Raw genomic sequence first — 57,671 nt, 5'->3', positions numbered from 1 at the left:
TAGCGCCTGTTCGATACTAGCGGTTTGCCAAGTTTGAGTATTTACGGCGTCAAATAGGGCTTGATAGTGCGGTTTTTCACTGTCGAGTTCATTGTCAAGCCAATCGGCTGGTAAATTTTGAACGAATTGACGCAGTAGATTTTGCACAAAAGCGCTTTGCGCTGTGAGCGTAAGCTGTGCAGCAGTCTGGGCAATGCTATTAATCACATCGGCATAGCTTGTCGTGGCATTCATGGTTAATTTTCTCTTACTAGGGCAATCTGGCGTTCTGCCAACGCGGTTTCCCATTGTAGTTGACGGGCTTTGATGGTTTCAATTTCGCTCGGACTTGGCAGGTAGCCTTGATTGGCATCGAGCAGTTGCACAATCATACCGCCTTTTGCCGCGCTTGCGATATTATCGAGTTTTCGCAGGGTGCCACGGTCGGGGAGTGCGAGATTGGAGATACCGACGAGCACTTGAACAGGGTTGCTTTGAAGGTAGGCAATCAGTTTTTCCAAGTCATCACGATCATCGATACGACCAAAGTTTTGCGCTGCCATACCAACGGTTTTGGCATACCATTGCGGGTTGGCTTGCGGGTATTCGAGCAACACGGCGAGTTTATTGGCTAGGCTGATTTGCGCAGTGGGTGCGATAGGTTTTTGCTCAGCAGGGCTGTCATCGGGGTCAATCACTTTGCGCTGCCAAAAATCGATAATTTTTTGATAATACGGCTGTTTGGTATCAAGTTTCATACGGCTTGAGCGCACCATCATCAGACAACATAGCCAGGCGAGCAAACGTGGCACGATACCGTACATCAGTAGGCTACCGATTAATAACATCGCCCAGCGAAACGAAATCATCTGTGGCGTGGTTTCAGGATTCATTTGCGCGGTGATAATATCTTGTGCCGTTGGCGTAGGAAAGCCTACCCAATGGGGCAGCCAAGACATCAGCTTGACCACTTCCACCACGTTGCTGTCTTGTAGTAGGGTTGATTCCCACACAAAATTATAATTTTTGACCAATAACAATAGAATTAATGACACCAACATTCCCGATAGGCTGGCTAACCAAAACTGGTGGCTGATACGACTGACGTACCATTTGGTGCCAGCGTGATTAAGCTGGTCTTGATATAGCTCTACTGCCGTTTGGGTAACAACATCTTTGCCACGCACTAGGGTGGCAGGGGTAAAAAAAGCACCAAAAAAACTGGGTTTGTTGCGCGGTGAGAACAGCATCCAACCGAGCCAAACCAGCAAGATAATGGTATTAAACCCTAATAAACTGGCTAGCACATAAAAAAAGTTCACCACCTGCGCTTGCATCAAGCCAAATAACGCCACAAAGCCCAAAATAAACCACAGCACAGTCAATCCCCAAATCACGCCATTGACGCGGGTGTCGATGGTGGTGAGTAGCTGCGCAAGTTTACCATCATTGTCAATGCGTGTGGCACGGCGGCGCAATTTGGTCAGCGGTTCACCCGGTTCATGTTGCAGTTTTTCAGTGATAAGGATCGGGTCAGCGGCAAAAATATGCTGTTTTTCTTCTAGCCTGCGCACCAGTTCGGTGAGTTGGTCTTGAGATGTGTACATGTTAATTTTCCAACCTTTTCATGCCAATAAAATACCGACTAAACTGATAAGCCACGCGCCCAGAGCGTCCGCCGCGTTCACTGGCAAAGCGCAAGGCAGCGGCTTTTGCTTCCTCATCAAAGGGCAAACTTGCTTGCGCCAAATAATGCGCACAAATATCTAAATACACAGGCTGGGTCATCGGATGAAACGACAGCCACAGCCCAAAGCGGTCAGACAACGATACAGTTTCATCAATCGTCTCGTACGGATTGACTTCATCAGTTTGCCCATTATAAATGCTCACATTGTCTTTCATCAGTTGCGGTAATAGATGACGGCGGTTACTGGTCGCATAGACCAGTAGTTTGTCTTGCTCGCTATCTAGCGCGCCGTCGAGCACACTTTTGAGCGTGCGATAATTCTCATCTTGCCCATTGAACGCTAAGTCATCACAGTACACCACATAATGACAGCCATGATTGGGCTGAGTTGTATGAAGGTCTCGTACCGCTTGGCGAATCGGCTCTAACATCACCAAATCATCTCGTGACACTTCGATAATACGAAGACCATCCGCTTTATATTGATTGAGCAATGCCCGAATGAGTGAGGATTTTCCTGCGCCACGCGTGCCTGTCATCAGCACATGATTGGCAGGTAAGCCTGCTAAATATTGGCGCGTGTTTTGAATCAGTTTATTTTTTTGCACCTCAATGCCAAGCAAATCATCCAACGTCAATCGCAAATCCACGGTTAAAGGCACCATTTCACCGCTGCCCGTGCGGCTATTTGATTGCCATCGGTAGGCAAGCACGCTTGGGTCAAGTTGTATGGGCTTGGGCAGCTGCGCCTGTAAAAATTGGGTGAGTAAGTATTCTAAATTAGCGGGTAAACTAAGATTAGCGGGTAGACTAAGTTGCGACATACAAGGGTTCTTCTGAGTGGTTTTTAAGTAATTGGTTTTAAAATGAGGGGTTTTTAAGCGTTTTTGCGGTATTTAGTTCGTATGATAGCAAAACTCCGTTAGATTACCCATTATCTTTGTAAACATTGCAGCATAACACTGGCTTTTTGTTTACAAAAAAAATCAATTCAGTTATAAAGATAGGCTTTATAATAAAATTTGTTAAGGAAGATCAATGAATGCGCAACAGGCCATCGCCTTTAGTATAAAACCTCTCACTTTTGCTATCGTCATGCTGGGGATTCATGGCTGTGCCACACAGCCTAGCGCGAGTCAGCCGCTGTCTCAACGCGTGTTGCAAGCCAACCAAAATTTGCTCAGTCGCCAAAGCTATGCTTATGACTATCGAGTCAATGTGGTGCGCCCGCCCTTACGTAGCGCACAAGCGTTAGCTGCAAGCCCTAATCGTTTAAAACTTATCCAGCAGCTTAGCGCAGCACAGCACCTTGATGCTCGCCAACAAGCCTTGGTTACAGAGGGGGTCAATCACCAAACCCGTGAACAAAGCGAAGCGGGGCAAGTGATGGATATTTTAACCAAGCGCTTTGAGTTTGCCTCCACAGGTGTGGTAGATTTTCGCCGAGGGCAAATGTCAATCGTGCCTGAATTTCGCTACGTGCAGAACAATGCAGGGGCGTTTATCAAAGTGCCGCTTGCGGCTGATTTTGCGCGCTCCAAAGTATATGCTGACTTGTCGGGACTCTCTGAGTTTGCCACCGACCCCCAATATGATGGACGCTACATCGAATATGACTATAGCAAACTGCTAAAAGATAAAAAGATAGATAAAAGAGCCTTATTCAAGGTATTTGAACAGATGTCACTGCTAAATGCCACCCTTGCTAAAGAAAGCGACTATCAGCCATTGGCTTTGACTACTGAAGATAAAGCCAAAGGTGTGAGCCAGCGCATTGGCTACCGCATTGGCTACAATCAAATGATAGCGGAGTATTTGCTGTTCTTCCACGTCAATAAACGCTACCTAAAATCATTCATCAATCCAGCCGATTTTGCCAAAGATGATGAGCTAAAGCAGCTTAGTAGCCTTGCCGTTAGCCCACGGTATCTGATGAAAAAAGCCTTTGACAGCAATGAGTTGGCAAGCGTTGAGGAAAAAGCGTATGAATCTGCCATGCGCCTGTATGAAGCGATTGACAAAATGCGCGCGCAATCAGATGAAAGCGCTGCTGACCCAGCCAGCGCCGATGCTGCAGAGGCTATGGACAGTTTAGAGACTCAAACAGCCACTGACGAGTCAACCACTGATGAGTCGAGCAGTGACGAATTGGGTCAAACTGCAAAAGCCTTAGCAGCCTTTGACAAATACCAATCAGATAAATTGGTCAGTGCCGCCGCACTGGCAAAAATCATCGACGCCAATCCGCAAGCCTTTAAAGCGCTGCAAGCTGAAATAAGCAAAGAGGCAAATAGCAGCTTTATCTCAATGGATGACGACATCCGTATCAGCTATGGACTCAACCGCCAAAATCAACTACTCAATGTGGTAGCAATGAGTGATTTGCCAGCATTTGAAAAAACCACGCCGCCAACCAATCAGCCCAAGACCCAAATGCGCACAGTGGTTAACTTTTATGATTATGGCAAAGCCCGCGTCAATCCTGATATCTTCAACAAGGCAATCACTTGGCAACAAGCATCAAAAGATAACAATCTATGGGCGGCGACAAAACAATCCAAAATCTTTGACAGTGATAAGAATTTAGAAGCCTTGTCCTATAGTTTGCTCAAACAAAACAAAGGGTTTGTCGAGACCTTTGTCACCCTTTATACCTACCAGTTTGTGTTGCAAAAAGATGAAGCAAGCCTGAGCGAAATAGATATGGCGGCGCTAAACGCCGCTGCAACCAAACTTGCAAAAATACAGGCCGATAATTATGCGGTCGTAAATACCGATAGCCGTCAGCAAGAGGCGGTTACAGACATTGATGCGTATGTCGATGATGAGCTTGCCGAACATATCGCAGGGATTGTTGATAAAACCTATCGCAATCAGCAATACTTGCAACAGATTGCTAGACTTAAAGCCCAAGGCAAATCTGACGCCCAGATTTTTAGCCAGTTGTATCAAACTATCAGTGACAAACCCAGCGATGTAGAAAGCGCAGCTGCAGTGGCGGCGGAAGCTGCAGCGGCAGTAGATGTTGTTGAGGAAAGCGAAGAACAACAAGCTTGTTCGCTACTGTTGGACACAGATAAACTTGATAAAACATCACGCACCCGCCTTGCCAAAATCTGTGCAAAAATAGACAAAGCCACCGCCCAAGAACAGGCAGCCAGCCAGCAATCTGGCAGCGCTGATACTGCACCCGTCCCCATGACGGCTGCCGATATTGCCAAGCAAAAGCAGGCGCGTGATAAGTTTAATCAATTACTTGGCGAAATCGCTATCGAAGACATGCAGACCCAAGCCAAGCATATCAGCCTATCTGATGAAGATGATGAGTTAATTGAAAAACTCAAACCTCACTTTGAGGCGAGCTATGATTTTAATTATGATGCCTACAAGGCTGCCTATCAGTTGTTACTTTTGAGTCAATAATCAGGTAAGCGTATCATCAGCTACTGATAAGCAATATAAAACAGATAAAAAAAGCGGGATAACTGATGTATCCCGCTTTTTGTACGTCAATCACTCGTGCCATTTTTAACCATGACAGGTTTATAATACGGTACGAATACTTGCCGCTTCATCCAGCATTTTATACAGGCTATTGACTTGCTCAGCTTCTGTCAAATATACATTGGCACGTACTGAATGAAAACGACCGGTACGCGATGGATTGATAGTCAAACTTGCCAAATCAAATTCAGGAAATAAAGTACCCAAAATTAATTTTACTTCATCGAGTAGCGTCTCTTTGTGACCCTCATGACCGATGATGCTAAGCGGATAATCCATAGGGAAATTCCACAATTCTGGGTGCTGGATATCCGTAGGTTTTGCCGCTCGCGTACTACATGCAGCGGCTTCCAAGTTATTGAGTGTAATTGTTTTATCGTTCATAGCATCACCTAAGGTTGTATAAATTTCTTTAGGGTCTAAATGAGGGTAAAACCGATAATTTCAAGACGTTGCAGTTTGGCGTTGAAAAAAGCGCCATTCATAACCCAATTCATAAAAAGCCACATTTATAGAAAAACCACATTCACAAACTCGCCCATAAAAAAACCGAGAATATTGTCTCGGCTTTTTTGGATGGATATAACATTAATCATTCTCTAGGAATGAACGTAAATGTTCGGAGCGAGAAGGGTGGCGCAGTTTACGCAGCGCTTTGGCTTCAATCTGACGAATACGCTCACGGGTGACATCAAATTGTTTACCCACTTCCTCTAAGGTATGGTCGGTAGACATATCAATACCAAAACGCATTTTAAGCACTTTGGCTTCACGTTCGGTGAGGTTGGCTAACACTTCACGGGTAGCTTCTTTTAACCCTTGTGCCGTTGCTTCATCCACTGGGCTTGATATGCTCGAGTCCTCAATAAAATCACCCAAGTGACTGTCTTCATCATCGCCGATTGGGGTTTCCATTGAGATTGGCTCTTTGGCGATTTTGAGTACTTTACGGACTTTGACTTCGTCCATCTCTAAGCGTTCGCCCAATTCCTCAGGGGTAGGCTCACGTCCCATTTCTTGTAATAGCTGGCGCGATACACGGTTGATTTTATTGATGGTTTCAATCATGTGCACGGGGATACGGATGGTACGCGCTTGGTCAGCAATCGAGCGGGTGATGGCTTGGCGAATCCACCAAGTGGCATAAGTGGAGAATTTATAACCACGGCGATATTCAAATTTATCTACCGCTTTCATCAAGCCAATGTTGCCTTCTTGAATCAAATCAAGGAACTGCAAACCGCGATTGGTGTATTTTTTAGCAATCGAGATGACCAGACGTAAGTTTGCCTCAACCATTTCTTTTTTGGCGCGGCGGGCTTTGGCTTCGCCCACAGACATGTTGCGTGCGACCACTTTCATTTGGTCGATGCTCATGCCAAGATTTTGCTCATGCTGCTGGATACGCCCTTGATACTGTAATACTTCGTCAAGTACCCGCTCTAACGTGTCAGCAAAGGCAGGTTTGCCTGCGATACGGTTAGGGAGCCAGTCAAGGTTGGTTTCATTATGCGGAAAGGTTTTGCGAAACTCATCTTTTGGCATTTTACCGCGGCGAATCACCAGTTTCATGATGTGACGTTCGTTTTTACGCACGTCTTCATACACCTCGCGCATCATATCCATGATATTGTCAGAGACGCGGCTATTGAGCTTAAATAGCATAAAGCAGTTGGCAAGCTCATTCATCGCAGCTTTGACCACGTCGCTATCACGATCATGGGTGGCTAATAAATCTTTGACCTTGTTGAATAATTGCTCTAATTCTTCAAAGCGCAGACGCACTTCTTCAGGGTCAAGACCGCTGGCTTCTTCGGTATCGGCATCTTCACTGACGTCGCCATCGGCTTCTTCGATTTCATCGGCGTTTTCGGCTTCATCGTCGAGCTCATCCTCGGCTTTGTCGTCTTTGACTTTGGGTTTGATAATCGGTAACGCGATTTCTACCTCTTCGTCATCGGCAAGCGGGATGACATCAGCGGCTTCAGGGTCAAGAAAACCGGTAATAATATCCGAGACTTTCTTTTCACCTTCAAAGGTTTGGTGGTATTCATTAATGAGCATGGCCACCGTACCTGGCCAAAAGGTCATGGCATGTTGTACATCTCGAATACCATCTTCGATACGCTTAGCAATCGCAATCTCACCTTCACGGGTGAGTAGGTCAACCGTACCCATCTCACGCATATACATACGCACAGGGTCGGTGGTGCGACCTGGCTCAGATTCTACTGAGGCAAGTACTGCAGCGGCTTCATCGACAGCAATTTCGTCATCATCCGCATCATCGCTAAGCATAATGTCGTCTTCATCAGGCGCGGTCTCAAAAATCTTGATGCCAACGTCTGTGAGCATTTGAATAATATCATCAATTTGGTCACTTTCAGTTACCGATTCGGGGAGTTGGTCATTGATCTCAGCATAGGTGAGATAACCTTGCTCTTTACCTAATTGAATCAGCGTGGCTAATTGAGAAGTTGAATGTTCGCTCATGAGGGCTCGCTTTGATATTGGTTAAAAAAATAAATAATGTAATAGCACGACAAATAAGCTAATGACTGTATTTCTTCATTTTTATCAAGGGATACACCCTGCAAATGACAGTCGAGGACTAAATAAAGATTTAGTATGATTAAAAAGCGGTAGTCAACCTATTATTATAACGGATTATATGAGGTTCGCGGGGAGAAAATTAAAGGCAAAGCGGGTAAGTTTTCGCTTTATGCGGCATTTCGCGCAGTTTTTGGCGGGTTATTTTGGTAAATTAATCAATATCAAGCTCGATTGCCCCTCTAACTTGACAACAGCAGGGTAGGATTTCGTCATCGTCTAACATCACCAGTGGCTCATTGATGTATTCGATACGGGTGTCATGGTGGCGACGGCGGTATTTGAGCTTACAAGTACCGCAATAACCTTCAAGGCATTGGTGATTGGCAGGGATTTTTGAGCGAAGCATGCCTTGTAGCAACGTCTCGGCGTCATGCAGATAAAACTGCGTGTTGTTGGTAAAAATCCATGCCATAATCGATTATATTGCCTAAATAAAATAAGCGTATGACGAATTACAATTCAAAATCATCAAACGCATCATCACTCAGCTCTGCGTCAATTTGACCGACCAAATAAGAGGTGATTTCTGACTCTTGGGGCGCGACTTGCACGTTGTCTGAGGACAACCACGCATTGATCCATGGAATTGGATTGTTTTTAATTGCCGCAAAAATGGGTGGCAAGCCAATCGCATCCATACGTAGATTGGTAATGTACTCGACGTATTGCACCAAGATATTTTCATTCAAGCCAATCATTGAGCCATCTTTAAACAAGTATTTTGCCCATGCTTTTTCTTGTTCAGCCGCGTCTTTGAAAATTTCAATGGCTTGCTGTTGGCAATCTTGGGCGATTTCTACCATGTCAGGGTCGTCTTTGCCCGATTGCAGCAAATTAATCATATGCTGGGTGCCGTTTAGATGCAGCGCTTCGTCACGGGCAATCATTTTGATGATTTTGGCATTACCTTCCATCAGTTTGCGCTCAGCAAAGGCAAATGAACAAGCAAACGACACATAAAAACGAATCGCTTCTAGCACATTGATAGCGACCAAACATAGATACAATTTGGTTTTAAGCAGGCGTAAATTGACCTCGACGGGCTTGCCATCAATCACATGACGACCTTCACCGTATAGGTTATATAGCTGAGATAGTTGGTACAGCTCGTCATAAAACTTGGCAATCCCTGTCGCGCGCTCTAGGATAAAAGGATTGTCAACGATATCGTCGAATACTTTGCTTGGGTCATTGACCACGTTACGAATAATGTGGGTATAGCTGCGAGAATGGATGGTCTCAGAAAATGACCATGTTTCAATCCAGGTTTCTAATTCAGGAATTGATACCAGTGGCAGTAGCACGGCATTGGGGCTACGACCTTGAATGGAATCAAGCAAGGTTTGGTACTTTAGGTTGCTTAAGAAGATATGCTGTTCATGTACTGACAAGTTGCTAAAATCCAAGCGGTCTTTGGAGACGTCAATTTCTTCTGGACGCCAAAAAAACGACAATTGCTTTTCAATCAACTGCTCGAAAACAGGGAATTTTTGTTGGTCGTAACGTGCCACATTGACAGGCTGACCAAAAAACATCGGCTCAAGCAATGGGTCATTTTTGGTTTGGCAAAAGATGGAATATGACATAGCGGTGAATCTTCTTCAATCAAAGTTCAAGACAAGTGGCATAGCAATATCAGCTAACAAATGCTATCAGCTAACAAGTGCATCAACTGGCTAGTGTGCTTGGCTATTATAGATAACAACATATAGCAATTGCAATCCACCCAAGGATTTGATTTTTAAGGATAAAATTTATAACATATTGAAATATATAACTATTTGTATATCAAAAAATTAGTAATTAAATTTATTGACATTTGAAAATCTATATATTGTGTTTTTATTTTAGCACGCAATAAAAAAGACGACTGTCAAAGCCGTCTTTTTGGTCAGATGGGACGATTAGCCAAGATAAGCGTTATACATCCACACCAATTTTTCTTGTTCTTGCACATAGGCAGTCAATTGGTCGGCAGTGCCTTGATCGTCATCTTCATCCGCTAAGTCAATGATTTCGCGTTCTTTAGCGATGGTCATAGTCAGACCTGTTAAAATACCTTTCACACATGCCACACCGTCAGAGACGTTTTTGTCTTCTTTGATGCTTGAGATTTTTAAGAAATCGCTATAAGCATGTAGTGGGGTACCTTGTAAGGTCAAAATGCGCTCAGCAATTTCATCAATTTGGACTTGCAGCGCAGTATATAACTCTTCAAACTTCACATGGAGGGTAAAGAAATCTGAGCCACGCACATTCCAGTGATAGCCACGAACATTGGTATAGAACACATGATAGTTGGCTAATAAGGTATTTAATTGCTCAACAATGGCGCTCATGTCTGCAGCGGCTAGACTGATATCGCGTGTTTTACTTGAGGCAGATTTGGAAGCGGTAGATTTGGCGGTAGTCACTTTTTCACCTGATTTATCGTTATTGTCTAATTGTTCTGAGTCTTGTTTGGTTGCTGATTGTTTTGTAGTGGCTTGTTTTGCCATGTTGTTATCTCCTAAAATGATGATTTTTATTTGTTTAGGACTTAATTGTAAGCCTAAACAATATGTTATTAAAATTAATCGTTTTTATCAGTACGTTTAATTTTATCAATTAAAATATACGGTATTACCCTAAAAATAATATCAAACATTTGGCGCAGCTGTGTGCAAATTTGGTAAATAGTTTTGCTTGCTGCCATAAAAAAACTGCAGTTTTTTAGCTGCAGTTTTTGTGGTCATCGATAATTAGTTGCTGTCTTAGTCTTAATTGTTTTCTGGGAAATATTTATCAGTCGGTTTGTCGGTTAGATCAAAACCTGGTTGTCCGATGTTTTGTTGTAAATGATGGCGTAAGGTATCAATCGGGAATTTTTGATTAACAAGGCGTTTGGGTACGATTTGGCTGCCTTGTTGGCTTTCATCGGTTTTTGGATTTTTGACATCAAACATCATAAAGATATAGTCAGGCGTTTCTTGCCAGTTGGTGACATTGTCCCATTTGATGACCGCTTGCTGCATACCGCTACTACGCACCAAAGGCTGATTGTAGCCGCGTGGCATGGCGGGCATGTTGGGTGCGGGCATGGACATCACTACCCCGTGCTGCTGTACGCCAAGCTTGATTTGTTGCATCTCTGGCGGCATGCTTTGGCTTGCCATTTGTTTTTCAAATTCCCGTTTGACATACCATTTAAGACCGTAAGTACGCGCTAGCAAATAAATCACCACACCCACAAGCATCAACCAAAAAATAATGGTGGAATAACCGTGCACAAAAATCAGACCTAAAATCGCTAGCACCACAATGACTGCCAAAATTGCCCAAGTTTTTGGGGTGATTTTGGTCAAAGTTTGGTTGTTGGCATCAAACAGCTGTAGCTGTGCTTGACGAAACTCGTCCTCGGTCAGATTCAAATCCACAGGTTGTAGGGTGTAAGGGTACAGCGCCATAAACAATTCACTCACTATCAAACGATAGTTACAAAACGATAAAAGAAGGCTTATCTTACCCAACCTTGACCCAAAAATAAACCTAACAACGCACTTTTTGATAAATTTTTGTTTTACCGCCAATGCAGCGAGGGGCGAACGCCGATAAGCGCATACCGATAAATCGTCAATTTGCCGTGTATTTATAGTCGCTACCGTGAAAAATCGCTGCAATCTTGGTATCATACACGCTGATATCAACAGCCATTTTGCTGCTTTAACTCAAGTTTGAACAATTTAAGGAACTTATCGCCATGATCGACCCAAAATTACTGCGTACAGAACTAGACACGGTCGCTGAAAAACTTGCCAAACGCGGCTATGAGCTTGATAAAGCATTTTGGCAGCAAGTCGAAGAACAGCGCAAATCCATTCAAGTCAAAACCGAAGAGCTACAAGCCAAAAAAAATGCGGGCGCCAAACAAGTCGGCTTGATGAAACGTAATGGCGAAAATACTGACGCTTTGATGGCAGAAATGGCAACCATCAGTAGCGACATGAAACAAGCGGAAGACGCGCTCAAAGCCTTGCAGGAGAAAATTTTAGCGGCAGCTTTAACTATCCCAAATTTACCGGATGACAGCGTGCCGGCAGGTAAGGATGAAAACGACAATGTCGAAATGCGTCGATGGGGTGAGCCGCGCCAATTTGATTTTGAGGTCAAAGACCATAGCGACTTGGGCGAAGATTTGGGGTTACTTGATTTTGAAATGGCTGCCAAACTGACTGGCTCACGGTTTAGCGTGCTAAAAGGTCAACTCGCCAAACTCAACCGCGCCTTGATTGCCTTTATGCTTACTACCCATACCGACAAATACGGCTATACTGAAATGTATGTGCCGTATATGGTCAATGCCGACAGCCTACTTGGTACAGGGCAGCTACCAAAGTTTGAAGAAGACCTATTTAAGCTGCGCGGTGAAAAAGAGTATTACTTAATCCCTACTTCAGAGGTACCGCTTACCAACAGCGTGCGTGACAAAATCTTAGATCCCGAAGCTCTGCCAATCAAAGTGACTGCCCATACCCCCTGTTTTCGTAGTGAAGCGGGCAGTGCCGGGCGAGATACTCGCGGCTTGATTCGTCAGCACCAGTTTGAAAAAGTGGAAATGGTGCAAATCGTCCATCCTGAGACTTCAATGCAAGCCTTAGAGGACATGACAGGACAAGCGGAATATATCTTGCAGCAGCTTGGTTTGCCGTATCGGGTGATTGTGCTATGTGGTGGTGATATGGGCTTTGGCGCGGTGAAAACCTATGATATCGAGGTGTGGCTACCGTCTCAGACTACCTACCGTGAAATCTCTAGCTGCTCAAACTGTGGTGACTTCCAAGCGCGCCGTATGCAAGCGCGTGTCAAAGATGGCAAAAAAACCGAGCTGGTGCATACTCTAAATGGCTCAGGTCTTGCGGTGGGTCGTACTCTGCTTGCCATCATGGAAAATTATCAAAATGCGGATGGTACTATCACGGTGCCTGAAGTGTTGCGTCCGTATATGGGCGTTGATGTGATTGGTTAGTGGTAAGATTGAAAAAATAGCCAGTTGCTTGACTGGCTGTTTTTTTATTCTCTATAAACTGAAAATTTAAAAAAAATGAACTAATAAATTATGATAAGATGAATATTGAAACATATATTTACAAGGAAAAAGTTATTAAATGAGTAATATCCATAATATTGATATAAGTTTACAAGATATTGTCAAGAAAATTTCTAAAGACGTTTATTTAATACCTAAATTTCAAAGGGACTTTGTTTGGACATCTAAAGATATAATTGATTTGGGCGATTCAATTATTAGAGGATATCCTATTTCTTCTCTATTGATAATGCCAGAAAATGGTAACTTAAAAATTGGTTATCATGGTTTGTTGAAAGATGAAAGTAGTCTTAATATAGTTAATTCTGAAGAAGATAGCGAAACTAAATATTATGTTTTAGATGGTCAACAAAGAATGACATCTATTTCAAAGTTATTTTTATCATTGGATATTAGAAATGAATACTACTATGACTTGTTATCAATATTAATGGAAAGGTTTCCAGAAGATAAAATTGAAAATGATAGTGGTCTAAATTCATCAAAAGCTAAAATTAATCAGGAAGCACTTTGTAGAAGTTTTAATAGAGGTCAAGATAAGAGTGACAAACCTACTAGAGATAATAATAGGTTTATATCTGGAAAAAGTATTATAGAGAATAAATTTGGTTCAGTAGTAAGCAAATTTCTGAGAAATTTAAAGGATATTGATGAAGATAAATTTGATAAGTACATGGATTACCTTAACGGTATTTTGGGAGCTGTAAGTGGTTATAGTGTTCCAGCTACAGTTATTAGTGGCGACTCAGAATTAGGAGTTGTTATTAGAGTATTTGAAAAAGTCAATTCTACAGGTAAAAAATTAACTTTATTTGATTTAATTAATGCAAAATCTTTCCAAGTACAATTAGAAGTGTATAAAGGAGGATTATCAACTTTTCTCAATAACAAGATAGACGATAAGATAAGCAGTAATACAAATTTAAAAATTGGGCTACAAGATTTTTTCAAATACAATGAAGATAGTGAAGTATATGAAAAACTAGATAGAATTATTAGAATATTCGAAATTGCCCATTTGCTTGAACAAAATTCTATTCCTAATTTAGTACAATCAAATATGCTAAAACGTAACGCAGAGTTTTGGTTTGAGATGTGGAATAAGAAATCACATGTTTTATTCAATATTATTCAGTGGATAGAAGAAGAAAACCTACTAGATATTGGTCAAATTACTTTTTTAGAATATGCGATTGCTATATTTTTAGCTAATCCACAAAGTTTTGAAAATGCTCGGTTTAAAAGGGAAGTGAAGAAATACGCTCTGTATCTTACGATTAGCAATACCAACTTTAGTAAATCAAATTTAGATACTGTAGAAAAATTATACGATATATCTAAACGTGTAGTGAATGAACATGAGTTTAAAAAATATGATTTTGATGCTTTGTTTTCTACACCTAATCTTACCCCTAGTAAAGTTTTAGAAATAACTACAACTAAAGCTGAATTTAGAGCAGTTTTAAACATATTATATGATGAAAAGCCAAAAGGAAAATTTGATAGAGATATTTTAGGTAACAAGGTTTTAAAAGTTAATCCTTCTAAATTTGATAATCATCATATCTATCCAAAAACAAGGGTTTCTGATTTCTCCAATAAGAGTCCATATAACTCCATTGCTAACATTGTGTTAGTGGATTCTAAACAGAATAGAGAAGAAATAAAAGATAAAACACCTAGTGATTATTTCAAATTTATAGAAAATCTTGAGGGTGGTAGAGATTTTAGTGAAGCCAACCTTATTGATTTAAATGAAGCTTTAAAAGTTTCATCAAATGATGACGCTCTAATGTTTATCACAAGTAGAGCAAATAAAATAGCAGAAATGATAAATTTTTTCTTTAAAAATTGATTAGAAATTTTTAAATTTAAAGGGTTGTGATAGAATCTATGACAACCCTTTTTTAATAAAATTCTAGCAAAAATTACGCCACTTCACCTTTTAAGAAGTCTTGCGCGAATTTTTGCAATACGCCCCCAGCATTATAAGTATCCACTTCCGCTTGGGTATCAAGACGGCAGGTCACAGGCACTTCAAGCGGCTGCGAGCCTTCTTTATTAATCACCAGCGTCAAATCACAACGTGGTGAAATGTCACCAATCACATCATACGTCTCAGTCCCATCTAGCCCTAGCGTGATACGCGTCGTCCCAGCTTTAAATTCAAGCGGCAGCACGCCCATACCGATAAGGTTGGTACGGTGAATCCGCTCAAAACCTTCCGCCACAATCGCTTCCACCCCGGCCAGACGCACACCTTTGGCAGCCCAGTCACGGCTAGAGCCTTGACCATAGTCCGCCCCGGCGATGATAATCAGCGGTTGCTTACGGTTCATGTACGTCTCAATCGCTTCCCACATCCGCATCACTTGACCTTCAGGCTCAACGCGAGCCAGTGAGCCTTGCTTGGTACTGCCATCGTCATTTTTCACCATTTCATTGAACAGTTTTGGATTGGCAAAGGTCGCACGTTGCGCGGTTAAATGGTCGCCGCGGTGGGTGGCGTAGCTGTTAAAATCTTCTTCGGGTAAGCCCATTTTTGCCAAGTATTCGCCTGCTGCCGAGCTTGCCAAAATCGCATTGGACGGCGACAAGTGGTCGGTGGTGATATTGTCAGGCAAGATGGCGAGTGGACGCATATCTTTGAGGGTGCGTTCGCCCGCTAGCGCGCCTTCCCAGTAGGGTGGACGGCGGATATAGGTTGACATGGGTCGCCAGTTATACAGTGGGCTGTCGGCTTTTTCGCTGCGGTCAAGGTTGAACATCGGGATATAGATTTGACGGAATTGCTCAGGTTTGACGTGTTTTGCCACAATCGCGTCAATCTCTTCATCCGATGGCCAAATGTCGATAAGGCGAATCTCTTTACCATTGACCACGCCAAGCACGTCTTTTTCGATGTCAAAACGAATCGTCCCTGCAATCGCATACGCGACGACTAACGGCGGGCTTGCCAAGAAGGCTTGTTTGGCATACGGGTGGATACGTCCGTCAAAGTTGCGGTTGCCTGATAGCACTGCAGTGGCATACAGGTCACGGTCGATGATTTCTTGCTGAATCGCTGGATCTAACGCACCCGACATACCGTTACAGGTGGTACAGGCAAATGCCACGATACCAAAGCCGAGTTTTTCCAGTTCTGGCAATAGGTTAGCATCTTGCAAGTATAGTTCAGCCACTTTTGAGCCAGGGGCGAAGGATGATTTCACCCAAGGTTTACGGGTTAAGCCAAGTTCGTTGGCTTTTTTGGCAAGCAATGCCGCTGCCACCACGTTACGAGGGTTTGAGGTGTTGGTACACGAGGTAATAGCGGCGATAATCACCGCACCATCAGGCATTAAGCCATTCTCTGATTCAGGCACGGCTTCACCTTCGGCATGGGCAATGCCTTTGGCAGAAAGCTCAGAAGTCGATACGCGCGCGTGGGGATTTGAAGGACCTGCCATGTTACGAGTCACGAGTGACAAATCAAACTCAAGCACACGCTCATAGTCGGCATTGACGAGGTCAGATGACCAAAGCCCTGCGGTTTTGGCATAGTTTTCTACCAATTCAACTTGTTTGTCTTCACGACCTGTCAGGCGTAAATAGTCGATGGTTTGCCCATCAATATAAAATAACCCTGCGGTTGCGCCATATTCTGGGGTCATATTGGCGATGGTGGCACGGTCACCGATGGATAGGCTGTCTGCGCCTTCACCGAAGAATTCCACATACGCACCGACCACGCGCTCTTTACGCAAAAATTCCGTCAACGCCAACACAATATCGGTGGCGGTGATGCCAGCTTGGCGTTTGCCTTTGAGGTGAACACCCACGATATCAGGTAGGCGCATCATCGATGGGTGACCGAGCATTACGGTTTCTGCTTCCAGTCCACCGACACCCACCGAAATCACGCCCAGCGCATCCACGTGTGGGGTGTGGCTGTCTGTGCCCACGCAAGTATCTGGGTAGGCGATGCCGTTTTGTACTTGGATAACAGGTGACATTTTCTCTAGGTTGATTTGGTGCATGATGCCGTTGCCTGCGGGAATCACATCGACGTTTTCAAAAGCAGTCTTTGTCCAGTTGATAAAGTGAAAACGGTCTTCGTTGCGGCGGTCTTCGATGGCGCGGTTTTTTTCAAACGCATCTGGGTCATAACCACCACATTCCACAGCAAGCGAGTGGTCAACAATCAGCTGAGTTTGTACCACAGGGTTGACCTTGCTTGGGTCGCCGCCTTGCTCGGCGATGGCATCACGCAAGCCTGCCAAGTCTACAAGGGCAGTTTGACCCAAGATATCATGACACACCACACGCGCAGGGTACCAAGGAAAGTCTAACGTACGCTCACGGTTGATGAGCTGTTTGAGTGCAGCGGTCAGTTCGTTTGGGTCGCTGACTTTACGCACTAATTGTTCGGCTAAAATACGCGAGGTGTAGGGAAGTTTGTCATACGCGTCTGGGGTGATGTCATTCACCGCTTGGCGGGTGTCGTAGTATTCTAAGTCGGAATTAGGGAGGGGTTTACGGTATTGATTGGTCATTTGGCTTAACCTTAAAATTAATAATCCATTAGAAAAAAAGCCCTTCAAATCAATAGGTAGGCTGACCTGAAAGGCTTTTTATACGATTAAAACGCTAATTATTGACGCTCATCCAGTGGTACAAATTTTTGGTCATCAGGGCCTGTGTAGTTGGCAGAAGGACGGATGATTTTGCCATCAGCACGTTGCTCAAGCACATGCGCTGACCACCCTGCGGTACGCGCAATCACAAATAATGGGGTAAACATCGCCGTTGGTACGCCAAGCTTGTGATAACTCACTGCCGAGAACCAATCCAGATTTGGGAACATTTTTTTGTTATCCCACATCACGCTTTCTAGGCGTTCTGCCACATCAAATAGGGTCATGTCGCCAGTCTCTTTGGATAAGTTACGAGCCACTTCTTTGATGACCACGTTGCGTGGGTCGCTCACGGTGTAGACAGGGTGACCAAAGCCAATGATGACTTCTTTTTTCTCAAGACGTTCAAGGATGTCTTTTTCTGCGTCGTCGGCATTGCGGTAGCGTTTTTGGATGTCATACGCCACTTCATTGGCGCCGCCATGTTTTGGACCTTTTAACGCACCGATTGCGCCTGAGATGGCGGAATACATATCCGAGCCAGTCCCTGTGATCACACGGCTGGTAAAGGTTGATGCATTGAACTCATGCTCAGCGTACAAAATAAGCGAGATGTGCATGGCTTTGATATGCGATTCACTGGGGGCTTCACCTTGTAATAGCTCAAGGAAGTGACCGCCAATGCTGTCTTGGTCGCTCTCAAGGCTGATGACTTTGCCATTGTGGCTGTAGTGATACCAGTACAGTAGCATTGAGCCTAATGAGGCGATAAGCTTGTCGGCGATATCACGGGCTTCTGAGGTAGGTTGGCTTTCACGCTCAGGCAAGGTGCAGCCCAGTGCCGATACGCCAGTACGCATCACATCCATCGGGTGGGCGTGGGCAGGCAAGGCTTCTAACACCGCCAGTACATTGACGGGTAAGTTACGCAGGGTTTTAAGTTTTTTCTTGTACGCCGCTAGCTCATGACGGTTTGGCAAATGACCGTGAATCAGTAAGTGCGCTACTTCTTCAAACTCGCTGTCTTTTGCCAAATCCAAAATATCATAGCCACGATAGCTTAAGTCATTGCCTGTACGACCTACGGTACATAGGGCAGTGTTACCGGCGGGCACCCCTGATAGGGCAACGCTTTTTTTGGGTTTTGGCTTGTTGTCAGTCGCGTCTGTCACTGGGGTGTCTTTTGACATGGTAAAACTCCTTTTTAGCTTTATTAAGTGTTTAGCCTTAAGTGTTTGGCATTAAGTGTTGAGCATAGTTCGCCAATTATTTTTTTGATTTAAATAATGCGTCCAATTTTTGCTCGTATGAATGGTAGTTTAAGAAATCATACAATTCCATACGGGTTTGCATGGTGTCGACCACGGAGGTTTGTACGCCTTCATCTTTTAACGCTTGGTAGACATTGAGGGCGGCTTTGTTCATCGCACGGAACGCAGATAATGGATAAAGTACCATGTCAACACCCACGTCAAATAATTCTTTGGTGCTGTAAAGGTCTGTTTGCCCAAACTCAGTCATATTGGCAAGCACGGGAATGTCTAACACGTCGGTAAATTTGCGGTACATGGCGATATCGGTCAATGCTTCAGCAAAAATCATGTCCGCGCCTGCTTCTTGAAACGCCACCGCACGTTCAACCGCAGCATCCAAACCTTCCACTGACAGCGCATCGGTTCGTGCCATCACCACAAAATCTGGGTCAACTTTGGCATCCAGCGCAGCTTTTAGACGGTCAACCATCTCGCTGGTTGAGACGATTTCTTTGTTGGGGCGATGACCACAGCGTTTTTGCGCCACTTGGTCTTCGATATGGACCGCGGCAACGCCTGCTTTTTCCATTTGTTTAATGGTTTGGGCGATGTTAAATGCGCCGCCCCAACCTGTGTCGATGTCAACCAATAATGGCGTGTCAACCGCATTGGTGATACGGGTGGCATCGGTTAATACATCGTTAAGGCTCGTCATACCAAGATCAGGCAAACCAAATGAGGCATTGGCAACACCGCCACCTGAGAGATAAATCGCTTTATGACCGACTTGGCTTGCCATCATGGCAGTGTAGGCATTGATAGTGCCAACGATTTGAAGGGGACGACCTTCGGCTTTTTCAGATTCGATGGCGTCACGGAATTTACGACCTGCAGAGATAGGTGCCATGTTGCTTCCTTTTTACATGATTGAAGGGGAAAATAGCAAAGTTAATGCTAATCAGTCCTGCTTTAGGTTTAGGGTAGGGCAGGTTATTTGCTGCTTTGCCTTAGTATATCCATCAGTATACGCACAAAAAAACTAGCTGTCAGTACGCGATTTTTAAAAATTAAGTTAAGTAAAAATAAAAGTATTTGGAAAATGAATAGTAAACTTCTATTTTTACATAATTAGTTACTGTAACTTTTAAAAGGTGAATATTTTGCCAAAAGTTTGAAGCGTTTATTTACATTTATTTACAATAAACAGGCGCCCGTTGCTACATTCTTCTAAAATAAGTTTAACAAACTAGGCATGATATACAGGTTAAAATTTGAGGAATTACTTATGGCACAATCAACGTTACCGAGTCATATCAAACAACTGGTCGATAAAAAAAACTACGTCATCGCCATCAAAACCCACGCACAAGAGCAGGGGATTAGCTTAGACGAAGCAAAACAACAAATTGATGCGTATGAAAATCAAGCGTTAGCGGCAAACAGTCAAACGCCGCCTACTGCTCATCCTGCGTCATCAGTAGAGACTAAAGAACAAGGCTTTAGCACATTGACACAAGGGCTTGATAATCATCTTAAACAAGAAAATATCACCCTACCGTTATTGCCAAGATGGGTGAAACGGGTGAGTGTGATTATCTTGGTCATCTTGATAATAGGTTGGTTGTTTTATCGATGGTTTAAATAATTAATTGTTCAAATAATTGCGGGTTTAGATGATAAGCGATGCAATAAAAAAAGCGTATGACGATTCAATACGCTTTTTTAATGAAATGCTCGTGTTGTTGGACTGCAATTAATTGCCAATTTGCATGTATTTTTGGAAGTTTTCGGCATAGTCGTCAATATTGTCAGACAACATTCGCTCAAAATTCTTGGTGAAATGTTCGATAATATCTTGCTTTTCTTTGGCATAATCAGCGCCTTTGACAAAGCCCGTTGCCGCTGTCCATGCGCTAAAACGCGCGACTGCATACAGCATGGAGGCATTGATTTTACCTGCGTGTATATCATCGGTGCGAAGGGTATTGGCAAGCTGGATAAACTCATCAGCGCGCTCATAAAACGCGTTCATTTCTTCGGTGATTTGGTTGGTGTTTTCGCTCATAATTTTTCCCTGCAATTTTCTACCATCAATTAAACGTTAAAAAGGTGCGTAAAACGCACCCTACAAATCTTGTATTTCGTCAATAAAATTATAAACCCGCGTCTGCTCTAAGTAGTGCCGCGCGGTCAGTACGCTCCCAAGTAAAAGCGGTTTCAGTGCCTTGGCGACCAAAGTGACCATAGCTCGCTGTTTGCTCATACATGGGCTGGAGTAGGTTAAGCATACGCGTGATACCATACGGACGTAAATCAAAATGCTGGCGGATAAAATCGACAATCTTGTCATCGCTGATTTTGCCCGTGCCAAACGTGTTGACAGAAATAGAGGTTGGCTCTGCTACACCGATGGCATAACTTACTTGAATTTCACAGCGCTCCGCCAGTCCTGCCGCTACGATATTTTTGGCAACATAACGCCCTGCGTAGGCTGCACTGCGGTCCACTTTTGATGGATCTTTACCTGAGAACGCACCGCCGCCGTGACGCGCCATGCCGCCATACGTGTCTACGATGATTTTACGACCCGTCAAACCCGCATCCCCCACAGGACCACCAATCACAAATAACCCTGTTGGGTTGATATGATACTTCGTATCCTTGTGCAGCATCGCAGCTGGAATGACAGGCTTGATGATTTCTTCCATGACCGCTTCATGCAAGTCTTTTTGCGAGATACTGGGATCGTGTTGGGTTGATAGTACCAACGCATCAATAAACGCAGGTTTATCGCCATCATAGCGTACCGTGACTTGCGCTTTGGCATCGGGACGCAGCCACGCTAATGTGCCGTCTTTACGCAATTGCGCTTGCTTTTCCATCAAACGATGGGAAAACTGAATGGGGGCAGGCATCAACACATCCGTCTCATGGGTGGCATAACCAAACATCAAACCTTGGTCACCGGCGCCTTGCTCTTCAGGGCGCGAGCGGTCAACACCTTGGGCGATTTCGGGGGATTGTTTGCCAAGCATATTGATAACCGCACAGGTGGCGCCATCAAAGCCCAATTCTGAGCTGTTGTAGCCAACGCGCAGGACGGTATCACGCACGATTTTTTCGAAATCGACATTGGCGGTGGTAGAGATTTCACCCGCCAGCACCACGCCGCCTGTTTTGGTCAAGGTTTCGCACGCCACACGCGCATGGATGTCTTGCTCAAGGATGGCGTCAAGGATAGCATCAGAGATTTGGTCAGCGAGTTTGTCTGGGTGACCTTCACTGACGGATTCAGAGGTAAATAGTTGATATTCACGCATTTAATTTTCTCATTACATTAAGGGTGATAGAAAATTAATCGCTTTGCAAACCTATCTCTATTTTACATTTTAAAACAAGAACAAAGCAAAAATAGAAAGTCACGGACTGCGATACAGCACGAGCAAGTTTGCAAAATGATTAACGAAAAAATGATTAATATGACTAATAGCAAAATGACTCATATAAGTCACTGTCGCTACAGTGGAAAAAGTCAGGGGATATTATAAGGGATTTTGCCAAATTAACCTAATGCTTTTAAATGCCTAACTGGAATAGGCTAATGGGGTAATTTTAACAAGTTTGATGATGGCCGGTTTTTTAATGGGTGGGCTTTTTTGATAAACCCAATCACTGATACAATATTTCGCGTTATTCTGCTTTAACTTCTCACCCATCAACCCCATTATTTACCCATCTGTGACTACGATAAAGACAATAAAATGCGACCACCTCAATCTTCCCGCTCCGAACGTGAACTTAGCCAACTTGCCCGCCAAATCCAAGATGATGCCCAAATCACCGGTGTCAATGCCAGTGGCACCCAAATCTCAAGTAAACCTTTTGAGATGGTGACCGAATTTGAACCATCAGGCGACCAACCGCAAGCGATTGCCAAATTGGTTGATGGTGTCGACAAAGGCATGCACGGCCAGCTGCTCTTGGGGGTGACAGGCTCAGGTAAAACCTACACCATGGCAAAAGTGATTTCCCAATGCCAGCGTCCCACCATTATCATGGCACACAACAAAACCCTTGCCGCCCAGCTATATGGCGAGTTTAAGGCGTTTTTTCCGCACAATGCTGTGGAGTATTTTGTCAGTTATTACGACTATTATCAGCCTGAAGCATATGTGCCTGCCAGCGATACTTTTATCGAAAAAGACAGCGCCATTAACGACCATATCGACCAAATGCGACTGTCCGCCACGCGTGCGCTACTCGAACGTCGTGACGCCATTATCATTGCATCGGTATCTTGTATCTATGGTCTTGGTGACCCAGAAAGCTACCTAAAAATGCTCCTCCACATCGTGGTGGGTGACAAAATCGACCGCACTGCCATGCTCAAACGCTTGGTGGAGCTGCAATATACGCGTAACGAGCTTGACTTTGGGCGAGGTACTTACCGCTTGCGTGGTGAAGTGCTCGATATTTACCCGGCTGAGTCTGAACAGCTTGCGGTGCGTATCAGTATGTTTGATGATGAAGTGGAAAAAATCACTTGGTTTGACCCGTTGACAGGTAAGAACGTGCGCAGTGTGCCACGCATTACCATCTATCCAAAATCTCACTACGTGACCCCACGAGACAAGCTCGAAAGAGCCAGTGGCACTATCAAAGCCGAGCTTGAACAACGCCTTGAGTATTTTCGAGCGCATGACAAACTGATTGAAGCGCAGCGTATCAAAGAACGCACCACTTATGATTTGGAAATGATTCAACAGCTTGGCTACTGTAACGGCATTGAGAACTATTCGCGCCACTTATCGGGACGTCCTGCGGGTGAAGCACCGCCGACGTTATTTGACTATATTCCGCCCGATGCCTTGTTATTTATTGATGAAAGCCATGTAACCGTGCCACAAGTCGGCGCGATGTATAAAGGCGATAGAAGTCGTAAAGAAACCTTGGTCAATTACGGCTTTCGCCTGCCGTCTGCGATGGATAACCGCCCGCTGATGTTTGAAGAATGGGAGCGTATTACCCCTGCGACCATTTTTGTGTCGGCGACCCCTGCCCAATACGAGCTTGAGCACAGCGAACAGGTCGTTGAGCAAGTGGTACGTCCGACCGGTCTAGTTGATCCACAGCTTGAGATTCGCCCTGTCTTGACACAAGTTGATGATGTGCTATCAGAAATCAACATTCGTAAAGCCAAAGATGAGCGAGTGCTGATTACCACGCTCACCAAACGCATGGCAGAAGATTTGACCAGTTATCTAAAAGAGTACAATATCAAAGTCGCTTATTTGCACTCGGATATCGACACGGTGGAGCGGATGAAAATCATCCACGAACTGCGCACAGGCGTGCATGATGTGCTGGTCGGTATCAACCTGTTGCGTGAGGGCTTGGATATGCCTGAGGTGAGTCTGGTGGCGATTTTTGATGCGGATAAAGAAGGCTTTTTACGCTCGGAGCGTTCGCTCATTCAGACCATCGGTCGTGCCGCGCGCCATGTCAATGGTAAGGCGATTTTGTACGCTGACAGCATTACCCCAAGTATGCAAAAGGCGATTGAAGAAACCGAGCGTCGCCGTGCCAAACAGATGGCGTATAACGAAGAACATGGTATCACACCGACATCCGCTCGTCGTCAGATTACCGACAAAATCGACACAGGCGAGGCAGAAGCCCCAAATGATAACCAAGCGATTGCAGTCACCCATGCGTTCCCCGATGTGGATATTTCGATTTTGCGTTCGCCTGATTTGCTGTCCAAAGAGATTGCACGGTTAGAAAAAGAGATGAAAGCCTTGTCGCGTGATTTGAAGTTTGAGGAAGCGGCAAAAGTGCGCGATAAGGTGGTGAGTTTAAGGGAATTTGTTTTACAGTAATTTCAGTTACATTTATAAACAGGTGAAAAAGGCTTAAAAATGCAAATAATGACTCAAAGGTTTACTGAGCAATTAAGACTTCTACGTTATTCACACCTTGAAACCTGCATGATATGTAATCATCGATTTTGTGAAAATGAAACAACTCACTTTGGCTATGGCGAGAATGAACTTGCTTTAGAAGTTTGTAATGATTGTATTGATACTTTAGTTGAAACTGCAGTTAGACATGTATATAGCAAGTTGCCATATGAAAAACCTGAGTTAAATACTAAACTTTGGCGTTATATGGATTTTACAAAATACGTTAGTATGCTTTCATCTTCTTCGCTATTTTTTGCAAGGGCTGATACCTTTGATGACTTTTATGAAGGTGCAAAAGGAGTCGCTAAAAATAAAGATAAGTGGAATAGTTTTTATTTAGAATTTTTTAGACATGCTTTAACTAATCCACCAGAAGGAATAGATTTGAATCATGATGAAAGTTATATTGAGTCTGAATCAAAAAGATTATTAAAAGAACTTGAGGAAGGTGGTAAAAATATACGTAAAAGAGTATTTATTAACTGTTGGCATGCAAATGATTATGAATCTGAGGCAATGTGGAGACTGTATGCACAATTATTTAATAATGCTGTAGCTATTCAAACCACTTATGAAAGTCTTTACGAAAATATTGGAAAAAAATATCTAATTGAAATTGGAAAAGTAAAATATATTGATTATTCAAAAAGTTTTGCAGGAGTTAATGATTCATTTTGGAAAAAAAGAAAGTCATTTGCTCATGAACAAGAGGTTAGGGCAATCATTCACGATTTCGAAACGCAAGATTTAGGTAAGTTAGTTTCTTGCGACCTTAATAATTTAATAGATAATGTCTATGTTTCTCCTACTGCCCCAAAATGGTTTCATAAACTGGTAGAAGAAATTAATTTAAAATATGGTATAACTGTGCCTGTCAAACAATCCCAACTTAATGAAGAACCATTTTTTTGATATTTTTTCATTTATTCAGAAATTAGATTTTAAAGAGAGCAAAAATGACCAACGTCACACAAAGCAACCAAACCGAAAACCCACAGTTATTAAACACCGAAATGCCTGATGTGCCCACCAATATACCCACGCCAGACCCCAGTTTAAATAGTCACCAATTAAATAGTAATCAACCGCAAAAAATCTACCTAAAAGACTACACGCCGCCTGTCTTTAGCGTCAATCACATTGACTTAAAAATTGAGTTGTTTGATGGCGCTGATAAAAAGCATGCAACCGTGACCGCCAATCTTGACATGACAAGAAACACGGCAGGCGATTTGGTGCTCTTTGGACGAGAATTACAAATTGAATCAATTAGCTTAAACGGCAAAACCTTAAGCAAAAGCGACTACCAACTAGACCAAGAAAGCCTAACGATTGTTAACGCGCCAGACACTTGTCAGATTACCACCGTCGTCACCATCGTGCCGCAAACCAATACCAGTCTTGAAGGCTTATACCAAGCAGGGGAAGGGGCGGATAAAATGTTCTGTACCCAGTGTGAGCCAGAAGGGTTTCGTAAAATTACCTTTTATCCAGACCGTCCCGATGTGCTTGCCACCTTCACCACACGCATTGAAGCGGATAAAACTTACCCAACGCTGTTGGCAAATGGTAATTTAATCGAAAAAGGCGAGCTTGCGGGCGACCGTCATTTTGCGGTGTGGCAAGACCCCACCAAAAAACCCAGTTATCTATTCGCTTGCGTGATGGCAGATTTGGACGTATTGACCGATCAGTATGTCACCAGTGAAGGGCGTGAGGTGCTGCTTGAATTATACGCCAAGCATGAGAACATCGAGCAGTGCCACGTCGGCATGCAAGCGTTAAAAGACTCAATGAAATGGGACGAAGACAACTACGGACGGGCGTATGACCTTGACCGTTATATGATTGTGGCGGTTAGCCAGTTTAATATGGGCGCGATGGAAAACAAGGGATTAAATATCTTTAACACCGCTTGCGTCCTATCTAGCCCAGAGACCACCACCGATCGCCGTAACTTTAATGTCAAAGCAGTAATTGCCCATGAATACTTTCATAACTGGACGGGCAACCGTATCACCTGCCGTGACTGGTTTCAGCTGTGCCTAAAAGAAGGCTTTACCGTATTTCGTGACCAGTCTTTTTCCGAAAGTCTGCATTCCCCTGCGGTACAGCGGATTGATGATGTGGCAACATTGCGAGCGGCGCAGTTTCCTGAAGATGCCAGCCCATTGGCGCACCCGCCACGCCCTGACCATTTTGTCGAGATTAATAATTTCTACACCGCCACAGTGTACGAGAAAGGCGCAGAAATCGTACGCATGATTGCCAATACGCTTGGCAAAGAAAAATTCCGCCAAGGCACGGACGAATATTTTCGCCGTTATGACGGGCAAGCGGTAACGGTTGAAGACTTGTTATCTGCACTGAGCGTTGCAGACCCAAGTATTGAAACATTTATTGATTGGTACACCCAGCCAGGCACACCGACGTTATCAGGGTATTTTACTGTGGAAAATAACCGTTTGGTGCTATCGTTAAACCAACACACGCGCCAAGTAGCAGGCTATCCTGCACCAAAAGCCTTGCCGATTCCTGTTAAGATGGCGATTTTTAACCGTGCCAATGGGCAGCTGGTACACGAAGATTTGGTATTACTGCGCGATGACCGTCAGACGTTTAACTTTGACGGTTTATTTACCACAGCGGATTTTGACCCTGTAGTGTCATTGCTTCGTGATTTTTCCGCGCCTGTGCAGCTCAATTTTGAGTATAGCAATGATGATTTGGCGTTTTTGATGCAATATGAGACCAATGGCTTTAACCGTTGGCAAGCGGCACAGTTGTTGGTCAATCGTATTTTATTGCAAAATGCCGATACCGATGCCTATATCACAGCATTAAAAGCCAGTTTGCCAGCGCTATCAGAAACCGATCCCATGCTAGCGGCGCGGTTACTAGATATGCCAAGCGAGCGAGAGCTGGGCAGTGCGATTCAGACCGACTATGACCCTAACCAAGTTCGTGCCCGTCATCAAGCGGTCAAAAAAGCCGTGGCGATAGAGCTTAAAGACATTTGGCAAAGTGCGTATGCCAAACTGCCAATTACCGCGTATGAAGATACAGCCGAAGCCATGGGCGTGCGGGCGTGGCGAAATGTAGTACTGGATATGGCGTTATTGGCAGGCGTGAGTGATGCCAAACACTGGGCGATTACCCAGTACCAACAAGCGTCTTGTATGACTGAGCGTTTAGGCGCGTTAAATGCCGCGGTGGAGCATGGTTTGCCCCAAAAAGCCGAATGGCTTGCCGATTTTTACCAACGCTTTCATCATGATGCATTGGTGATGGATTTATGGTTTGGTGTTCAAGCCAATGACAGTCAGGCGAGCGTTGCCGATATTTTTGCGTTAACCTCACACCAAGACTTTGATATCAATACCCCAAATCGTGTGCGTGCGGTGCTCGGCGGATTGCTTGCGCAGCCTACCAAAATTTGGACACAGCAGGGCGTTGAGCAGTATTTGAGCATGATGCAAGATTTGGATAAACGTAACCCACTGTTGGCGTCACGTTTGATTCAAGGTTTATCAAATTGGAATGCCTTAGTAGCAGACAAAAAGTCAATGGTTAACGAAGCTTTGATATTAAGCCAAGCTAATATGTCGTCCAAAAATGTGAAGGAAACCTTGCAAAGTATGCTCAATAATCTTTAAAATGCAAGCTTAAACGCTGACAAGCCGTATCAATAAAATCAAGGGGTAACGCAAAATGTCACAATCTGACCGACAACAGATTATATTTTGCTTTATCCTAGCGATTACCGCGCTTGCCGTGGCAATGGGAATCGGGCGATTTGCCTTTACACCGATTTTGCCCTTGATCATACAAGAAGGCACGGTCCATCTTGCGCAAACGGCGTGGTTATCAAGTAGCAACTATATTGGCTATTTGGTCGGGGCGCTGTCACTGCTTAAAAGTAACCGGCACCCGCTTTTTATTATGTTGGGTCTCACCTTAGTGACGCTTACCACTTGGCTTGCTTCGCTAAGCGGCTTTGGTTGGTTACTGGTGTTACGCTTTTTGGCGGGTGTGGCAAGCGCTTGGGTGCTGGTATCTATCAGTGCATTTGCAATCAATTGGTTAAAATCAAGACAGGTAGCCAGCAGCGGGTTGATTTATACGGGTGTCGGTATCGGTATCACCCTTACAGGATTGATTTGTAGCTATTTTATTATTCAATCAGTGACAGTAAATGCCGCTGTTCAGTCATCATTGAGTCCATTATCGAGTCGATTATGGCAGTATCTAGGCGTGATTGCGCTGCTCGCCACCCTGCTTGTCACCTTTTTGCTGGCGAAAATCAACTCGCAGTTTGCCACAACAGCCGCTGCCAAAGCCAACCCTACCCATACCAAAGCCAACCATACCTCTTCTAGCATACCCCCACCTGCCAAGCTAAAATTAGCGAATGTATTAACCGCCTATGGTTTATTTGGATTTGGCTATATTTTACCTGCGACTTTTTTGCCACAAATCGCCAAGCAATGGTTATCGGGGCAAAGTTATTTGCTGATTTGGCCATTTTTTGGCTTGGCGGCGGCTTTGTCGGTGGTGTTGTCGCAGGGATTACAACGCCGTTATAACAACTTTTCTTTGCTCGGTGTTTGGCGAGTGTCACAAATCATCATGGCGGTCGGTACGTTATTGCCTGCACTTTGGCAGTCGTTGGCAGGTTTGATGTTGTCAGCGCTGATGGTGGGCGGCACTTTTATGGTGGTGACGATGGCAGGGCTGCAAGTGGCGGCAAGCCAAGTCACCCACTATCCTAAATACAACTTAAGTGCGCTGATGACAGCAAGTTTTGCATTTGGGCAGCTTATCGGACCGCTAGCCGCGCTAGTTGCAACAGGCAACAATATTTGGCTTGCGTTGTTACCCGTCTCAGCTATTGTTTTGCTTATTGGGGTGGCGCTGCTTTGGCGACCGTATCAACATCAACAATCATCAAGTCATGTTTAAATCACTTTTAACGGGGCAACCATGAATAATCAAACTGTGAGCAATCAAACATTATGAGCAAACCATTTTGACGTTTAATGAAGCGCGTGAGCGTAAGCCATACCGTCAAAAATTTGCCGATTACTACAGTCAACCGTATGTCGCTGCTGCAGAAGATTGGCTCAAAGCGCAGGGTTTTTTGACAAAACAAAAATAACGTGTAAAATTCGCGCAGTTGACAGATGAGAGCAAAATTATGGCAAATTCGCAAAGACAACCCACCCATCAAAATACCGGTAATGATAGCGGCTGGTTCCCAAAATGGCAGCCTTACGATGGGCATTTAGATCATCATCCTGTGCGTATTCATGAGTATTTACCTGCTGATAAAAGTCTGTTATTTGGGCTGCAACATGCGTTTGCGATGTTTGGGGCAACGGTGCTTGCGCCGTTATTGATGGGATTTGATGCCAACCTTGCGATTTTGATGGCGGGGCTCAGTACGGTGCTGTTTTTCTTTTTGACGGGTGGGCGAGTACCCAGTTATTTAGGGTCAAGTTTTGCCTTTATCGCGCCTGTGATTACTGCAACGGCTTATACAGGCTCAGGCTTTAACGGTAATTTATCCGTGGCGCTCGGTGGTATTTTTGTCTGTGGTATTTTTTATGCCATGGTCGGATTACTGGTGATGAAAACCGGGGTTGGCTGGATTGAGAAACTCATGCCGCCTGTGGTAACCGGTGCGATTGTGATGATTATCGGGCTAAATTTGGCGCCAGTCACTATCAAAGGCGTATCGGGTAACCAGTTTGATAGTTGGGTCGCGTTGATGACGGTGCTTTGTATCAGTGCGGTCGCTGTGTTTAGCCGTGGTATGTTACGTCGTTTGTTGCTACTGATTGGTTTGGTATTGGCGTATATGGCATATTTTGTGCTCACCAATGTGCTGGGGTATGGCAAGCCGATTGATTTTACCCCAGTTGCCCAAGCAGCTTGGGTCGGATTACCCAATTTTTATCATCCGACATTTGATATCAACGCAATAATTTTGATTGCCCCGGTTGCCTTTATTTTAATCGCCGAAAATTTAGGCCATATCAAAGCGGTGGAAGCCATGACAGGACAAGCGGTATCGCCCTATATGGGGCGGGCGTTTTTTGCCGATGGTCTCTGTACAGCGATGTCATCGAGCATGGGCGGTACGGGCGTGACAACCTATGCAGAAAATATCGGCGTGATGGCAGTGACCAAAGTATACTCGACCACGGTTTTTGTGGTGGCAGGCTTGATTGCTGTGCTACTGGGGCTGTCGCCAAAATTTGGCGCGATTATTCATACCATCCCAGCGCCATTATTGGGCGGTGCTTCCATCGTGGTGTTTGGGCTTATCACGGTAGCAGGGGTTAAAATTTGGCTGGATAATCACATTGATTTTAGCAAAAATGCTAATTTAATCATTGCTGCGGTGACCGTCATTATGGGGGCTGGGGATTTTAGCTTACATATTGGGCAATTTAATTTGGGCGGTATCGGTACTGCGACAGTGGTCGCCATCGTGTTAAATTTACTGTTTAGCCGCAGTGAAAAAGCCAAATTGACGGTTTTAAAATAACTTAAAAAACGCGTTACTTTGGGTAGGGCGTTGTTGCTTGATAAGCTGTTTGATAAGCTGTTTGATAAGCTGTTTGATAAACTGTTTGATAAGCTGTTTGATAAGTTGTTTGCCAAAAAGAAAAATATGTCACCAAAAATGGACGAAAAAGGATGTCGCATGAGCGAAAACAATGTAGCAAAACCCAAGGGATTGAGCGCAACCAGTTATTTGTTTGTACCCGCCATCAATATTGAGCGGGTGGAAAAAGCCTTTGCCCGTGGCGCAGATACGGTGATAATTGACTTAGAAGATGCAGTCAGTGATAGTGTCAAAATGCAATCGCGCGACAATGTGGTCAATTATCTAAGCGGCGCCGATGCTAAGCCTGTTTGGGTGCGTATCAATGCCGCAAGTAGCAACCACCAAGCGGGCGATATTGAGTTGCTCAAATCTTTGCCAGCATCTGCAATCAACAATGTGATTGGGGTAGTGCTACCCAAAGTCGAGCACGCCATAGAGATTGACCGCGTCCGTCATGCGCTCGCCAAACCCATGATTGCCTTGATTGAGACACCCAAAGGCATGGCAAATATTCCCGACATCGCCGCTGCCGCAGGATTGACTGCGCTCAGTTTTGGCTTTTTGGATATCTGTGAAAAATTGGGCGTGCGTGCAGACAGCGAGGCAGGTCAGGTGGTTGCCAACCAAATCCGTTATCAGCTAAGCTTGCATAGTGCCATCAATGCGCTCACCCCACCGATTGAATGCGTATACCCGCCTTTTAATGACGATGACGGATTGACTGAGCGGGTTAACGGGTGGCGCGATTTGGGTTTTTCAGGGATGCTATGTATTCATCCAAACCAAGTCGCCATTGTCAATGCACTGGCTAGACCGAGCCAAGCACAGCTTGCCTTTGCCAAAAAAGTGGCTGACCATTATGCACAGACAGGGCTTGCGGCATTTGCCCTGGATGGACAGATGGTCGACACCCCGGTGATTGTGCAAGCGCAAAAGCTGATTGAAAAATACCAACCCTAAGGCTAATCAAACCCTAAGCCAACTTATAACAACACAAACCATAACAAGGCAAACTATAACAAGGAAAATCATGACAACGCATAGTGAGCATAGTAACAGTAAACCCACCCTAGAGACGATACTCAATCATCGCTCGATTCGCAAATTCACCAATCAGCCAATAGATGCAGCGACGTTTGAGCAGCTTATCGAAGCGGGGATGGCAGGCTCATCATCGGGGTTTTTGCAGTCGGCAAGCATCATTCGGGTGACAGATGCAAAGCAGCGCTATGACATCCGCCGTATTTGCGCCGATGCCCAGCAAGCCAAAGATGGGGAAAAATACGGTCATCCCTATGTGGAGCAGTGTGCCGAGCTACTAATTTTTTGTATGGACAACCACCGCCACCAAACCCTTGTACCCAACGCGCAAATTGATTGGACTGAAGTCACCATTGTTGGGGCGGTTGATGCAGCCATTATGGCGCAAAATCTGCTACTAGCGGCTGAGAGCATGGGATTGGGTGGTGTGTATTTGGGCAGTATCCGCAATGACATCAAAGGTATGGGCGACATACTCAAACTGCCACAAGGCGTGGTGCCGCTATTTGGCATGGCATTGGGTTATCCTGACCAAAACCCTGCCATGCGTCCACGTTTGCCAAAGGAATTGGTGGTGTCAACCAACCAATATGAACCCGCTGACAAATCCGCATTATACCAGTATAACCAAACCGTTGCAGATTATTATGCGGCGCGTGGTCAAGCAGGGTCAGATTGGGTGCAAACCATTGAAAGTTATTTGGATAAACCTGTCCGTCCCGACGTGCTGCCTTATCTTAACCAACAAGGCTATGCCAAAAAATAACCCAAAGCTCAATCAATAAATTCATCTAAAAAAATTTATGTAAAAAAACGATGTAAAAAAAGGACGCCTAGGCGTCCTTTTTGATTTTTGATGAGCGAAAAAGTCTTATTTTAATAAATTTTTCAAGTTTTTGGCTTGCTGTGCTGCATTACCTGTATAAGTGGCAGGGGTCAAATCAGCCAAACGTTGACGCTCAGTTTCTGGCACCGCTGACAGTTCATCACCATTGACGAAGTTGACCATCATCTCACGAGTCATGGCTTGACCGCGGGTCAAGGCTTTTAGTTTCTCATAAGGTTTTTCAACATTGTAGCGACGCATCACGGTTTGGATCGGCTCTGCCAATACTTCTTGGGCAAGGTCCAAGTCTTCATTGAGACGATTGGCGTTAAGCTCTAATTTGCCAATACCTTTTAAGCAGGCGTCAAAGGCAATCAAACTTTGGGCAAAACCCACTCCCATATTGCGAAGGACTGTCGAGTCGGTCAAGTCGCGCTGCATACGAGAAATCGGCAGTTTTTCACCCAAATGCGCCAACACGGCATTAGCAATACCTAGATTACCTTCTGAGTTTTCAAAGTCGATTGGGTTGACTTTGTGTGGCATGGTGGATGAGCCCACTTCGCCATCTTTGAGTTTTTGTTTGAAATAACCCAAGGAGATATACGTCCATACATCGCGGTTAAAATCAATCAAAATGGTATTGTAACGGCGCAGGGCGTCAAACAATTCGGCAATATAGTCGTGTGGCTCAATTTGGGTGGTATACGGATTAAAGGTCAACCCAAGGCTAGTGACAAAGTGCTCGGCATTTTTTGCCCAGTCAATCTGTGGATAGGCTGACAGGTGCGCGTTGTAGTTACCCACTGCACCATTGATTTTACCTAGCAATTCTACGTTATTAAATTGCTTGAGCTGGCGATGCAGACGGTACGCCACGTTTGCCATTTCTTTACCCAAAGTCGTTGGGCTTGCGGTTTGCCCATGCGTGCGTGACAGCATGGGTTGGTCGGCATGGGTTTCGGCGAGCGCTGCAATCTCATCAATGATTTTTTGCATCGTTTGCGCCAGTACGTCGCGACCTGATTTTAGCATTAACGCATGCGATAAGTTATTGATGTCTTCAGAGGTACAGGCAAAATGGATAAATTCACCCGCGTCTTTTAGCGCATCGATATCGGCAATTTTTTCTTTTAAAAAGTATTCAACGGCTTTGACATCATGGTTGGTGGTGCGTTCGATGTCTTTGATACGCATCGCGTCTGCTTCGCTAAAATTGGCTACAATCGCGTCCAAGCGCTCATTGGTCGCTGCCGAAAAAGGCTGAATTTCATGAATATCTGCATGATTGGCAAGGGTCTGCAGCCAGCGCACTTCCACCGTCACACGGGCATGAATCAAGCCAAATTCTGACAGGTAAGGACGTAAACTATCCACTTTACTGGCATAGCGACCATCAATAGGTGAAAGAGCGGTCAAAGTATTCATCAAATAATCCTAATCGGTTAAATAAAGGGTTAAAATAAAAGTGCCTGCATTATAGCAAACTATCACAACGTGGACTACCGCTAGCGTTGCTTGGCAAACAGCACAAGCCCAATAATCACCAACGCAATCCCCACAAAACTTAAGCCTGACGGCATCGGCGTGTGCAGCAGCAACATGCCGCCTAACAACGCAAAAATAATTTCACTGCCTTGTGTGGCATCGACGGCGGCCAGTTGTTGTGGCTGTTTGGCAAGACTACGGGCATGTAAAAAAGTGGTGGTACCGAGCACACCTGCCATCAAGGCAACCAAAAAACTAATGGTCATTTGTGAGACACTGGGCGCGGGCGGTTGTACCATGATGCCTAATACCAACCACATCGGCAATGACCCTAGCGACATCAGCCAGACTTTATGCAAGGGATCTGATAGCAGTGGGGAAGTTACTTGCGGTACTTTTTGTAGCAATTTGCGCGTTTCATTGCTCGCTGCCTTGCTTATTGCATCGGTAGGATGGGTAGAGTGCCCTTTGGGTTGACCTGCTTGCCAAATCAATTGATTTAAGGGAAAACAAAAACTGGCAATAAAGGCAGGCAGCGCACCGAATAGCAATAAAGCATGCCAATCAGTGCCTTGGCTCGTGCTATGCCTTAACCCTTCACCCACATTGGCAAGTACCACACCGATAAATACAATCACCGAATACACAATGACTTTTTTTTGAAATGATTGCCCAAAAAAACTCAGCACCACCAAGCTTGCTACGACAGTAAATAAATAGGTCGCGGCAATCACCCATCCTTCGGCATAATCTGCCGCAAACGCCAGCAGCCCATATGTACCCAGTCCAATGCCGCCGGTCACACACCAAAACCGCCAATGACTAGCAAATAGTTTACATAGCGCTATCAGCTTGGACGGATTCAATTTGTTTTGCAGTAAAATAAAAACCGATAACAACAGCCACATAAAAAAACAGCGAAAACTTGCTGACCAAAACCAATGTCCGCCTTGTACACTCATCAATTGATACAGTACAAACGACGTGCTAAAAAAAGCCGACGCAATCAGCCCCCAAACAATCATCTTTCCCATTGGCTTGATATTTCCCTAAGTTGTATTCTAACGATTTGACAGTGGTTATTTGACAGTTGCTAGTTGACAGCAGCTATTTGCCTTTGGCATCTGCCCAAATGATTTTATGCAGTTGCAGTTGAAAACGCACCGGCAGCGCATCGGCAAGTATCCATTCTGCCAAGTCAGTGGCAAGGGTAGGTACATTGGCTTGACGTTCTTCCACATTAAACATCGGAGAAAACCATACCGTCGCGACTTTTTTATCCAGTTGGTAGTCTGCGAGGATTTGTTTTGACCAGTCATAATCGTCGCGATTCATAATGACAAATTTGATTTGGTCATGGGCAGTTAAGTAGGGGAGGTTTTGCCACAGATTTTTATCGGCTTCTTGAGAGCTTGGGGTTTTGATATCCATAACCTTAGATACCGCCGTTGGCACCTCTGCCACGGACAGTGCGCCCGAAGTTTCAAGCGAAATCTCGTAGCCATGCGAAAGTAGCAAATTCATCAAAGCGATTGCATTGGGCTGGGCTAAAGGCTCGCCACCTGTCAAACAAATACGCTGGCACGGAAAACTCTCACACACTGCCAAAATCCCTGCCAAACTCATGCGCTCGCCGCCGACAAAGGCATATTCGGTATCACAATACACGCAGCGCAGCGGGCAGCCCGTCAAGCGAATAAAAATCGTCGGTAATCCTGCAGTCAAGGCTTCACCTTGCAGCGAGTAAAAAATCTCAGTGACTTTAAGTCCTGCTTCGGGGTCAGTGGTGGGAATGGCGGTATTGCGGATGGGTAGCGTTGAATTTGGCATAAATGTGATTAACTAATAAAAATTAGCGTTTATTTTATCAAATTTATGCCAATAAATCTTTGTGTTCAGCGGTTAAAGCAATTTCATTTCGGTTAACACGTCCACTGCAGCACGATAGGCTTCTTGCGCCGCTGGCGCACCGCAGTAAGGTAGACTATGCAGTAGCACTTCTTGAATTTCTGCCACGCTTGCGCCGTTATTAATCGCCCCGCGAATATGCCCTTTTAGTTCTGTTGGGGATTTTTGCGCGATTAAAAAGGCAATGGTCACCAGTGAGCGGGTTTTGCGGTCTATTCCTTTGCCGTCACGTTGCCACGTCGAGCCCCACGCGTGTTCATTAATCCAGTCTTGCAGTGGGGCAGTAAATTCGGTGACTTGTGACATGGCACGCTCCACATGTGCTTCACCCATGACTTGTTTGCGGACGTTAATACCGTTTTCATAATTTTCATTTTTTTGTGATGACATAACTTTTCCTGTTATCAAACCGATAAAAAAAGCAAACCATGGTTGATTTGCTTTTGTTTTATTAACGTTTATTTTAGTCCATTCTTAACAAGTCATTGATCGAGGTTTTTGAGCGGGTTTGCGCGTCCACTTTTTTCACGATTACCGCACAGTACAAGCTATGCGAGCCATCTTTGCTTGGCAAACTACCCGACACGACCACTGACCCTGCAGGAATACGGCCGTAACTGATTTCGCCTGTTTCGCGGTCTAGGATTTTGGTTGATTGACCGATATACACGCCCATCGAAATCACCGAGCCTTCCTCAACAATCACACCTTCAACGATTTCTGAGCGCGCACCGATAAAGCAGTTGTCTTCAATGATGGTTGGGTTGGCTTGTAGCGGCTCAAGGACGCCGCCAATGCCGACACCGCCTGATAGATGCACGTTTTTACCGATTTGGGCGCATGATCCCACTGTGGCCCACGTATCGACCATCGTGCCTTCATCGACATAGGCGCCGATATTGACGTAAGATGGCATCAAGATAGCGCCTTTGGCAATGTATGAGCCTTTACGCGCGACGGCAGGTGGCACCACGCGCACGCCCGCTTTGGCAAATTGTTCATCGCCCCAATCTGAAAATTTGGTTTCGACTTTATCAAAGAACTGCAGGTCACGACCGCCATTCATGATGCGGTTGTCGTTCAGACGAAAGGATAATAATACTGCTTTTTTGACCCATTGGTTGACGATCCATTCACCGTCTTTTTTTTCTGCCACGCGCAGGGTACCTGCATCGAGCTGGGCGAGCACATCATTGACGGCAGCACGCACATCGTCGGTGGCGTCATTGGGGTTGAGGTTGGCACGGTTTTCAAACGCATCTTCAATAATCTGTTGTAATGACATAATTTTTTCCTACAATCCAAAAAAAGGTAGGTCATTGTCGCTAATTTTATTTTGTTTGGCAAATATTAATACGTCATTTTGGCAAGTTTTCATGACTAGACAGCTTTGAGGTGTTGTAAAATCACAGCAGGTATTAAAAGGCATGGGTTAAATAGCCGTCATTAAATGAATCAGCGCAGGACCAAAAAACACCATAAATAACCCTGCCAATACCATCGTCAGACTGGCAATCACGCCTTCGCTTTCATGCCGCTGACTGGCTCTTGCGGTACCAAAACCATGTGACGCATTACCCAATGCCACGCCGTGGGCAAGATGGAAACGGATTTTTGACCAGGCCAGTACCATATCGCCAATCACCATGCCGACCACCCCAGTAATTAAAGTAAATAGCGATACGAGCGCCGCTGAACCATGAATCTGCTGCGCCAAATCAATCGCAAATGGGGTAGAAATTGACCGTGCCATCAAGCTGTAGGTGAGGGTGGCATCAAATTTAAACACGCTAGCAAACACCATAATGCTAGCAATACCCACCAACATGCCCACCACAATCGACACCGCAAGCACAGCAGCATAGCGATAAATCAATTGACGATACTGATAAATCGGTATGGCAAATGCCACGGTGGCAGGGCCCAACAACTCAACAATCCAAGCGGTATCGGCAAAATAGGTTTGGTAAGAAATCCCAAGCACAATCATCAATACAATCGTTACCGTCGCCACCGTGATGGCAGGATTGAGCCAAAATTTTGGGAAACGGGCATACACCCGTTTTGCTAACACATACGCCAAGATAGTCCAAAGTAAACAGCCGATAGAGATAATATTCATAGTAAATTACGATTGGTATGATTAATGGTATGTGATTATTGATGGGCATGGTGCTTGCGGCGATACAACGCGCGCTTGACACGATTGCCTAGCATAAAAGTGAGGGCAGAGCTCAGCATCACCAGTGCCGTACTCACGACAATGGTAATCATCAGCTGCCAACCTTTAGCAAAAAATAGCTGCTGATATTGGGTAATCGACATCATCAGCGGAATAAATAACAGCACCAACTCGCCCAAGATAAACTTAGCGCCGACATTGACCCAGGCGAGTTTAATGACCCCAGTCAATAGTAATCCCAACATCAAAAACAGCCCCACGATGCCAGATGACATAGGGATGTTAAATAATTTTTTGAGGATGTCAGCTGTGCCCCATACCACACCAATGAGGGTGATTTGCAGTAAAATTTTGACCAGTGGCTGTTGTAACATAGGGTCTGTTTTATGGGTTAACACTTTATGGGGCACCAGTTTATGGGGTAATAGCTGCTTAAAAGTCGGAAGATTCGTAGCGCGTTTCATGGTAAACAAGTCATCAACAATGAAGATATCTAGTATAAAAAAACCATTAACAAAAAATATGAATAATAGTTTTAAAATTATGCGTAAAATCTATAAAGCTACAAAACTATAAAATTATAAAGCTAAAAAACAAAGCTATAACACTATAAAGCTATTTTGGGCAGTGCAAAAACATGATGACCTTAAAACAACTTCAATGCTTTATCACGGTGGTGAAAACCGGCGGATTTTCTCATGCTGCCGATACCTTGAGTTTGACGCAGCCAACCGTCACCAAAGCCATTTCTAATTTGGAAGATACGCTGGGCGTGGCGCTGTTTGATAAGCAACTGATGAGCCGCAAGCGGGATATTGCGCTGACCGAAATTGGTGCATTGGTATATGAGCAGGCACAGACTGTGTTACAACAAGTCGGCTACCTTGAGCAGACGGTGGCACAATATCAGCACATGGATCGCGGGCAGCTGCGTCTAGGGTTGTCACCGCTCGGGAGTGAGTTGTTGAGCGATGCGATTTTTGAGTTTTATCAAACCCATCGCCATATTGAGCTGTCGTTGCTAGAAGATGGCGCAGAGTCGTTAAAACAAGCCTTGCTCGATGATACGCTTGATGTGTGTACCTTGATGCAACCGATTGAGGAGGACTTTGATTATATCCCGGTATGCGATTATCCCGTTATGATGGTGGCACACCGGCAGCATATGGGCAATACCATCAAACAAGTGACTTTAAAATCTTTAAAAAATGCGTCGTTGATGTTGTTTGCGTCCCATTCGTCATTCACCTCAATGATTGTCGAAGAGTGCCAAAAACTCGGCTTTAAACCCAATATCGTTTGCCACACCAACCAATGGCAACTACTGACAACCTTGTTGAAAAAAAACATGGGGGTGACGCTACTACCCAAATATTACACTGATAAACTCGATGACAAACAGCTGGTTTGCCTGCCGCTTGCCCAGCCCAATTTGACTTGGCAAATGGTGATGGCATGGCGAAAACACCGACCGCTGACCCCAGCGATGCAAGCTTGGTTAAACGTAGTACAGCGCCAAGCTAATAATAAAATTTAATGGGAAATTTTAATCGACAGGCTATAAACATTTGATAAACCTTTTTATAGCACTGTGTTACAGCCTTGTGTTATAGCCCCGTGTGTTAATGCTTTTTGATATATGGAATTTACCAAATGATGTTAGACAGCGCAAAATCACTGCCGTAAAATCATTTAACAATATCTGACAAAAAAGGGAATACCTATGCTACAACAACCTGATGACCACTACACCGCACCCGCCAACCTTGGTACAGCGGTATATGCCAACAATGCCGATACTATTGGTAACACGCCGCTGGTGCGTCTTAATCATATCATGCCACAGGGAGTGACTGTGCTTGCCAAGATTGAGTCACGTAACCCGGCGTTTTCGGTCAAATGCCGAATCGGTGCGGGCATGGTGCAAGCCGCCGAGCAAGCAGGACTACTAAAGCCAGGTATGCAAATCATCGAGCCGACCAGCGGTAACACGGGGATTGCGCTGGCGTTTGTGGCAGCCGCCAAAGGCTATAAAATCACGCTGACCATGCCAGCTTCGATGAGTATGGAGCGCCGTAAAGTGCTAGCCGCCTTGGGCGCACATTTGGTACTCACAGAGCCTTCGCTAGGGATGAAAGGCGCGGTGGAAGCTGCGCAAGAAATCCATGACAACCATCCTGGCGAATATTTTTTGCCGCAACAGTTTGATAACCCTGCCAACCCAGACACCCATGTCAAAACCACCGCACCTGAGATTTTTAATGCCACCGCGGGCAAGGTCGATGCGCTAGTCGCAGGCGTGGGTACAGGCGGGACGATTTCGGGTATCGCCCGTTATTTTAAACAAATCAAACATCAGCCGCTCTATACCGTCGCGGTTGAACCTGCGGAATCACCGATTATTACCCAGACGCGTGAAGGTAAACCCATTACCCCAGGTCCGCATAAAATCCAAGGGATTGGCGCCAACTTTATCCCAAAAAATCTTGCGCTTGATTTACTTGATGAAGTCATCACGGTAACTGGCGATGATGCGATTGCATGGGCAAGACGGGCGATGACTCAAGAAGGTATTTTATGTGGTATCTCTTGTGGTGCAGCGCTGCAAGCGACGTATCAACTAGCAAGCCGCCCTGAGATGCAAGGCAAAACCATTGTGGTTATTCTGCCAGACAGTGGTGAGCGTTATTTATCCAGTGTGCTATTTGATGGTATCTTCACTGGCGAAAACTTTAATTAACAAACTTTCATGAATGATAAAAAAGGGCGTTAGTTCGCCCTTTTTTACTTTATTTTTAATTTAAAATCGCTATAAAAATCATTGGTTTATACCCAAAAAATGGTCATCAACCCATGAACCATAACCCACAATAAATAGCCTAAGCAAATTTTCTAATCATTGCCACTCATCTTTTTTCAAGGCGTTTTTATTGCCAAGTTATTTTCTTTTTAGGTTGTTTTATTGCCAAGCCATTTTTAAGCGTTTTTGCTGACGTAATAAACGCGTCCCTAACAGCAGTGACGCCAATCCCAGCGCTGCAACCAGCGCGATCCAAAACCCTTTTGCCCCCATATCGGTATGGCGCACCAAATAGGTACCCAGCGGAATCGCCACCACCCAATAGCAAAACAAGGTGATAAACATCGGCACTGTGGTATCTTGCATACCGCGCAAAATCCCCGCAAAATTGACCTGCCAAGCATCAAACAACTGATACACGGTGGCAAACCATAACAACAGCGCGGCTTGCTGAATCACTTGGGGATTTTCACTAAAGAAAGTTGGCAGGGTTTGCCGAAAAATGGCAGTTGACAGCATGCTAATCACCGCAAATGACGTGGCTACGGCAATGCCGATAAGCTTGATGCGTTTAAGTTCTCGGTAATCTTTGGCGCCATAGCGATTTGACACCATGATGGTGAGCGCCATCGCGACTGAAAACGGGAACATGAATAACTGCGATGAAATCGTCAACGCTACCTGATGGCTTGCCACCGCGATTTCACCCAGTGGGCTGATGATAATGGAAGCTAGACTAAAGGCGCTTACTTCAAAAAAAATCGACATACCAATGGGAATACCAATCGATAATTGCTGACGCAACTGAGCAAAATCCATACCGGCAAAATTGGCAAAAAAGCGCTGGTTGGCAAAATCTGACTGGGGGCTCAAAGTCAAATAGCTTACCAACATCAATAAATTTATCCATAACGCAATCCCAGAGGCAAAACCACAGCCTGCGCCGCCCATGGCAGGAATCAGCACAGTTTCACCGAGGGTGACGCCATGAATAAACGCATAGCTAAGCGGCACATTTAAAATCAAACCAATGAGGCTAATCACCATGACCACGGTGGGATGTTTTAAGCTTTCGGTGTAGCAGCGCAGCGAGGTGTATAGACAGACTGCAGGAAACCCAAAAGAGATACCAAACAAGAATTTTTGCGCGATATGCTGAATATCCTTCGGTACCTTCATCCAATCAAACAAATAATGCAGCTGATTAACCGCCACAAAACCTATAATACCGATGATAAGCGCCAGCCACAGCGACTGTTGGGTAATAAACGGCACTTTTTTTAGTTGCTGCTGACCAATCGCTTCTCCAATCAATGGCGTGGTGGCAAGCAAAATACCAACCGCTAGCAAAAACGTGGGCATCCAAATACCCGCGCCGATTGCCACGCCTGATAAATCTAGCGCAGAGACTTGCCCAGCAAGTAAGGTATCGACTAAGGCGAGCCCTGACTGGCAAATCTGGGTGATTAAAATAGGTAAGGTCAAGACAAATAATTGTTTTAAGTCTTGACGAGCAATAGCTGACAGCATGTAATGACCAAATATTCGTTGAAAATTCAATAAAGGCGGCAGTTTAACAGATTTTGCGGCATGATTTTTTATTGTTTAATTTATTGTTTAACAGGTCAGCAAATTAACAGGTCAAAAAAGTTAGCGTTTGATTGTGATAGCGTCAACATAAAAAAGCTTTTATCAAATTGTGGCAATATTTGATAAAGGCTTTTTTACAATAATAGCTTTTAAAGCGCTTTAATCATGGCTTGATAGCCTGTCAGTTTATTGGTGGCATCAAAGGTCTGTACCACAAACGCATAATTGGCTTTGGTGGCATCCACAAAGGGTGTAAAAGTAGTGCCGTAGGTTAATTGGTTAGTACGTACAAAACCCATACCGCGGTCAGTGGCTTTATCCAGGTTTATTTGGGTGACAAGGGTGCGAGCGGTGTTGGCAGGCGCAGTCCAATTGAGGTTTAGGGTACTACCTGTCCCCGTGAGGTTAACGCCTAAATTGCCGATAGTAGCGGTGAGTGGCAATACTTTAAAATCGCCATCGCCGCCTAAGGTATAGTTGACATCACAGCCGTCTTTATTGTCAGATAATTGTTTGCCAAAATCGACACCGACCTGATAACTATATTGACCATCCCAATAATCGCGCTTGCTATCATAATCGCCATTAAATGGCATGCCCGCCACAGAGGTTTTTAATTCGTCAAACTGTAAAAATTTAAGGACCGTATTATCAAATTTTGCTGCTGGGTCGAGTGTGCCAGACAGTACACCACCCATCTTTTGGTCAGTTTTAATAGAAATTTTTTCTGTGGTTAAGGTGTTTGGGTCTTGGCAAGTTTTTTGTTGATAGCTCATTTGACCATATACCGAGGCGGCATAATCATTGCCAATATCAAAATACACCACACCTAGGTCGCTATCATTGGGCTCGTTGTCGTTGTCTTCTACAAAATAGCCAACATACAACCCCCCTTTACCGCCTTCTGGGGTGATTTTATCCAAAAAATTATCTAAGCTGTCTTCGGGCAAAAAGATACTTTGTAAAATCTCTGCCATGCTTTTTTCTTTATTGGTTAATTTATCCTCGACTTTTTTGTAGGCAGCGCGGACATCCGTTGCAATGTTTTTATAACTATCATTGGCATCGTTTAGGGCATTGTCGACAGTCTCACTACCTGAGCCGCCACACGCAGATAGGGCGATGGTGAGCGCAGTTAGCATGCCTATTTTATAAGACGCTTTTTTATAAGGCACTTGGCTATATGACATGATGACAATCCTTCCTTGATAATAGATGAAATAGCAATAACAAATAGCGATAAATTATTAAATAAAATCAAAATAAAAGTTTGGGGCTATGCTACCATTGTTATTTTTTAAAGTATAGCCAAATAGTAGCGATTATCAGCAAAAAATTATTGGCTATAGCGTGTTAAATTATCAATCAAATGAATTAGTTACTGATTAATGCCAAATCCAAACCTTATCCCTTTATCGCTTTATATCCATATTCCTTGGTGTGTTAAAAAATGCCCGTATTGTGATTTTAACTCACATGAAAGCCGTACACCGATTGATTTTGTAGGCTATGTCGATGCCTTATTAGAGGATTTAAAAACCCAGCTAAGCTTTGTACAAGGGCGCAAGATTTCCACCATTTTTATTGGGGGCGGCACGCCATCGCTACTGCCGATTGCGCAATATCGGCAGCTTTTTGCCGGCATCAATGCTCAGTTAACACTGACTCACGATTGTGAAATCACCATGGAAGCCAATCCTGCCACCGTGGAGCATGCGCCATTTCATGAGTATTTAGCGGTGGGTATCAATCGGTTGTCGCTTGGTGTGCAAAGTTTTCAAACCCAAAAACTTGCTGCCTTGGGGCGGATTCATAACCCGCAGCAAGCCATTTCGGCTATTCAAAACGCCCAGCAAGCAGGGTTTAAAAAGTTAAATGTCGATTTAATGCATGGCTTGCCCAACCAAACACTGACAGACGCCCTGAGCGATTTGCAGCAAGCGATTGATTTGGGCGTTTCGCATATTTCGTGGTATCAGCTCACCATTGAGCCCAATACCATGTTTTATCGCAATACGCCGATTTTGCCCGATGACGAGATATTGGTGGATATTTTTGAGCAAGGCGCTCAGCTTTTGCAAGCCAATGGATTTGTGCAATACGAAGTGTCGGCATGGTCAAGGCAGGCGGATTTTCAGCCCAGTCAGCATAATCTCAACTATTGGCAGTTTGGCGATTATCTGGCGATTGGGGCAGGCGCGCATGGTAAAGTCACGCGGCCTGATGGCATTTACCGGTTTAGCAAATCTCGCTTACCAAAAGATTATAGGGTTAATCAGTCGGCGATAGGTTGGCAAGCCATCGAGCCGTCTGATTTACCGTTTGAATTTATGATGAATGGGCTGCGGCTAAAAAATGGCGTGCCCAAACAGTTTTGGACAGAGAGGACAGGCTTGGCATGGTCAGTCATTGAGCCGCAATTGATAAAACTACACAATCGTGGTTTGGTTGAGTTAAGCGGTGACCATATCCACTGCACAGCGCAAGGGTTTTTATTTTTAAACCAAGTGCTGCAAGAATTTTTACCCGATGACTAACGCTTTGACGGTGCATTTGATTGAATTTATGCGCCGCAGCCTTATTTAAGCGTCAATCAATTAAAAAAAGAGAGTGATATGTTTACCGATACCCATGCGCATCTAAATCGTTTGGACTTAGAAAAATATCAAGGTGATATCCGTCAAGCCTTACAAGCCGCCAAGGATGCCAATGTGCAGCGGATTATGGCGATTATGTGTGAGCTGGATGAATACGATGCTATTTATGAGATTATCAATACAAAAATTGACGGGCTGACGTTGGGGATGAGTGTGGGCGTGCATCCCTGCGAAGACATTGCCATGCTAAAAAGTGCAACGGTTGAAACACTCGTTGAAATGGCAAATCAGCCGCATGTTTGGGCGATTGGCGAGACGGGGCTAGATTATTATTGGTCAACAGAAAACAGCATAGAACAAAAAGCGAGTTTTGCCCGCCATATTCATGCGAGCCAGCACCTAAAAAAACCCATTATCGTCCATACCCGTGAGTCCAAACACGATACATTGGATTTGTTAAAAGCAGAAAAAGCCGAGCATGGTATTATTCATTGCTTTACGGAAGATTATGACACCGCCAAAAAAGCCTTGGACTTGGGTTTTTATATTTCTTTATCAGGGATTGTGACCTTTAAAAACGCCACTGAGTTACAAGCAGTGGCGAAAAAACTGCCCAAAGATCGCATTTTGATTGAAACAGACAGCCCATATCTTGCGCCAGTGCCCCAACGCGGCAAATCTAACGAGCCTGCTTTTGTGCCCTATGTGGCAGATTTTCTCGCCAAGCATTATGACATGCCAGTGGATGAGTTCGCGCATTTAACCCATCAAAATTTTGATGCATTATTACATCAGTATGCTTAAATATAGTTAACGAAATCTTTATACTTTATTAAGTAGGTAATAAAATTTATGTGATAAAACATTTGGCAATGACTCATCAGTCATGTATCATACATAGCAACCTTGCTCCTATGTTACTAAGCAAAGTTAGTAAGCTAGGTTACTATGCGAGGTTATTAAGCAAAGTTACTAAGCGAGCATTTTTTTATCATTTATTTTTTATCGTTTAACAGTTGTGCGTAGATGGGTTGATGTAACGGGTCTCGTCAACAATAGGGGCTACTAGAACAGACTGATGGAGTAATCAATGAGTCGTCAACAACAATTCAAAAATCGTGAAGAAGTCATATTGGCAGTTGCCGAGCAGTTGCTATTAGAGTCTGGGGAAGGCGATATCACGCTAGATAGTTTAGCCGAGCAGCTAGACCTAGCCAAAGGTACGCTATACAAGCATTTTACCAGCAAAGATGAATTGTTTTTACGCATCATTATCCGTCATGAGCAGCAACTACTTGCGCTGAGCGAAGTCGGCGATTGTCCTGCCGCAGGTGTGGCGCGTCTTACCCTGTTTCAACTGATCAATCCGCAAAAAGCCATATTACTCAACCAAATCGAAGAACGCTTAGCCAATTCTGCTGTAGGGCTTAATAAGCTTTTTTCACAGTTATATGAAATTCGCCGTGAACGCATGAAGCGATTAATCAACACCACGGCTGAATACCTGCAATCGCTACACAGTAGCATGAGTACCCGAGACTATCTGGCAACCATTTGGGCGATGGGTCAAGGCGGTGCAGGACTGCTGAATTCTAGTTTTTATCAACGCTATCTCGGTCGCCGCGATACCTTACGTTTTGCCTTGGTTCAACATATTTTAGATATTCCCAAGCAATACCCTGCTGCGGTACAATCAGTGGATGGGCCTCCTGGGGCAAACCCACCCAGCGCCGCTAGTCATACAGCAAATTCACAGACTGAATCAAACTTGACGCCGCGCAATGTCAAATAATAAATGTCAAATAGTAAATGTCAAAGAATACTAGTTAACTATCATCACCCCCGGTTAAGCTTTATAAACTATCCCTGTTTTGTCTGAGTGCATGACGATGCGATTGCTATTTGGTCGGTCTTGTAAAACTTTCACTCCCGCACCCAGTGCGATGGGTGGGCAACAAGGGTTTACCTTAATCGAAATCATGGTGGTCATCGTCATTTTATCTATTTTTGCTGGGATGATGAGCCTATCGGTAGGGGGTAGTGAAAATCGTAGAAACACGGCGTTTCATGAGCGTTTGACCAGTAATCTTAATTATGTACGCTTGTTATCAACAGAACGCATGCAGCCTTATGGGCTGGCAATCAAACTGCCGCAAAATGACGCGCCCAATCAGCTAGTGGTGGTTAAATTAGAAAACGCTTTTACTAATTCTCAAAGCGCTGTTCGCAATGCCAATGCCGCAACAACCTCACAACCTGCGCCACCACAATGGGTGATAGAAAAACAAATCGCACCGCTGGATGTGCCAGACAACCTTGATGTCAAAATCCGCCCACTGGATAACCCATTTAATACCACAGCCGCCCAAAATACCCAACCCACCGCTAACTGGTTAAGCGGCAACGAGGCACCGCCTGTGGTATGGTTTGGGACAGGTGAGGCGACACCGGTGCAAATCAGCATCCAAAAAACCAATGCTGACAAACAAACCTTTGCGGTTGGCAATCCCATCATCGTCAACCAAGCTGGGGCAATCGAGGTGGCAAAATGACCATGGCTATCTCAAATAGACTGTCTATCAGGCAACATCAGCAAGGATTTACGTTACTTGAAGTCATGGTGGCATTAGCGATTTTGGCGGTGGTTGCGATATCAGCCAGCCAAGCCAGTCGCAGTTATTTGCAATCCGTGGATAACATGAAAACACGAACCTTTGGCTATTATGTGGCGCAAAACATGTTGGCAGAATTACGAGTACAAAAAACTTGGCTCGCGGCTTCTGATACTCGGCAAATCACCTCGCAAGGTCGTCAATGGCAAGTGGTCATCTCACCGCAAACCATACAAACCAGTCAAGGCTTTGTCCAACCCATTCATATTCGCGTGGCACCTATTGTCGATGGCAGTCCAAAAAAAGACGTGGTAGATATTGATGCAGTGCTGGTAAAGGATATGGGGACAACGCCGTGAGCCCTTTTTATATTTCTTCCTCTCCTGCAATAGCACCGCCTAAAACATCCCAGCAAGGCTTTACCTTAATCGAACTGATGATTGCGTTGGTGATTTTTGCGATGCTGGCATTGGCGGGATGGCAGATTATGGATAGTCTGACCAAAAGTCGCGAGCGTGGCTACCAACATCAAAAATCATTATCACAGCTTGATTATGCTTATTTACAGCTGTCGCAAGATTTGGCGCAAACCAGTAACTATGTGGCAGTGCCAATCCTATCCGCGACTGCCAATGATACGACATCGGCGAATACCGCCGCTATGACACCCACCTTTGTATTAAATGCGTCACAAATGAGTTTTATCCGTTTTGCTGCCCCCGATCCGCGTTATCAGCCGTCACCTATGCTAGCAAAAATACAGTATTCGGTGGCGGGGGAAACACTGACAAAACAGCGTTTTTACCAGTTAGACGACAATAACGAAACCCCTGCAACCAGTGTCTTATTGACAGGTATCAAGGACGCCAGTTGGCAAGCATTGACGCCTGAAGCGGTGAGTGTGTTTCCAGATGAAGCCACGCTGCAAAAAGTTCAGCAACTACAAGCGCAAAAAAACACCAATCAAACGGCCAATGCTTCAACCAATCCGATCCCTAACGCGCCTGATAACGCAACAGATCAAAATGGCAATTTGCAAAACAGTATAGATTTAACGCCTTATCAGCAGTTACCACGCGGCATCGAGCTTAATTTTAGTTACCAAGGCGAGCCGATTACTTGGCGATTTGCGTTACCCAGTACACCGCCAAACGCGCCGAACCCATAATGCAATCAAATTCTACCAAGTACACCATGCCAACAAACCGCACTCCGTCTAAAATTTTTGCAAATGTTGCCATAGCAAACCCGCCATATCGACATGGGCAACAAGGGATGGCACTGCTGACTATTTTGTTGTTGGTGGTGGCGATTACCATCGTGGCAGGCAGTATGCTTGCCAATCAAAAAGTGATGATTCGAGAATTTGAGCTGACCAAAGATCAAGGGCAGCTTAAAGAATATGCTTTGGCAGGCGAAGCTATGGCGACCAATTTGATCGCGCAAGACAGCCAAGTCAACCAAGTCGATAGTTTAGCAGACGCTTGGGCAAAACCGCTGGCAGAGCAAACCATAAATCAAGCCAAAGTCAGCATTAAAATCGACGATGATGCCAGCCGTTTTAATATTAATAACTTGTATCACGATGGCAAAGTAGATGATACGGCACTGGCTTTTTTTCAAGCGCTGTTACAAGCCAATGGCTTATCGCCCAACATTGCGATGGCGGTGCTCGATTGGCAGGACCCAGACAGTGACACCCGTGCCGATGGTGGCGCAGAAGCAGCGTATTATCAAAGTACGGGCAAAAAAATGGCGATGGGTATTGCCAACCAGCCTTTTATCTCAGTCAATGAATTGCAACAGGTGCGCGGTATGGATAGCGAAGGATTGCAAAAATTAGCGCCGTATCTGACCGCAGTGCCATACTATTTGCCCATCAATATCAACACAGTAAAGCCCGAACTATTAAGCCTACTGGTGAATTTACCTACCGAAGCCAACGGCAACCATCCGCAAGGCTCAAACCGTTCGGACAGCGATGGCAACTCGAAATCTGGGCAAGACACTAGCGCAGCTTCAAATGTGGCGGCTACCCACCAAATCGACGATACAGCAATCACCAATTGGGCGAATGCCCGAGAAAACAATCTACCGGTGCAAAACTTGACTCAATTGTGGGCAGTACCAAGTTTTGCCAACATTGACGAGCGTAACAAGGCACGCATCACCAAGCTGTTATCCACCCAAAGTCAAAGTTTTCACGTCGTTGTCAGCGTCAAAAGTGACGACAAGCAGCTTTTTTTGCATAGCCAAATCGCTAAGATTTTACCCAAAGCTGACAATGACCCAGCGGCTGCTTCTGGTGTGTCAGCGACACCCATGCCAGCACCAGTCAATACGCAAAATAACACGCAAAATGGCACGCCGCAACTCATCACTTACAACCGCCAATTTTTACCCTTTGCCCAATAACGCAGCATAGCAATAAATTGGCTTCAAAATTCCCAGTTATTTTGTATTTATTTTAATCAGTTATTTGTTGCTGGCGTATTCTAGGGTAAAATAAGGGGTTTTTCTTGGGCGTTGTTGAATGACGATGGGGCAGAAAACGGGCACAAAAGCGTTGTCAACACAACGGATACAGATGCAACCTAGATGTAACCTAGACGCATAAATTGGATGAATAAATTGGGTGAATATAGATGAATGTAATCGAGCGCTATTTTGGCATAGATGGCCGCAATACAACGATAAAAACTGAAATTTTGGCAGGTCTGACAACCTTTTTGACCATGGCTTATATTATCTTTGTCAATCCCGACATGCTGGCAAAAGCCGGGATGGATAAAGGGGCAGTATTCGTAGCGACGTGTCTAGCCTCAGCGCTGGGCTGTTTTTTGATGGGATTGATTGCGCGTTTGCCCGTGGCATTGGCACCTGGCATGGGTCTAAATGCGTTTTTTACTTTTACTGTCGTCTTGGGGATGGGTAAAAGCTGGCAAGTGGCGTTGGGGGCGGTATTTATTTCAGGCTTGCTCTTTGTGCTGATTAGTGCCTTTAAACTGCGTGAGTGGATTATCAACGCCATTCCCTATACCCTTAAACAAGGTATCGTGGCAGGGATCGGGGCGTTTTTAGCATTTATTGCGCTTAAAAGCTCGGGCATCATCGTAGCGAGTCCTGCCACGTTTGTGACCATGGGCAAGCTCACCGATTTTGGTCCTGCGATGGCGATTTTGAGTTTTTTTCTGATTGTCGTATTTGTGCAGCGTAAAGTCCCTGCGGCAGTGATGTTGTCAATTTTGATTGTGACGGTGATTAGCTTGTTGGCAGGGGAAACCCATTACTCAGGGATTGTGTCAATGCCGCCATCGATTGCACCGACCTTTATGCAGTTAGATATTGCAGGTGCGCTTGATGTGAGTATGGTTAGCGTGATTTTTGCCTTTTTATTTGTGGTGTTATTTGATACATCAGGCACGCTAATCGGCGTGACCAAAAAAGCTGGGTTAATGTCTACCGATGGTCAAATCCCGAATCTAGGTAAAGCTTTGTTTGCTGACTCAACGGCGGCTGTGGCAGGCTCATTGCTAGGTACTTCATCGGTAACGAGTTATGTAGAGAGCACAGCTGGGGTGGCAGCGGGTGGACGCACGGGTTTAACCGCGATTGTGGTGGGCGTGTTATTTTTATTGGCGTTATTTTTTGCGCCATTGGCTGGGATGATTCCTGCGTATGCGACGGCAGGAGCGATTTTTTATGTCGCGGTATTGATGTTATTTACGCTGCGTGAGATTGATTGGGATGACTTAACCGAAGCATCACCTGTCGCGGTAGTGCTGCTGTTGACGCCGCTTACCTTTTCAATTGCGGATGGGATTGCGTTAGGTTTTATTACCTATACCATTGCCAAATTGGTGAGTGGACGTTATAAAGAAGTTAGCCCTGCGGTTTGGGTGTTAACGGTGATTTTATTGGCAAAATTGATTTTTTTAAGTTAATCAATCGCTGAGCAAAAAAAACCATCTAGCCGAATTGGGTTAGATGGTTTTTTTTATTAAATTTTGGTCCAGAGTACCGCTGTCTATGTGAACCCATGAACTGTAACGTTCAGGGTGGGTATGGCAACCACTCTTAAGGCTTCCTGAATCATCGCAGCGTAGCTGGATGCAGGCTTGCACAACAAGTGAAAAGAACGCATACCCTTATATAAATTATCAGCTCAGGTAAAACCATAAACTGGCGAATACCCCAGATGCACTCATTGTAGCAGATTACCTAGGATGATGCAAAAGCTCGCTCATTAATTCAATGATTGATTAAATTAATCAAACTTGACAGTCAAAATACCATTCAAATCGTCAACAAACATCACAAGGTTTTGTTCCCATCATCTCGCTTAGCAGTTGACAGTTAACAGGCTTAGCAGTTAACAGGCTTTGCAGTTAACAGAATGACGCAAAATCTGGGTTAAAGAGATGGAGCGAGCTATGCTATAATTTTCAAAATTTTTTTAATACTAGTTTTGTATTTTCCTTATTTTAGCTTTTCTAGAGGCAACAATGAATCAAGCGTCTAACTCGGTTACCCATCAATCGACGGTTAAAAAAATCCCCCATGTGTTGATGATTTTAGATGGTTTTGGACATCGCGAAGATCAGCGTGATAATGCGATTGCCGCGGCGCACACCCCAAACCTTGATTATTTGTATCAGCATTATCCCCATGGGTTGATTTCAGGATCAGGTGAAGACGTGGGTTTACCCGCAGGGCAATTTGGTAACTCTGAAGTCGGGCATATGAATTTGGGTGCAGGTCGTATTTTGTACCAAGACTCTACCCGTATTCACAAAGAAATCCGCGAACAGCAATTTTTTAGCAACCCTGCATTAACCGAAGCAGTGAAGCTTGCCAATGACCGACAAGCCAATGTGCATATCATGGGATTGTTATCTGATGGCGGGGTTCATTCGCATCAAGATCATATTGTCGCAATGGTGGAGCTGGCATTGCAGCAGGGTGCAAAGCAGGTCTTTATCCATACATTTTTGGACGGTCGTGATACGCCACCTAAAAGTGCGGACAATTATGTGGCACAATTAGAACAAGCGCTTACCACGCTTAATCAGCGATATGAAGGCACGGCTTATTTGGTGAGTCTTATTGGTCGCTACTTTGCGATGGATCGGGATAAACGCTGGGATCGGGTACAGCAAGCGTATGATTTGCTGACCCAAGCCAAAGCAGAACGGGTAGTACAATCAGGTGCTGAAGCGATTAGCGCAGCGTATGGCGCAGGTGAAAGTGACGAGTTCGTTAAGCCGACTTGGGTGCGTTATGCTAACCAAAACGCTGACTTTGGTACCATACAAGACAATGACAGTGTGATTTTTATGAATTTTCGTGCCGACCGCGCCCGCGAAATTAGCCAAGCACTGGTTTCAGCTGATTTTGATGGCTTTACGCGTGAAAAACTGCCAACGCTGTCAAAATTTGTAATGCTAACCAAATACTCCGATGAGTTACAAAACAATGGCGTGACCAGTATCGCCTTTGAACCGACATCGCTAACCAACACATTGGGCGAGTATTTGCAAGCGCAAGGCAAAACCCAACTGCGCATTGCTGAAACCGAAAAATACGCGCACGTGACCTTCTTTTTTAGTGGGGGGCGCGAAGCAGAGTTTGAGGGAGAGCAGCGGATTTTGGTCAACTCGCCTTCGGTTGCTACTTATGATTTACAACCCGAAATGAGTGCGCCAGAAGTCACTGAAAAATTGACCAATGCCATTAATTCCGGTGCGTATGATGTACTGATTGTGAATTATGCCAATGGCGATATGGTAGGGCACACAGGTGTGTTCGATGCCGCTGTCAAAGCCGTCGAAACGTTAGATAACTGTGTGAAAACCATTGCTGATTGTGTGATTGCCAATCATGGGCATTTACTGATTACCGCTGACCATGGCAACGTGGAGCAAATGCAGGATTATGATAGCGGACAGGTGCACACCCAGCACACCACAGAGCTAGTACCATTTATTTATGTCAATGAGCAAGCGCCTAATACCGTGCACATTCGCACGGGTGGTAAGCTATCAGATGTGGCGCCAACCCTATTGGACTTAATGCACCTTGCCAAACCTGCCGAAATGACAGGTGAAAGCTTAATCGTAGCAAACTAACAGTTAATGGGTACAACTATCCTATGGTAACGCAGCGTCTGAAATCACTATCCAACCCTACTTTCAAAAGACACATTATAGCGCTGGCATTGTGGGGGATAGGTTCATTGGGTTATGCTGCTAACCGATCGACTGTCAGTTCGCCTGTCAAACCACCTGTTACTTCTGCTGCCTCAGTTGCGGCAAAAACCAATAAAACGATATTAAAACCTGCAATCACTCAGGCGATTGCGGGTGCCAATCCTACTGCCTTACCTGTTAGTGTGGTGAATGCACCTAATGCTGTACCAGATGGCGCTGATTATGATAATTCGACTGATGACGGCGCTGACGATGGCGGGGAGGTGGATATTATATCAACCACCCCTATGGTGACTAATCCCGCCACTCAGCCAAACCTAGACACTCAGCCCATCGCGCCAGCCTCTGAGCAAATCCAGCAAGTGGCGTTGGGGGCGGTATCACCCGTCACGGTTGAAAAATTTGTCAAAATGATTGATATTATCCGTCAAAACTATGTGACCAATGTCGATGATGAATCCCTGTTTGCCAATGCGATGGCAGGTACTTTAGCGGCGCTCGATCCTTATTCTGAATATCTGGATGCGAACGCGTTTGAAAACTTAAGGTTATTTACCGAAGGTGATATTGGCAGTATTGGCGTGAGTGTCAGTTTTCATGCCGATGTAGATAGCTGGGTGTTTGATGATGTGCTGCCCAACTCGCCTGCTGCAAAAGCGGGTATTCAGCGCGGCAATTATTTGCATCAAATCAATGATAATAAGCTAGACAACACACGAACCTCGCAAGATGTCGATCAGCTGCTAACAGGTATCGCAGGGACAACGGCTCGCTTGTTAGTCTCGGACAAAGGTCGTCGTAAACATCTGGTGGTGGTGCAAAGAACCTTGGTACAACAACAAGCTATGAGTGCCAACATCATTAATGGTGTTGCGGTGGTGCAAATCCCTGTGTTTCAAAACAATACCCAGCAGCAATTTTTAATGGCACTTACCAAATTAAATCAGCCGTTTAGCGTGCTGGTACTCGATTTGCGCAATAATCCAGGTGGCGTGTTGTCAGCTGCCAATGATATCGCAAGCTTATTTATGAACGATAAAGTAGTGGTGCAGATTAAAAATCGGCAAGGCATACAAGAGGTGATGCGCACGCACGGCAAAGCCCAATTTGCCGACTTACCGCTGGTTGTGTTGCAAAATCGTTATTCCGCTTCGGCGGCTGAAGTATTAGCCAGTGCCCTACAAAACAACCAACGTGCCAAGGTATATGGCGAAACCAGCTATGGTAAAGGCTCTATCCAAAGCATTGTACCCATCAATGACAACGAAGCGGTAAAACTAACGGTCGCGCATTATTACTCAAGTAAAGGTGACAAAATTGATGGCGTAGGCGTCAAACCCGATGTGACTTTGACGGGTGCAGAAACGAGTTGGCTAGATCAGGTATTAGCGGATTTGCAAACCACTAAACGAAGCAATCAATTTTTACTTAAACCTACACCAACGCCCCAGTCTTTTTAAGCTCATCACCTAAGCAGTCACCCAATAATATCTAATATCAGGTGGAATTTATTTTATAATTCATCTTCCATAAAAAATTGCGGATCAACGGCATCCAAATCACGCACATCAAGTTTGGTATATTGTTTTTTGCAGAAATTTGGATCCAATCTGCACATCGCACTTTGCAATTCATCAAGGCGCGCTTCAGACTGGCGAATGTGCTCGAGCATTTTGATAAAAGTCATTGCCACAGGGTCTTGGGTATTGGGGTCAATCCCATATTGATGAAAAACGCCCGCTTGCTCTAACTTAATTTTATTGTAATCTTCCTCACTAGTAGCGGAGGTTTGTTCAACCGCTTTCATCTGCTCAGCATCGGTTGTTTTTTCGACGACGGTTTTTTCGATATAGTCGTCAGCTGGGCTTACCCCATTATTTGCCAAGCTATCAAGCCCCATTTGCTCCGCTTTGGCTTTATCGTGAATCAGACGCGCGGCACCGCCTACCATGGTCGCACCGGCAGGCACTTCTTTGACAACGACAGCATTGGAGCCGATTTTGGCATATTTACCCACGGTAAATCCGCCTAATACTTTGGCACCTGCACCGACAACCACGCCATCTTCCAGCGTGGGGTGGCGTTTGCCCTCACTTAATGATACCCCGCCAAGCGTGACGCCATGGTACAATGTGACGTCATCGCCGATTTCAGCAGTTTCACCAATGACCACGCCCATGCCATGGTCAATAAAGAATCGACGCCCAATTTTTGCTGCAGGGTGAATCTCAATCCCCGTCAAAAATCGATTGCCAAAGGATACAAACCGTGCCAAGCCTTTGTTATTGTGTTGCCACATACTGTGGGCGACACGGTGAATCAATAGCGCATGGACGCCAGGATAAGTCAACAGCACTTCAAGGGTGTTACGTGCCGCAGGGTCACGGTCAAATACCGCTTGGATGTCCTCTTGTAATTCTGCTTTGATGGTCTGGGTCTTTTTGGATAAATTTTGGATGACGGACAACATACTGACTACCGATTTTAAAAATTTTAAGTGATTATGATATCACGAACTCATTAAGCTACGCTATGATTGGCTATGATTGCAATACTGTTGTCGCATCACGGCGATAGTTAGGTCGATGCATCAAAGGTTTTTCAATATAGTTGTAGCCTATAACAGCAAACATAACAACGAATACCAATACCAGCGGGTACGTCCACACATAAGCGGTCATCGATTGGCTAAAGTCATGCAAGTGTAATAAGTTAAACCAAACATACATGACCAAACCATGAGTCAGATACAAGCTATAACTTAATTCACCCAAGACCTTTAGACTTCGTTGGTATAACACGCCAAAATACGTAAAACCGTTGGCGATAAAACAAAACAGTAAGCCACAAAGTAGCATTTGCCAATAAGAATACGCCGATGTTGCAAATAAAATAAACAGGGTTAGTAGGCATAAAGCGATTGCAAAAACCACAGGAAATTTTGCCAATAAATTTTTAAAAAAATCTTGCAGCCAAACTGCAAAAAAAGCCAACAAAAATAACCAATATAGCTTGATAATAGTATAGTTAAAACTGTAATATAATAAGCATTTTAAACCAATACCACCATGCCCAAAATATACAACCAAGACTTACGA

At 44.7% G+C, this 57,671-nt stretch carries 49 protein-coding genes and 1 other RNA gene (1 of these 50 running past the window's edge); 24 read left to right on the top strand and 26 right to left on the bottom strand.

Annotated elements, in window-relative coordinates; translation table 11 throughout:
* The 3 genes in view from ACH0AB_RS02125 to ACH0AB_RS02115 are tightly spaced (at most 2 nt apart) and all read right to left on the bottom strand, a layout consistent with a single transcriptional unit that may run on beyond the window.
* Positions 1 to 234, bottom strand: the start of a protein-coding gene (locus ACH0AB_RS02125; protein WP_406876973.1) for a hypothetical protein. It extends 324 nt beyond the left edge of the window; the window shows 234 of its 558 coding nt (coding positions 1-234); the start codon lies at positions 232 to 234; the stop codon falls past the left edge of the window.
* Between the two features lie 2 nt (positions 235 to 236).
* Positions 237 to 1,586, bottom strand: a complete 1,350-nt coding sequence (locus tag ACH0AB_RS02120) for a DUF2868 domain-containing protein (RefSeq protein ID WP_406876972.1) — start codon at positions 1,584 to 1,586, stop codon at positions 237 to 239.
* Position 1,587: 1 nt separating this feature from the next.
* Complete coding sequence (locus ACH0AB_RS02115; protein ID WP_406876971.1) at positions 1,588 to 2,493, bottom strand: ATP-binding protein; 906 nt, start codon at positions 2,491 to 2,493, stop codon at positions 1,588 to 1,590.
* A 214-nt stretch (positions 2,494 to 2,707) separates the two neighbouring features.
* On the opposite strand from ACH0AB_RS02115, the gene ACH0AB_RS02110 reads away from it, so the two are divergent.
* Positions 2,708 to 5,092: a hypothetical protein gene (locus ACH0AB_RS02110; protein ID WP_406876969.1), complete on the top strand. Its 2,385-nt coding sequence runs from the start codon at positions 2,708 to 2,710 to the stop codon at positions 5,090 to 5,092.
* Between the two features lie 120 nt (positions 5,093 to 5,212).
* Here the strand turns inward: ACH0AB_RS02110 and ACH0AB_RS02105 are convergent, their stop codons facing one another.
* The 6 genes from ACH0AB_RS02105 to ACH0AB_RS02080 all read right to left on the bottom strand — a co-directional run bounded on the left by ACH0AB_RS02105 (position 5,213) and on the right by ACH0AB_RS02080 (position 11,232).
* Positions 5,213 to 5,557 (bottom strand): YbeD family protein, encoded by a 345-nt coding sequence (locus ACH0AB_RS02105; RefSeq protein WP_007115703.1) that lies wholly within the window; start codon positions 5,555 to 5,557, stop codon positions 5,213 to 5,215.
* Between the two features lie 204 nt (positions 5,558 to 5,761).
* Positions 5,762 to 7,666, bottom strand: coding sequence for an RNA polymerase sigma factor RpoD (rpoD, locus tag ACH0AB_RS02100; protein ID WP_406876968.1), 1,905 nt, complete (start codon positions 7,664 to 7,666; stop codon positions 5,762 to 5,764).
* A 271-nt stretch (positions 7,667 to 7,937) separates the two neighbouring features.
* A complete protein-coding gene (locus ACH0AB_RS02095) occupies positions 7,938 to 8,198 on the bottom strand; it encodes a 2Fe-2S iron-sulfur cluster-binding protein (protein WP_007115706.1) in 261 nt (86 codons plus the stop codon).
* Between the two features lie 40 nt (positions 8,199 to 8,238).
* On the bottom strand, positions 8,239 to 9,372 hold the full coding sequence (gene nrdB / locus ACH0AB_RS02090) for a class Ia ribonucleoside-diphosphate reductase subunit beta (RefSeq protein ID WP_312115078.1): 1,134 nt from the start codon (positions 9,370 to 9,372) through the stop codon (positions 8,239 to 8,241).
* Positions 9,373 to 9,690: 318 nt separating this feature from the next.
* Positions 9,691 to 10,284, bottom strand: coding sequence for a Dps family protein (locus tag ACH0AB_RS02085; RefSeq protein WP_406876967.1), 594 nt, complete (start codon positions 10,282 to 10,284; stop codon positions 9,691 to 9,693).
* A 261-nt stretch (positions 10,285 to 10,545) separates the two neighbouring features.
* Positions 10,546 to 11,232 carry a YcxB family protein gene (locus ACH0AB_RS02080; RefSeq protein ID WP_406877057.1) on the bottom strand — a complete coding sequence of 229 codons (687 nt, stop codon included), beginning with the start codon at positions 11,230 to 11,232 and terminating at the stop codon, positions 10,546 to 10,548.
* A gap of 293 nt (positions 11,233 to 11,525) precedes the next feature.
* Here ACH0AB_RS02080 and serS point away from each other — a divergent pair, with 293 nt between their 5' ends.
* Positions 11,526 to 12,791, top strand: a complete 1,266-nt coding sequence (gene serS / locus ACH0AB_RS02075) for a serine--tRNA ligase (RefSeq protein WP_368890888.1) — start codon at positions 11,526 to 11,528, stop codon at positions 12,789 to 12,791.
* 139 nt (positions 12,792 to 12,930) lie between these two features.
* A complete protein-coding gene (locus ACH0AB_RS02070) occupies positions 12,931 to 14,727 on the top strand; it encodes a DUF262 domain-containing protein (RefSeq protein ID WP_406876966.1) in 1,797 nt (598 codons plus the stop codon).
* A gap of 73 nt (positions 14,728 to 14,800) precedes the next feature.
* Here the strand turns inward: ACH0AB_RS02070 and acnD are convergent, their stop codons facing one another.
* From acnD to prpB, 3 genes are all read right to left on the bottom strand, one after another.
* Entirely contained in the window at positions 14,801 to 17,407 is a 2,607-nt protein-coding gene (gene acnD, locus ACH0AB_RS02065; protein ID WP_406876965.1) for a Fe/S-dependent 2-methylisocitrate dehydratase AcnD, read from the bottom strand.
* Between the two features lie 98 nt (positions 17,408 to 17,505).
* Positions 17,506 to 18,678 carry a bifunctional 2-methylcitrate synthase/citrate synthase gene (gene prpC, locus ACH0AB_RS02060; RefSeq protein WP_203172036.1) on the bottom strand — a complete coding sequence of 391 codons (1,173 nt, stop codon included), beginning with the start codon at positions 18,676 to 18,678 and terminating at the stop codon, positions 17,506 to 17,508.
* A gap of 76 nt (positions 18,679 to 18,754) precedes the next feature.
* Complete coding sequence (gene prpB / locus ACH0AB_RS02055; RefSeq protein WP_036598327.1) at positions 18,755 to 19,648, bottom strand: methylisocitrate lyase; 894 nt, start codon at positions 19,646 to 19,648, stop codon at positions 18,755 to 18,757.
* 378 nt (positions 19,649 to 20,026) lie between these two features.
* Here prpB and ACH0AB_RS02050 point away from each other — a divergent pair, with 378 nt between their 5' ends.
* Positions 20,027 to 20,386, top strand: coding sequence for a hypothetical protein (locus tag ACH0AB_RS02050; protein WP_239742647.1), 360 nt, complete (start codon positions 20,027 to 20,029; stop codon positions 20,384 to 20,386).
* A gap of 108 nt (positions 20,387 to 20,494) precedes the next feature.
* Here ACH0AB_RS02050 and ACH0AB_RS02045 read toward each other — a convergent pair whose 3' ends face one another.
* Both ACH0AB_RS02045 and metK read right to left on the bottom strand, forming a co-directional pair.
* Entirely contained in the window at positions 20,495 to 20,806 is a 312-nt protein-coding gene (locus ACH0AB_RS02045) for a DUF3144 domain-containing protein (RefSeq protein ID WP_065263831.1), read from the bottom strand.
* Between the two features lie 88 nt (positions 20,807 to 20,894).
* A complete protein-coding gene (metK, locus tag ACH0AB_RS02040) occupies positions 20,895 to 22,061 on the bottom strand; it encodes a methionine adenosyltransferase (RefSeq protein ID WP_007115720.1) in 1,167 nt (388 codons plus the stop codon).
* 441 nt (positions 22,062 to 22,502) lie between these two features.
* Between metK and uvrB the strand changes: the two genes are divergently transcribed.
* From uvrB to nfsA, 8 genes are all read left to right on the top strand, one after another.
* The gene (gene uvrB, locus ACH0AB_RS02035) at positions 22,503 to 24,620 is read left to right on the top strand and encodes an excinuclease ABC subunit UvrB (protein WP_406876962.1); all 2,118 of its coding nucleotides are present in this window, start codon (positions 22,503 to 22,505) and stop codon (positions 24,618 to 24,620) included.
* A gap of 39 nt (positions 24,621 to 24,659) precedes the next feature.
* Positions 24,660 to 25,616 carry a hypothetical protein gene (locus ACH0AB_RS02030; protein ID WP_201450367.1) on the top strand — a complete coding sequence of 319 codons (957 nt, stop codon included), beginning with the start codon at positions 24,660 to 24,662 and terminating at the stop codon, positions 25,614 to 25,616.
* A 44-nt stretch (positions 25,617 to 25,660) separates the two neighbouring features.
* The gene (gene pepN, locus ACH0AB_RS02025) at positions 25,661 to 28,360 is read left to right on the top strand and encodes an aminopeptidase N (protein WP_406876961.1); all 2,700 of its coding nucleotides are present in this window, start codon (positions 25,661 to 25,663) and stop codon (positions 28,358 to 28,360) included.
* A 55-nt stretch (positions 28,361 to 28,415) separates the two neighbouring features.
* Positions 28,416 to 29,666 carry a YbfB/YjiJ family MFS transporter gene (locus ACH0AB_RS02020; RefSeq protein WP_406876960.1) on the top strand — a complete coding sequence of 417 codons (1,251 nt, stop codon included), beginning with the start codon at positions 28,416 to 28,418 and terminating at the stop codon, positions 29,664 to 29,666.
* Between the two features lie 67 nt (positions 29,667 to 29,733).
* Complete coding sequence (locus ACH0AB_RS02015) at positions 29,734 to 29,862, top strand: hypothetical protein (protein ID WP_257619608.1); 129 nt, start codon at positions 29,734 to 29,736, stop codon at positions 29,860 to 29,862.
* Positions 29,863 to 29,901: 39 nt separating this feature from the next.
* On the top strand, positions 29,902 to 31,257 hold the full coding sequence (locus ACH0AB_RS02010; protein ID WP_062330986.1) for a solute carrier family 23 protein: 1,356 nt from the start codon (positions 29,902 to 29,904) through the stop codon (positions 31,255 to 31,257).
* Between the two features lie 30 nt (positions 31,258 to 31,287).
* A complete protein-coding gene (locus ACH0AB_RS02005; RefSeq protein WP_406876959.1) occupies positions 31,288 to 32,280 on the top strand; it encodes an HpcH/HpaI aldolase/citrate lyase family protein in 993 nt (330 codons plus the stop codon).
* A 70-nt stretch (positions 32,281 to 32,350) separates the two neighbouring features.
* Positions 32,351 to 33,127: an oxygen-insensitive NADPH nitroreductase gene (nfsA, locus tag ACH0AB_RS02000; protein ID WP_406876958.1), complete on the top strand. Its 777-nt coding sequence runs from the start codon at positions 32,351 to 32,353 to the stop codon at positions 33,125 to 33,127.
* A 105-nt stretch (positions 33,128 to 33,232) separates the two neighbouring features.
* Here nfsA and purB read toward each other — a convergent pair whose 3' ends face one another.
* The 7 genes from purB to ACH0AB_RS01965 form a co-directional block, all read right to left on the bottom strand.
* On the bottom strand, positions 33,233 to 34,615 hold the full coding sequence (purB, locus tag ACH0AB_RS01995; RefSeq protein WP_406876957.1) for an adenylosuccinate lyase: 1,383 nt from the start codon (positions 34,613 to 34,615) through the stop codon (positions 33,233 to 33,235).
* Between the two features lie 80 nt (positions 34,616 to 34,695).
* A complete protein-coding gene (locus ACH0AB_RS01990) occupies positions 34,696 to 35,709 on the bottom strand; it encodes a multidrug resistance efflux transporter family protein (protein ID WP_406876956.1) in 1,014 nt (337 codons plus the stop codon).
* A gap of 73 nt (positions 35,710 to 35,782) precedes the next feature.
* Positions 35,783 to 36,505 carry a 7-carboxy-7-deazaguanine synthase QueE gene (gene queE, locus ACH0AB_RS01985; protein ID WP_406876955.1) on the bottom strand — a complete coding sequence of 241 codons (723 nt, stop codon included), beginning with the start codon at positions 36,503 to 36,505 and terminating at the stop codon, positions 35,783 to 35,785.
* A gap of 72 nt (positions 36,506 to 36,577) precedes the next feature.
* Entirely contained in the window at positions 36,578 to 36,973 is a 396-nt protein-coding gene (locus tag ACH0AB_RS01980; protein WP_065252816.1) for a carboxymuconolactone decarboxylase family protein, read from the bottom strand.
* A 73-nt stretch (positions 36,974 to 37,046) separates the two neighbouring features.
* Positions 37,047 to 37,868, bottom strand: a complete 822-nt coding sequence (dapD, locus tag ACH0AB_RS01975) for a 2,3,4,5-tetrahydropyridine-2,6-dicarboxylate N-succinyltransferase (RefSeq protein WP_050325536.1) — start codon at positions 37,866 to 37,868, stop codon at positions 37,047 to 37,049.
* A gap of 147 nt (positions 37,869 to 38,015) precedes the next feature.
* Complete coding sequence (locus ACH0AB_RS01970; protein ID WP_188874050.1) at positions 38,016 to 38,705, bottom strand: LrgB family protein; 690 nt, start codon at positions 38,703 to 38,705, stop codon at positions 38,016 to 38,018.
* Positions 38,706 to 38,740: 35 nt separating this feature from the next.
* On the bottom strand, positions 38,741 to 39,229 hold the full coding sequence (locus tag ACH0AB_RS01965; RefSeq protein WP_406876954.1) for a CidA/LrgA family protein: 489 nt from the start codon (positions 39,227 to 39,229) through the stop codon (positions 38,741 to 38,743).
* Positions 39,230 to 39,402: 173 nt separating this feature from the next.
* Between ACH0AB_RS01965 and ACH0AB_RS01960 the strand changes: the two genes are divergently transcribed.
* Entirely contained in the window at positions 39,403 to 40,302 is a 900-nt protein-coding gene (locus tag ACH0AB_RS01960; RefSeq protein WP_406876953.1) for a LysR family transcriptional regulator, read from the top strand.
* Between the two features lie 186 nt (positions 40,303 to 40,488).
* Positions 40,489 to 41,505 carry a cysteine synthase A gene (gene cysK / locus ACH0AB_RS01955; RefSeq protein WP_406876952.1) on the top strand — a complete coding sequence of 339 codons (1,017 nt, stop codon included), beginning with the start codon at positions 40,489 to 40,491 and terminating at the stop codon, positions 41,503 to 41,505.
* A 219-nt stretch (positions 41,506 to 41,724) separates the two neighbouring features.
* On the opposite strand, the gene ACH0AB_RS01950 is transcribed toward cysK, so the two are convergent.
* Complete coding sequence (locus tag ACH0AB_RS01950; RefSeq protein WP_406876951.1) at positions 41,725 to 43,095, bottom strand: MATE family efflux transporter; 1,371 nt, start codon at positions 43,093 to 43,095, stop codon at positions 41,725 to 41,727.
* A gap of 209 nt (positions 43,096 to 43,304) precedes the next feature.
* Positions 43,305 to 44,345, bottom strand: a complete 1,041-nt coding sequence (locus ACH0AB_RS01945) for a hypothetical protein (protein WP_406876950.1) — start codon at positions 44,343 to 44,345, stop codon at positions 43,305 to 43,307.
* A 198-nt stretch (positions 44,346 to 44,543) separates the two neighbouring features.
* Here ACH0AB_RS01945 and hemW point away from each other — a divergent pair, with 198 nt between their 5' ends.
* The 8 genes from hemW to ACH0AB_RS01905 all read left to right on the top strand — a co-directional run bounded on the left by hemW (position 44,544) and on the right by ACH0AB_RS01905 (position 52,308).
* Positions 44,544 to 45,692, top strand: a complete 1,149-nt coding sequence (gene hemW / locus ACH0AB_RS01940) for a radical SAM family heme chaperone HemW (RefSeq protein ID WP_406876949.1) — start codon at positions 44,544 to 44,546, stop codon at positions 45,690 to 45,692.
* Positions 45,693 to 45,770: 78 nt separating this feature from the next.
* Positions 45,771 to 46,556 carry a TatD family hydrolase gene (locus ACH0AB_RS01935; protein ID WP_406876948.1) on the top strand — a complete coding sequence of 262 codons (786 nt, stop codon included), beginning with the start codon at positions 45,771 to 45,773 and terminating at the stop codon, positions 46,554 to 46,556.
* 286 nt (positions 46,557 to 46,842) lie between these two features.
* Complete coding sequence (locus ACH0AB_RS01930; protein ID WP_203172016.1) at positions 46,843 to 47,544, top strand: TetR/AcrR family transcriptional regulator; 702 nt, start codon at positions 46,843 to 46,845, stop codon at positions 47,542 to 47,544.
* 97 nt (positions 47,545 to 47,641) lie between these two features.
* Entirely contained in the window at positions 47,642 to 48,304 is a 663-nt protein-coding gene (locus tag ACH0AB_RS01925; protein WP_406876947.1) for a pilus assembly FimT family protein, read from the top strand.
* Positions 48,301 to 48,723: a type II secretion system minor pseudopilin GspI gene (gspI, locus tag ACH0AB_RS01920; protein WP_406876946.1), complete on the top strand. Its 423-nt coding sequence runs from the start codon at positions 48,301 to 48,303 to the stop codon at positions 48,721 to 48,723. Before ACH0AB_RS01925 ends, gspI begins: the two co-directional genes overlap by 4 nt.
* Positions 48,720 to 49,532 carry a type II secretion system minor pseudopilin GspJ gene (gspJ, locus tag ACH0AB_RS01915; RefSeq protein WP_406876945.1) on the top strand — a complete coding sequence of 271 codons (813 nt, stop codon included), beginning with the start codon at positions 48,720 to 48,722 and terminating at the stop codon, positions 49,530 to 49,532. Before gspI ends, gspJ begins: the two co-directional genes overlap by 4 nt.
* Positions 49,533 to 49,639: 107 nt before the next feature.
* Complete coding sequence (gene gspK / locus ACH0AB_RS01910; RefSeq protein ID WP_406876944.1) at positions 49,640 to 50,779, top strand: type II secretion system minor pseudopilin GspK; 1,140 nt, start codon at positions 49,640 to 49,642, stop codon at positions 50,777 to 50,779.
* Between the two features lie 230 nt (positions 50,780 to 51,009).
* Positions 51,010 to 52,308 (top strand): NCS2 family permease, encoded by a 1,299-nt coding sequence (locus ACH0AB_RS01905; RefSeq protein ID WP_060995436.1) that lies wholly within the window; start codon positions 51,010 to 51,012, stop codon positions 52,306 to 52,308.
* A 61-nt stretch (positions 52,309 to 52,369) separates the two neighbouring features.
* Here ACH0AB_RS01905 and ssrS read toward each other — a convergent pair.
* A non-coding RNA gene (ssrS, locus tag ACH0AB_RS01900) (6S RNA) lies at positions 52,370 to 52,568 on the bottom strand.
* A 301-nt stretch (positions 52,569 to 52,869) separates the two neighbouring features.
* Between ssrS and gpmI the strand changes: the two genes are divergently transcribed.
* Both gpmI and ACH0AB_RS01890 read left to right on the top strand, forming a co-directional pair.
* Positions 52,870 to 54,492, top strand: a complete 1,623-nt coding sequence (gpmI, locus tag ACH0AB_RS01895; RefSeq protein ID WP_406876943.1) for a 2,3-bisphosphoglycerate-independent phosphoglycerate mutase — start codon at positions 52,870 to 52,872, stop codon at positions 54,490 to 54,492.
* A 23-nt stretch (positions 54,493 to 54,515) separates the two neighbouring features.
* The gene (locus tag ACH0AB_RS01890) at positions 54,516 to 56,033 is read left to right on the top strand and encodes a S41 family peptidase (protein ID WP_406876942.1); all 1,518 of its coding nucleotides are present in this window, start codon (positions 54,516 to 54,518) and stop codon (positions 56,031 to 56,033) included.
* Between the two features lie 53 nt (positions 56,034 to 56,086).
* Here ACH0AB_RS01890 and cysE read toward each other — a convergent pair whose 3' ends face one another.
* Positions 56,087 to 57,001, bottom strand: coding sequence for a serine O-acetyltransferase (cysE, locus tag ACH0AB_RS01885; protein WP_406877055.1), 915 nt, complete (start codon positions 56,999 to 57,001; stop codon positions 56,087 to 56,089).
* Between the two features lie 112 nt (positions 57,002 to 57,113).
* Complete coding sequence (locus ACH0AB_RS01880) at positions 57,114 to 57,506, bottom strand: hypothetical protein (protein WP_406876941.1); 393 nt, start codon at positions 57,504 to 57,506, stop codon at positions 57,114 to 57,116.
* Between the last annotated feature and the right edge of the window lie 165 nt (positions 57,507 to 57,671).

Source organism: Moraxella sp. 179-F 1C4 NHS (assembly GCF_045370505.1).
In the GTDB taxonomy this organism is placed as follows: domain Bacteria; phylum Pseudomonadota; class Gammaproteobacteria; order Pseudomonadales; family Moraxellaceae; genus Faucicola; species Faucicola tetraodonis.
Note: the sequence above shows the minus strand (reverse complement) of the source record. Positions and strands in the feature narration are given on the sequence as shown.

Excerpts from the sequence above, each read along its gene's own strand:
- ACH0AB_RS02120 (WP_406876972.1), bottom strand. The coding sequence starts at position 1,586 with ATGTACACATCTCAAGACCAACTCACCGAACTGGTGCGCAGGCTAGAA.
- ACH0AB_RS02115 (WP_406876971.1), bottom strand. The coding sequence starts at position 2,493 with ATGTCGCAACTTAGTCTACCCGCTAATCTTAGTTTACCCGCTAATTTA.
- ACH0AB_RS02110 (WP_406876969.1), top strand. The coding sequence starts at position 2,708 with ATGAATGCGCAACAGGCCATCGCCTTTAGTATAAAACCTCTCACTTTT.
- ACH0AB_RS02105 (WP_007115703.1), bottom strand. The coding sequence starts at position 5,557 with ATGAACGATAAAACAATTACACTCAATAACTTGGAAGCCGCTGCATGT.
- rpoD (WP_406876968.1), bottom strand. The coding sequence starts at position 7,666 with ATGAGCGAACATTCAACTTCTCAATTAGCCACGCTGATTCAATTAGGT.
- ACH0AB_RS02095 (WP_007115706.1), bottom strand. The coding sequence starts at position 8,198 with ATGGCATGGATTTTTACCAACAACACGCAGTTTTATCTGCATGACGCC.
- nrdB (WP_312115078.1), bottom strand. The coding sequence starts at position 9,372 with ATGTCATATTCCATCTTTTGCCAAACCAAAAATGACCCATTGCTTGAG.
- ACH0AB_RS02085 (WP_406876967.1), bottom strand. The coding sequence starts at position 10,284 with ATGGCAAAACAAGCCACTACAAAACAATCAGCAACCAAACAAGACTCA.
- ACH0AB_RS02080 (WP_406877057.1), bottom strand. The coding sequence starts at position 11,232 with ATGGCGCTGTACCCTTACACCCTACAACCTGTGGATTTGAATCTGACC.
- serS (WP_368890888.1), top strand. The coding sequence starts at position 11,526 with ATGATCGACCCAAAATTACTGCGTACAGAACTAGACACGGTCGCTGAA.
- ACH0AB_RS02070 (WP_406876966.1), top strand. The coding sequence starts at position 12,931 with ATGAGTAATATCCATAATATTGATATAAGTTTACAAGATATTGTCAAG.
- acnD (WP_406876965.1), bottom strand. The coding sequence starts at position 17,407 with ATGACCAATCAATACCGTAAACCCCTCCCTAATTCCGACTTAGAATAC.
- prpC (WP_203172036.1), bottom strand. The coding sequence starts at position 18,678 with ATGTCAAAAGACACCCCAGTGACAGACGCGACTGACAACAAGCCAAAA.
- prpB (WP_036598327.1), bottom strand. The coding sequence starts at position 19,648 with ATGGCACCTATCTCTGCAGGTCGTAAATTCCGTGACGCCATCGAATCT.
- ACH0AB_RS02050 (WP_239742647.1), top strand. The coding sequence starts at position 20,027 with ATGGCACAATCAACGTTACCGAGTCATATCAAACAACTGGTCGATAAA.
- ACH0AB_RS02045 (WP_065263831.1), bottom strand. The coding sequence starts at position 20,806 with ATGAGCGAAAACACCAACCAAATCACCGAAGAAATGAACGCGTTTTAT.
- metK (WP_007115720.1), bottom strand. The coding sequence starts at position 22,061 with ATGCGTGAATATCAACTATTTACCTCTGAATCCGTCAGTGAAGGTCAC.
- uvrB (WP_406876962.1), top strand. The coding sequence starts at position 22,503 with ATGCGACCACCTCAATCTTCCCGCTCCGAACGTGAACTTAGCCAACTT.
- ACH0AB_RS02030 (WP_201450367.1), top strand. The coding sequence starts at position 24,660 with ATGCAAATAATGACTCAAAGGTTTACTGAGCAATTAAGACTTCTACGT.
- pepN (WP_406876961.1), top strand. The coding sequence starts at position 25,661 with ATGACCAACGTCACACAAAGCAACCAAACCGAAAACCCACAGTTATTA.
- ACH0AB_RS02020 (WP_406876960.1), top strand. The coding sequence starts at position 28,416 with ATGTCACAATCTGACCGACAACAGATTATATTTTGCTTTATCCTAGCG.
- ACH0AB_RS02010 (WP_062330986.1), top strand. The coding sequence starts at position 29,902 with ATGGCAAATTCGCAAAGACAACCCACCCATCAAAATACCGGTAATGAT.
- nfsA (WP_406876958.1), top strand. The coding sequence starts at position 32,351 with ATGACAACGCATAGTGAGCATAGTAACAGTAAACCCACCCTAGAGACG.
- purB (WP_406876957.1), bottom strand. The coding sequence starts at position 34,615 with ATGAATACTTTGACCGCTCTTTCACCTATTGATGGTCGCTATGCCAGT.
- ACH0AB_RS01990 (WP_406876956.1), bottom strand. The coding sequence starts at position 35,709 with ATGGGAAAGATGATTGTTTGGGGGCTGATTGCGTCGGCTTTTTTTAGC.
- queE (WP_406876955.1), bottom strand. The coding sequence starts at position 36,505 with ATGCCAAATTCAACGCTACCCATCCGCAATACCGCCATTCCCACCACT.
- ACH0AB_RS01980 (WP_065252816.1), bottom strand. The coding sequence starts at position 36,973 with ATGTCATCACAAAAAAATGAAAATTATGAAAACGGTATTAACGTCCGC.
- dapD (WP_050325536.1), bottom strand. The coding sequence starts at position 37,868 with ATGTCATTACAACAGATTATTGAAGATGCGTTTGAAAACCGTGCCAAC.
- ACH0AB_RS01970 (WP_188874050.1), bottom strand. The coding sequence starts at position 38,705 with ATGAATATTATCTCTATCGGCTGTTTACTTTGGACTATCTTGGCGTAT.
- ACH0AB_RS01965 (WP_406876954.1), bottom strand. The coding sequence starts at position 39,229 with ATGAAACGCGCTACGAATCTTCCGACTTTTAAGCAGCTATTACCCCAT.
- ACH0AB_RS01960 (WP_406876953.1), top strand. The coding sequence starts at position 39,403 with ATGATGACCTTAAAACAACTTCAATGCTTTATCACGGTGGTGAAAACC.
- cysK (WP_406876952.1), top strand. The coding sequence starts at position 40,489 with ATGCTACAACAACCTGATGACCACTACACCGCACCCGCCAACCTTGGT.
- ACH0AB_RS01950 (WP_406876951.1), bottom strand. The coding sequence starts at position 43,095 with ATGCTGTCAGCTATTGCTCGTCAAGACTTAAAACAATTATTTGTCTTG.
- ACH0AB_RS01945 (WP_406876950.1), bottom strand. The coding sequence starts at position 44,345 with ATGTCATATAGCCAAGTGCCTTATAAAAAAGCGTCTTATAAAATAGGC.
- hemW (WP_406876949.1), top strand. The coding sequence starts at position 44,544 with ATGCCAAATCCAAACCTTATCCCTTTATCGCTTTATATCCATATTCCT.
- ACH0AB_RS01935 (WP_406876948.1), top strand. The coding sequence starts at position 45,771 with ATGTTTACCGATACCCATGCGCATCTAAATCGTTTGGACTTAGAAAAA.
- ACH0AB_RS01930 (WP_203172016.1), top strand. The coding sequence starts at position 46,843 with ATGAGTCGTCAACAACAATTCAAAAATCGTGAAGAAGTCATATTGGCA.
- ACH0AB_RS01925 (WP_406876947.1), top strand. The coding sequence starts at position 47,642 with ATGCGATTGCTATTTGGTCGGTCTTGTAAAACTTTCACTCCCGCACCC.
- gspI (WP_406876946.1), top strand. The coding sequence starts at position 48,301 with ATGACCATGGCTATCTCAAATAGACTGTCTATCAGGCAACATCAGCAA.
- gspK (WP_406876944.1), top strand. The coding sequence starts at position 49,640 with ATGGCACTGCTGACTATTTTGTTGTTGGTGGTGGCGATTACCATCGTG.
- ACH0AB_RS01905 (WP_060995436.1), top strand. The coding sequence starts at position 51,010 with ATGAATGTAATCGAGCGCTATTTTGGCATAGATGGCCGCAATACAACG.
- gpmI (WP_406876943.1), top strand. The coding sequence starts at position 52,870 with ATGAATCAAGCGTCTAACTCGGTTACCCATCAATCGACGGTTAAAAAA.
- ACH0AB_RS01890 (WP_406876942.1), top strand. The coding sequence starts at position 54,516 with ATGGTAACGCAGCGTCTGAAATCACTATCCAACCCTACTTTCAAAAGA.